The following is a 57,671-nucleotide window of genomic DNA, read 5'->3' on the forward strand; positions in this document are numbered from 1 at the left end:
CTTTTGCCGTGAAAGAGACTGCCCGTGACATAAGGGCGATGGGGATCGCCATATTCGAAGCCGACCATCACCTGGTCGCCCTCCTCCGGAATCGATACAAATCCTCTGTTTGCTGTAACCGTGCCACTCGTACCTGCATCGGGAGTCTGAACTCGGATCCAGTTCGTAGACAACCCCTTCGGTTTTTGCCAGTCGAACTGCACCCTGACCCGTCCCTGTCCATTCGGATCCTTGTTGTCCGAAACGGTAGCCATCTCCGGATAAGCTTTTACTTCCGGGGCATAGGCTTCAGGTACACAGTCGATCAGAGCAGGCGAGGCTGTGAACCAATTGGTGTAGTCCCCATTCTTCTCAATCCGGTGGTACAAAGAGGTGATGCGGTATTTTCCGAGGGCAGGAACATCCATGCGTTCAGGGAACAACACATCTATGACTCCACCCAGACGCAGACGACAGGTCTTGGTCGTTCCTTCTATTCGCAGCATCCGCCCCACGGCATCCGCCCCTCGCTGTGCAGCCAGATCCGACAGGTTGAATTCGGTATAGACCGGAGAATTCGAGGGTAGAGTTCCTTTCTCGGGAAACAGACGATCCGACCGGCGGGCAATGTTTTCGATCAACGGATTACCTCCGGGAACAGGCTCATCGGAAGGGAAGCGCAGGAATTTGTCATCGGCCGCAACGTAGTCGTAATGGGCATATCTTCGAGGAATGGCAGAGGCACAAGTGCGCAGACTAACGATATCACTGTCGAAAAAGAGTTTTTCGCAGTCTGCCGTGTGTGGCGCACCGAAGAAGAGAGTACGACCATCGTAGAAAAAAGGCTCTCCATATATACGGGAGAGTCGGTTAAGAAACTCGAAGCCACTCTCCCGGTACTGCACTGCATAAGGCAATACTCCTTTGTAGCGGGGATTGCATTCGACCTTAAAGTAAGCCTCCTTTGTTACCTCGGAAACGATATCCGTCAACTGTCGATCGACGAAAGAGTGCATACCCGGTGCTCCATCGAGACTCATGGCGTCACCACGTCCGATGATCCTGACACGATTCGATCGATGTCGAAAAAAACTGCTTCCTATCCCGTCATTTTCCCATGCATCGATGCGTACATCGGTCACCCATCCGGAGAATTCGTACGAATCTTTGGATGTGAGATGTTCGAATCGGATCAGCGTTCTAGCTCCGATCAGGCTCATGAGCTTTTCGGGAGTCTCTTTCCAGAGCTCGTCCTGTGAGAGGTATTCGCGAACGACCTCAAAGTGGTGGCATGAGTTCATGGGCTGTTCGAGGGTCAGAGATTCGAATAGAAACTCTTCTCCATCGAAGCGAACTTTAGGTTTGACTGGATTTAAGGGAGGGAAAGTGCTCTTCTGATGTGTATAAGAATCGCCGAAGTTCATTGGCTATAGAGGTTTTTATTACTGTTCTTGCTGCGAAAGGTAAAGCTTTTGACTAAGAAAGAAGGCTTTTTATTCCAGTTTTCCCCTCTTTCATTTTTCTATCCATGTGTCTCTTGTTATCTCTAACCTTCATGTAAAGCACAAGAATACCTTCCGCTATCGGATGTAGGGGAATAAGTGAGGTGTATTAGAAATGAGACTAATGGAATTAAAAGGACGAGGTAACAGAGCCTTATCTTCTCAGCACGGACAACCTCTATCGATTGAACGGAATTGTGTAATATTGAACCTGCAAACAGATAAACCAAAACGACAAGAGCATGAAAAGCATTGTTCGCAGCTTCGTATCCTTAATATGCCTTCTCTTCTACACCCAAATGTCAATCGGGCAAGAGGCAATCAAAACATCCCCCAACAAGCAATTATTCGATTCTCTGTTTTATCAGGGAGTGCTGTCTGCCAACACAGGTAAATACCCTCAGGCAGAAGAGTTTTTCACCCAAGCCTATACCTTGGATAGCCTCTCCCCTGCCCTTTGCTTTTCGATGGGAAAAGCCATTATCAGCCAATTGGCAGAGGCAGATTCGGTAGCAAGACAAAGTCGCATGGGAGAGGTGGAGACATGGCTGGGGAGAGGTTACCGGCTTGCTCCTCTCGACTTAGAAATGGGCAATCTCTATGCCCGAGTATTGATATACAGAGAGAAAGAGAGAGAAGCCTATGGAGTATTGGAGGACCTTATCGATAAATTCCCCGAAAGAGACGAACTGAAGATACAACTTATGGAAGTGGCTCGCTCATCCGACGAACTCACAGAGGCAACCTTCCCCTTGATGAAACAATGGTTGGAAAAAGCAACGGACGAAGATGCAGTCGTGTCTTTCTTTTCCGAAATAGTGCGGATATCTTTGGAACAAAAGCGCAGGCAAGACCTCTTGCAGGCCGTTCGTACCCTGACAGAGCGTTTCTCCACAAAAACAAACTTCCGAATACTGGGGATCTTTACCCTGATTAGTGCCGATGAATACAAAGAAGCAGCCAAGCAGCTGAAAAAGTTGGAGCGTATATCTTCCGACCCCACGGATAAGTATATAATGCGCTCAATCTATCTGATAGCAACAGATGCGAAGAAAGCCTACAAGTACATTCGGAAAGGGCTATCCAATCCGGAGATCGACAATGAGAAAAAGATCCAACTGTTGTACGAAATCTTCAGCTCTCAAGTAAAAGAAGCCAAAGGCTGGACAGACCGACAGACAGACTCTCTCGTGGAGGAGCTCTACCGGATTTATCCACAAGAGAGCGATGTGGTACATTTCTACATACTATGGTGCCTGCAGAAGGAAGATTCGGCCTATACCGAGCAGGCCTATCAAACCATTGAGCAAGCTCCTGAAATAGAGATCATTTACGAAGTTCTGCTCAGCCATGCTATCGAGAAAGAAGACATGCAGCAAGTGCACCGAATTTGTGACCTATCCAAGAAAAATAGGCCTCTGGACCACCTTTATTACCTTTTCGATGCCATAGCCTATACCAACGAGGAGAAAATACAGCAGGCAATAAGCGAGCTACAACTGGGGCTGGACAGAATATCTACAGCCCCGGGAGATACAGACAAGAAAAAGACTGCTCTCAGTCAACTATACTCCGCTATAGGAGACCTCTACTATGCCCAAAGTGATCTGGACTCGACTTTGAATGCCTATGAGAAGTCCTTGGAAGCCTATGATAGCAACGCAGATGTATTGAACAACTATGCCTACCTCTTGGCTGAAAGGGATACGGATCTGGATAAGGCACTTCGCCTGATCAAGAAAGCCTATGATCTGAATCCGGATAATCACAACATCCTGGATACTTATGGCTACATCTGTCAGAAGAAAGGTTTGCTGGAAGATGCCGAGAAATACTACCGAATGGCTCTGAAAGATCCGGAAGGAGCGATGAACAGCACCATACACGATCATTTGGGAGAAGTATTGCTCCTCATGGGAAAGAAAGAAGAAGCCATTGAAATCTGGCAGCAAGCCCTCATCCTCACCGAAGACAAAAAAGAACCTTTGCGCAAAAAGATACGGGCAGCAGGGGGAGAACCACAGTACTGAAGAATCAAGCTAATTGGCCTACCTTTGCGACCGTAAGATACTCCGTATGAGAAAATTCGACTTCACTCCTTGGCCATGGCTGTTGGCCTGTTTGCTGGTGACTATTTTGGCCCTATTTGCTTCGAGCTGTTCTTTGCGCAGCAAAGTAAAAATGGGCTCTTGGGATGTGGCAAATATGAGCAAAAGCCAGCTCGTAGAGCTTGTCAATGAGCAAAATCCGGCTGTATGGAGGCTACGATCGAGTGTGCGGGCGTCTTTTCCTCGCAGCCACAAGGCTTCATCGGTAAGAGTCGATTTGTCTATCAGAGCAGGGGGCGGTATGCGCTTGATCATCGTGCCGATGCCTCTCTTTGAGCTTGGTCGTGTGTGGATAGAGCCGAACAAACTTTTTCTACACATAAACCCGATCAATACCTACTGCGAGGCTTCTTGGTTGGATATTTCTCGATATTTTGACATTGATATTGACTACTCGGTTCTCGAATCCCTCCTTTTGGGGCGTGTCTTCCCCTCCCTATCGAATTTTCTTTTTTCTACCGGCCATCTAAAGCCGGACAATGTAGAGCTGCAATACAACGGTAACATACCAGAGATTGTCTCCTATGGCAACTCGGGACGTACCTATATATTTGGCATCAACCCCCACGGCCGGCCAGATTATCTACTGATCACCGGTGACCGCAGAGGGGAACTGATAAGGGTAGACTATCTCGAATATGAATTTCGGCCGGATCTGGGCTATATGCCAGGGCGTATTGAGCTGAGACATTCGGGGCCACAAGGTGTCACCGAAGTGTTGAATTTGGATATGAACCGCTGGAGGATAGATGATGTGACAAGTGAAAAAGATTTCAGCCCCAATCCCAAGCCTGGAGCAAACAAAGTCTCCCTAAGCGAACTATTCATCCTTATAAACGATCTATGAAGAAATACGGACTTCTCTGCTTGATGCTTGTCTGTCTGACCCTCTCCGCATGGGGGCAGAAAAAGAGCCGACAGGTGCAGAAGTTGGAAAAAGAGCGGGCCGAGGCTCTGAAAGCGGTAGAACGTACCGAGCGAGAACTAAATAAGACTCGCAAGGACGCCCGGAATGTCTCCAAACAGGTGGGACTGCTGCAGACGCAGGTAAAACAAAGACGCAAAGTAATCGACCTCCTCTCAGCTGAGCTGCAAGTTTTGGATGCCGAGACGGACTCTTTACGATCCAATATCACCTCTCTGAGAAAACAGGAAGAAATGCGCAAAGGCGACTATGCCAAGGCTGTACAGGCCATGCAGCGAAGACAATCCTCTCTGGATCGTATCCTATTTCTCTTCTCAGCTCGAGACTTCAACGAAGGGACTCGCCGTATGATGTATATGAGTCAATATGCACGGGCACACAAAGAGGCCGCAGCCGAGCTACGCAACGTGCGTGAGCAAATAGAGGAAAAACGTGCTGCTCTGGAGAATACTCGTGCCGATAAACGCTCCGTCCTCTCCATGAAAGAAGACGAAAAGAAGAAGTTGCAAAAGGAAGAGCAGGCTCTAAACAAAGAGGCTGCGGCCCTAAAGAAAAAAACCTCCAACCTACAACAGCAACTAAGCAAGCAACAGGCGAGGGCCGACGCTCTGAACAAAAAGATAGAACAACAAATAGCCTACGAAATAGCAGAAGCCGAACGCAAAGCCCGAGAAGCGCAGGAGAGAGCTGAGCGAGAACGCGAGGCCGGACGCAAAGTCCCCAAGATGGAAGAACGACGAGCGGTGACCAAAGGAGGTTATGCTATGGATGCAGCCGAACTCAAGCTCAGTAACTCATTCTCCGGCAACATGGGCAAGTTGCCGGCCCCCGTCCGTGGACGTTATACCATAGAGGTTCCTTATGGGAAGAGCCGAGATAAGCACAACGCTCGTATCACCCGGGATAATGGAGGTGTAGATCTGGCAGTCTCTGCCGGTAGTGATGCTTATGCCGTGTTCGATGGGATCGTCAGTCTTGTGTTCGTGCAGCCGGGCTACAATACGGCTGTGATTGTAAGACATGGCAACTACCTCACAGTCTATGCGAACCTGAGCAGTGTCTATATCAAAAAAGGAGACAAAGTACGCACAGGACAAAAGATAGGACGTATCTTCACAGACCACTCTTCGGGGAAAAGCATTCTGCACTTCGAGCTGTGGCGTGAGAGGAACAAACAAAACCCTATGTCATGGATCAGGTAGTTGCCACTATCGGTACTTTCGATGGAGTGCACAAGGGGCATCGCTTCCTCATAAATCAAGTGAGAAAGAGAGCTCTGGATGCCGGGCTGAAGTCCATGGCCATTACATTTGAAGCTCCCCCCATACTTGTGCTAAGACCCGAACTCTCTCCGTCTTTCCTCTCCTCTACACAAGAGAAGGTAGAGCTGCTATATAGAGCGGGAATTGACCGGGTAGAGCTTCTTCGCTTCGACAAAAACCTTGCGGCTCTCTCGGCTCGCCAGTTTATCCAAGAGATCTTACACGAGAAGCTGCATGTAGCACAGCTCGTTGTCGGTTACGATCACCGTTTCGGGCACAACCGCTCCGAAGGATTTGAGGACTATCGCCGCTATGGAGAAGAGTTGGGTATGCAAGTCGAACTCGCATCCGAATTCATCATCGGCAATCTGGAATTGAGCAGTACGACCATTCGTCGTCTACTCACAGAAGGAGATTTGCAGCGAGCCAACGATCTACTGGGCTACCCATACCGAATATCCGGCAAAGTGGTAGATGGCTACAAAAACGGACGCCTTCTGGGATATCCCACAGCCAATATAGAGGTGAAAGACCCTCACAAGCTCCTTCCGGCCGATGGCGTCTATGCTGTGAGAGTACGGCTACCCGAGAAAACGTATGGAGGAATGCTCTACATCGGGAAACGCCCAACTTTTGAGAATGGAGAACATCGTAGCATTGAAGTGAATATATTCGATATAAAAGCAGACCTCTATGGGAGTGACATTGCGGTGGATCTGCTTGCCCATACCAGAGGAGACTGCAAATTCGACTCTCCCAGTGCCCTGCGCGAGCAGCTGCATCAGGATGCAGCGCAATGCAAAGAGATACTTGCCTTATCCTCCAAAAGCTAAGAAGGAAGTGTAATAAATCCTGCAATAATTCATTTTCCATATGTCTAAGAAGCAATATCCTCCCAGCTATAATATAGGATTGGCCTTGAGCGGAGGCAGTGCTAAGGGATTTGCCCATCTGGGGGTGTTGAAGTATCTGCAAGAAAAACACATACAGCCGGAGATATTGGCCGGCACCAGCATAGGGGCTCTAATGGCTGCTCTCTACTGCGATGGCTACGATCCGGTGGAAATCATAGACCTTTTTAGTGGCCAAGACTTTCGCAAAATGACAAACTGGCAGCTCCCCAAGGGAGGTCTGTTCGATACAACTGCTTTCCGCTCTTTCCTGCGTTCGATACTGAGGCACGAACGACTCGAAGATTTGCCTCTCCCCCTCCATATCGTGGCCACAGACCTCGATAGCGGCAGGAGTAAATATTTTGAGGAAGGTCCATTGGTAGAGATTATTACAGCCTCATGCAGCATCCCTGTTCTGTTCAACCCAGTAGAGATAAATGGGACTTATTATGTAGACGGAGGTCTGTTCAAAAACTTACCAGCCTCTGTCATTCGCCCCTACTGTCGAGTGCTGATCGGGGTACATTTGGATCCTGAAGAGTCTCCCGACTACAAGAAAAACATTCTGTCTATAGCCGAGCGGAGTTTCAACTATATCTTCCGAGCCAACTCTCTCCCGGATCGCCAGCTTTGCGATGTATTGGTAGAGAGCAACAGGCTACAAAGAGTTCGCCGCTTCGATATAGACAATGCACCACGCATAGCCAAGTTGGGCTATGATATGGCAACAAAGGCCTTTACCAAAGTGGATATGGAAGAACTCCTGTTAGCTTCTCTCAACCAGCATCGTATCCTCTCCGCTTCGGAATAAAAAGATTTGTCCTCCCTCTTTTCTTACTCAAATGCAGGCAAAGAGGGGGATATTTGGGGAGACTGCCTCACGGTCTCCTTTCTTTTTTTTCACTCCTCATCCAGCAGACCTATTTGAATCTATTACAAGTCGTCCCTTAAGAAGGCTTCTTTAAGCAATATTAAATGGTGCCTCGCTTATTATTTTGACAAGCACTCAATTCTCTCGATTACTCGGTATCTTTTTGTCGATCGCTCAGCATCTTTTCCGGGAAGCTCCGAATGAGCACATCTAAAGCACCTAAGCTTTCGGCAAAACCTTTAGTGCTTTTCGCCAAAAAGCAATAAAGCTTTCAGACAAAAGCAATAAAGCTTTCAGGTAAAAGCAATAAAGCTTTCAGGCAAAAGCAATAAAGCTTTCAGGCAAAAGCAATAAAGCTTTCGGCAAAAAGCAATAAAGCTTTCCGATAAAAGCAATAAAGCTTTCAGACAAAAGCAATAAAGCTTTCAGGCAAAAGCAATAAAGCTATGAGGATTCGCTTACGATTTTACTGCATCGGATTAAATGCCACTTCAAACTTTAATTTTTGATAGATAGCTTGGCTGTTTTCTCTCCCACACTCAGCAAGTAATTACCATTGGGCAATCTAAACTCAATATGTACAAAACCATTTTCATTAGTATGACTGAAAAATAGGCATCGGCCATCCAAAGAGAGGATCCGTACTTCTTCACAGGGCTTTGCACCAAAAACCTCCACATAAGTTCCTGCCGGATTGGGATAAACCTGGAAAACTGCTGCTGACAGATCCGTCAAAGCTGTGTAATCGACAAATTCGGCTACGATCTCAGTATCAGCCACGATCTTAGCCATCCTCTTCGGCATAATATCAACACCATTGGCAGTGAGCTTCTCCAAGCGACATTGATCATTTTTTGGAAAGTCAACTACAGTGAGAGTCATTCCATAAGGCACCTTGTCAAGAGGGAGCTTCTCTGCGATAGCAATTGTCCCATGCTCATTGCTGCGAAGAGTCACCACAAAAGTCTTCTGGACAAAAGTGGCAACAATATGAGTGGGACCGGAAACAACAAACGTTTTGTTTTCTTTTATATCCTCTTCATTGGCAGTAAGAGTAGCAAGTTCCCACCCCTCTGCGGGAGCAACTACAACTGTAAGAGTTGTACCATGAGGTACCTGATTCAGATCATCAAAACCCTGAATTGTAACCTCTCCATCACCAATTTTCCTCACAGTTACAGGGGATACTGCTGTTGGATCACTCGGATTGCTTTGTTCATAGTTTCTCCATGCTCCGTCTTTGAAAACCTTCACGATCCAGTTCTTTTTCGTGGCAATAGCTACATCTGCGTCAGTACAGCTATTTTTCTCTTCGTTGTTATCCAGATCTATCAGGCGCAGCTCTCCTCTAAGTGCTTCGGAACGCTGAGGGAGCGAATTTATAAGTCGAGTCATAGCCTCGCCTTTTATCTTATTCGCATGACAATCTATATACTTGACATTGGCACAAGAAGAAAAATCGAGCTCGGAAATTTTATTTTTCGAGCAATTCAAGACCTCTAAATCGGAGCTCCGTATCGCACTTATTGTTTTAAAGTTATTTTCTGAGCAATCCAACTCAGAAATACCTCCATACAGACCGACCTCCGAATTTATTTCGGTACTATATTCCACTCGCTTATCTGAGAGACTCAATGTCTCATTCCAATCATACTCCTTACTACTATTCAGGTCTATCCAGGCATCGTTGCGAATTACCTTGACTTGTAACTCTACGCTATAGCTGGTTGTCGAAAGCACAATTGCTGATCCGGAAATAGGGGCTGCAATAAAAGGAGCTTCTTTCGGAATCATCCCTTTCAGAACCCATTGATTAAAGTTATAGCCATCTCCATATAGGAATCTGGGGTCGAAAGCATCAAGAGCAAAAAAGCCATCATCTTCACCACTCCATCCCCAATTGATATGAACGAACCCACTCTCATTTATCCCATCTGCCAGGAAGAAATGTCCTCCATGTCTCTTGCTCTGCGCTAAATGAAGTACAGGTCTGTTTGCTTTGAACTCTTCATGTAGCATCTTCATCCAATTCTCATCAGTATATTTCTCTCTACCAACAATTTCAGTGTCATAGAGAAAATTATTCTTCACCGCATAAAGCAAATCACTCATGTAGGCACCACTCCCGGCTCCATAGGGAGAATAATTCATCTTCATGGCTATCCCACAAGCATACATTAGATCGCTCACAGCCTTTGCTTCAACATCGGTATAATTCCCCTTTGTATAAACCTCTCGCATATTGTCAAAGTCGAATGAGATTGTAGACAAGTCTTCTACGATATGCAGATCATGCTCATTTGAAGTATAGTTCACCCGACCTATAGCTCGTTCAGGGTATCGGTTGTATGCAATAAGCATAGCCAAGGCAGTGGCTCCGCATCCAGTATAGGAATGCTTACCTCCTACCTCAGGAGTACGACGATTGTAGGGCTCGAGCTGATCCCACTTGTAAGGGATCATCGGCTCTATGGGAGTGTAAGTCGTCTGGACTTTATTTTTTTGCTTTTGAGGATCAAGAAAGGAAGCCAACTCCAGATACATCTTCAAAGCCGGAGACATAGAGGCATAGTCGATTCTGCCATCAGGAGAGTAGGCCAATATCTGTGACCTAAGCCCCTCTATGTCCGAAACAAGCACAAATCCTTGTTTCTCAGGTAAATTGAAGGCATGAACTCGAAATTCTTCCGGCAAGTAAGTCTCTCGTAAATCAACCTTGGTAACCTTGGATTTGGGTTTGACATGCTGTAGCATCTCAAGAGCAACGGAGCGGGCTCTTTCTTTACCCAACTGAGCCGTTGCCATATCAGGCAACAACAAAAGACAAAGCAACAGGGAGAACACAAATGGCAACCTCAGTCCATAGAGATTAATCCGATGTAAAAAACTCGTTTTCATACCCACAAAGAGATTAAATGATAGAACAACTATTCAGACCTCGGGCGACTCTTATTTCTCCAAGCATAAGAAACAACAATCCTAATGCAGAACACGATGTCAAATCTGCAAAGAAGCCGAGGATTGCAACAAATGTATGAAAAGAATCTAATGATACCATCGCATAAATTCCGGGCATAAGTCCTTGGGAAGTTCCCAGAAATAGCATATGATTGTGTATTACTATATTTATTTTCGTTTCTCGTCAGACATATTTTTTCTGCTCCGATTAGGGGTTTTTCAATAGAGTTTAGCGACTCCTTTTCGATGCCAAGGGGAGGCATTTTTGACTAACACGGGAGAAAACAAAAATTCTCTCCTGAGAAAAAATTTGCTCTCTCCTGTGTTAGCAAAATTTCTCTCAGGAGAAAAAATCGACCTCTCCAGAAGGCCCTATTCATCGAGGTTTTGGGAGGTCGATATAAAGCACATAAAAAGGAAGAGATTTGCCTGTTTATATAGCCGAGTTTTCTCTTATTTTCTCGTTTTCACCACGAGCGAAAATTTACAAAACATACACGGTTTATTAGCCTTGCAGAATACGATAATCTTGAAGGTATTGAGATGGAGGGTGAAGGGGAGTATACTTGTCCTCGAATGTCGAAAATAATGCGGCGAATGTCAGGTTATACGGCAGTCTCATTGTAGGAATTGTACAATTACACTGATAACAAGGTGTACATAAACACGAATGTCGGCAGTGAATAATTCACTGCCGACATTCGCATGAAAATTATCGTATAGGGCAACTTACCCTAAACTCTTCTCAGTTGGCCATATCGAACTTACGAACCTGACGACTACCATCCTCTAAACGAAGATCGATCATCACAACTCCTTGCACATTGCTATCAATATCAATATCGGCATTGGTAGAGCCAGCAAACTGCCATTCTCCACAGCGACGGCCCTGCATATCGAAGATCACAACAGAGCGTAGCCCTACACTGCTATCGATATGCAGAAGATCTCCTCGGCGAGAGATATGCAAATTAGGAGAAACAATGGATTCGAGAGCTGTCGGCTCATTCTCTACTCCGAAACGTTTTACCTTAAGAACAAAGCGTTCGGCCGGGCGATCACTTGGCTGATGCACAAAGCGATAAGTGGAGTTGGACAACAAGTCTTGCTCTTTACCCTCCATCTTGTCTATCAACGTGAGTTGCTCGTATACAGAGCGGTCGAGCTGATCAAATGACATCTCCATTTCTCCGCCCAGTGTTGCCTCTACACCAAGAGCGAATGCACCATAGGCTTTCGTTGGGCTTTCTACCACATTGGAAGCTCCTGTTTCGGGGTCTACAAAGAAGACAGTCGGCACAAAGCTGTACTCGCTATTACTCAAAGCAGGTACCGAGCCTTTTCCCTCCCAGCTCAGGTAGGAAATGGTTTCTTGGCCACGTGTGTTACTTACACGAACGGAGAGAGGATGTACCGTGGACTCGTCAGAAGCAGACCGCAACTCAACCAACTCTGTACCCAATTCTGTACGCCAAGAAGGCAGCAAGACGGTATTGCTTCCTACCGGGAAGATAAGCTCTGTAGCAGCATTCTTCTTACGCAAAACAATCGACTGCAATGGAGCAATAGACTTGCCAAGGTTCACAGAAGTCCCGGTATTTTCCTTGTTATAGAACTCCCAAACTCCACTCTTTCCATTGAATATGTAGTAATAAGGATAGATCACATCTTTGTTGGCTTCCCAAAACTTATCAAAGTCAATCGGGGTCATGAAAGGGTTACCCATCATAAACCAATCATCGGCTTTCATTCCTTCTTTCAAGCTCAATACATATCCTCTTTCGGGAGTACCGGACAGTATTACGTTGCCAATCTTCCGGTCAGCTCCTTCGAATATAAAACGATAAGCATCCTTAGAGCGTTTGCCCTTATCTGTTTTATTTACGGGCTGGAGGGTATTATCGTTGTAGTAGCCGAAAATACTGTTCACTCCATCGTAGTAATGGAGAGGATAGGCACTAACACGGGATCCATCTTCAAAGAAGGGAACACGAACAATCCCATTTAACTTATTGAGATGCTTGTGATCATCATAACCAACGATCCCGGCCTGATACTTACCGACCTTGAGAGCCATTGCACCATTGTGATCGGATAGCTTCTCAACCAGATTATTGATTGGCTTTTTGAAAGAGGCATCGGTAGGCTTATTGCCTCCAACCTCGATCTTCAAATAACGCTGATAAGTCTTGGGATAGCCAGCTAAGCCGAAGTCTCCGGAGAATATCTCCTTAAGCGGAGCAGCAATCATATACCACTGATCTCTATCCATCAATTTGCTGTCAGCTTCGGGGAAATACTGTTCCCGATGTGCTTTGATCTGATGGTCGGCATCAAGGATCCCAAAATTATAATCCACATAAGCCTTTTGATAGGAGAGGAAGTGTGGGTTACCCAGTTGGGAGCCATGGTGGAGATAAAGCTTATCGCACTCGGGATTTCCATAGGTTTCCCGCTTGGTCTCGGCACCCAAATCCGGGAAAGCCTTGTCCACTTTGGCCGGAATATGAACGGTGGTACAAGATGCAGGCACTGCATTCACGGGCTTTCCTTCTTCATTTGCCCAATTCTTCACATTATGCCAGTTTGCATCAACAGCGTCTTTGCGCCACCAAAGCAAGCGAGGAGCAACGGAAATAGGGAATTCAATTGTTACCGTCCCATTAGGGTGCCCATCACACATAATACCATTGATAGTCACCTTGAAAGTCCCTGACAGATCGGATGTAGCATTCTCAATCTTCAGTTTACGCCCCTTGTAGACATTCTTGTTAGGCAGCTCCCATACATAGGCATTCTCATCATCACTGGCATTGATTGCAGCCACCATCAACTCAATAGTCTCTCCTTCACAGAACTTACGTTTTTGGTCTTTGGACTGAATGGCGATAGGCGAAGGTAGAGAATAAACAATCAGCTTCTCTATCGAAGAGTTCTTACACTTCTTGTCTACAATCTTTGCTTTATACCCCTGAGGATCAACAGGTATTTTGGGATCTGAATCCTTAGCATTGGATCCCAGTCTAAATTCAGCTCCCTTCCCTTTTTTCAGATCTTCCAGAGAAACATCAATCGAAGCCAAAGCCTTAGAGTCATTCTCCAGATCTTCATCTGTCGCATCTCTTCTGAAAAGACTTACCCGAACATCTCCGACATAGTTAATTGGATTTACTCGAATAAGTCCAGAAGAGTTGTTCGGACAGATATACCCTATGTATTTCTCTCTGTCGTAAGAGAGCAAAGCATTTGAGAGTCGGAAACTATAAGTAGAAAGACAAGGCAACAGCTGTTCTGATTTAACCTTATCCGGAGCATAAATCAAACGAACCTCCATATCCCCCCTCGTTTCAGGTACATCTATGTAGATCTTGGAAGGATCATCTTCTCCATGAGTTGAGATAACTCCGTAGTCATTCCAGTGAGCCAAAGCAGTCCCTTTGAGATTTGTTCGGATATCTTTCTTCCCTATTCCATCAGGGTATTTGGTTATCAGCAAGTTAACCGAGGTTGATTTGCCATCTTTCTTCAGAAGATCCTTTCCATTCCCAGCGAAAGGGAAAACACGTGCATATCCACACTCCTCTTTTGAGAAGTGAGGGGTAAAAGCATCCCTATTTTCAGTGTATTTAGGCCTATTTTTACTTAACTCCTCTTCAGTAAATACTTTCTCTACCTTATATTTCTTATTACAGATTTCGACCTCAAACTCATACTTCCCAGCCGGAATATGTATGTAAGTCTTTTCTCTTTCTTTCCCTCTCTCGGAGAAGACATGAAAAAATGAACTCTCAAAATCATTGGGTACAGTATAGACATCACCGACCTTCATGGCTCCCTCCAAAGGCTTAAATCCTTTTGGCGCACTCACAAAACGAATAATGTGTCCTTTCATAGCCTTGGCAATAGGATAAGCACGTATCAACATATCAACCCTATTCTTGCCCTCACAATAATCAGGCAACAAAGCTATGCTCTGATCATATCTCGTCTTCTCCATGGGCTCAAATTCAAGGATCTGCTTGGAACCTCTAGTATCTGTAACGATGACCTCATAAGTTTTGTCTCGGCTCAAGTCTGTATCAAACTTGGTATACTTCCCTCCCTTATCACTATGGTGGTCGATATAATTGAACTCTTTTGTTTCAATTATTTGAGACGATCCTTTTTCCTTGAGCTGACCCGTGAGAGGCAAACACATAAGATTAACCGTCTCCTTATGCGGACGCATCCTTATCCCATACTTGTCGTTGCAAACATCGCCACGATTCTCAAGGTAATGCTCCAGCAATTTGGGGAATGGTTCCGTCTTGCCATCCTTAGGTTTGTATGGATTGAAGCCTTCTCTCATCTGTTCGTCCGAACCGACAACTTGCAAAAATACTTCGGGCCAGTATTCTTCTTTAAGCCACATTTCCTCATAGCTCTTGCCTTCTGGCATCCGGTAATACAAGCTTCCCTCAGCTATGCCTTCGACTACAATTTGTTCAGAGCCGACCCCAAAAGTCTCATCATGTTTGTTAGGTCCTCCATAGTTTGAGTAAGCGTAATATTTAGGTTTCTTACCTTGCTTGCTCTCTGCTATTGTTTGAAATCCGTAATGATAGTATTTAGAAAGCGTATCCAGATTATTGATATAGGGATATATATCCCGAGTTGGCTCTTCGTAATGAAGAGAAGGTCTCTTATTGTGCCAAAATGCAACCCAACCACATTTAGTTTGCTTCATGTAGAAGTTCATGTACGGCTTCCAATAAGGAAAATCTGCTGCCCCTCCCTGCGGCAAATCTGAAGCTACATACTCCATTTTCACGCTGATGGCAGGTGCTTCCTTACCACAAGCATCAGACATCTGAATCACATACTCCCCAACAGGCAACTCATAGAGATACTTCTTCTTGCCATTCTCCAGATCGGTAAATACCTTCTTTCCTTTGTATGTATTAGGGCTGCTCAAAATAGTAGCCTTGTAGGGAGCTGTCCCATCTTTTACGAAGAGGGAAACAATACCCGTAAGTTTGTACTCAGATGCTCCTTCCGGTTTATACTTATTCAAAGACTTCCGCTCAAGCGTAACCGTCGTAGTCATGGGAACGTAGGAAGAAGTAACCGTGATGGGAGATCCTGTCAAGAAAAAAGATACTCCACTGTTCTTTAACTGAACCTTCGCACGAGGTATGTATATGCCCGATCCGACAGGAAATTTATTTTCCACAACATAATTCCCAGAAGGAGTCAATGGCTGACCGTCCTTGGTATCCAAACGATAAGTCTTTATTACCTCGCCGACAGGATGCCCCGGCTTGGGCGAAACTTCAATAACGATATCTCCATCGATACCTCCACACTTGGAGTGAGTAACTGTTGTCTTAATCTCAAAGTCGTCCAAACTCTGTGCAGCGAGCTTCGGAGATCCAATCAAAATAAAAAACACAGACAAAGCTCCCCACAGAAACTGTCGAACTCTGTTGCATCTAATAAGTAAATTCATCCTCTTCATCTTTTTTGTTTTTCATCCAGTTGATTTTAAGGGAGGGTGAAAATACAACATCCTTATGAAATAAAAGTTCTGTATGTCATAAAATTCAGCACAATAATTGCGCATATACAACACTTTCTCACCTTGATTAAAACAATAAAGGGGAGTGTTATTGTATTTAACACTCCCCTCCCCTCAATACAAATTACTATTCCGAACAAATAAGGTTACTTGAGAACAAAAAGCTCAGCAATAGAAACTCCACTTCTCAGCAAATAAACTCCCGGAATCAGAGATGTCAAATCTATCTTCACAATCCCCGATTGATCTGCATCCCCATCCAAGAGACGATGTCCATCTACACTAAAAATTATGACCTTGCCCTCTGCATCGACTTTATCTACATGCAAGATGCGGTCTCGCAAAGAAAGAGAAGGTTTCACCTCCTTTTTTTGTACGTCTTCACAAGTCTCAGGAAAGCTTCCTTCATGAGGCACATAACCGGTAGAACCCAATGTTGCATACACTTCCCAATTCTTCGCTTTGGCTATCTCGACATCATCCTTCGTGCAAATATTATGCTCATCATTCCCCTCTTCCTGATTCACCACACAAATAAAGCCTTTAGAGGAAGTGGTACAAGGAGGTAGAGAATTAAACATACGAGTCATTGCCTCGTCTTTTAGAAAGTTGTTATGACAATATAGATGAGTCAGAGAAGTATTCTTCGACAAGGATAGTTCAGAGAGTTGGTTTCTGTCACAAAACAATTTTTTCAAATTCAAAAGAGGAGATAGGTCAAGTTGCTTGATCTCATTCCCTGAACAACGTAAATGAGTAATAGAAGAATTATTGGATAAATCGAGTCTGGTAAGTTTATTATCCGAACAACGCAAAAACTCGATCTTGCTATTTTTCGACACATCTAATTGTTCTAAGAGATTGTTGTGGCAATGCAAATGGGATATGCTCTCATTTTTCGATAAATCGAGCGAAGTAATACAATTGTTGTTGCAAATCAATCCAGTCAAACTTGGCATATTGGTCACATCCAAGTGAGTAAGCTCATTATCACTACAGTTCAAAGCCAAAACCTCACCACTTATCACAACCTTCTCTGAAGACAACGTACAAACAAGAGTCTCCGGGTCAAGGAAATAGTAACTAGAAATACCCTGCAAAGAGAAATCACCCTCCGCAACAACCTTGATACCAATAGCATCACCTATTTTCTTGCTCGTTGTCATAGAAATTGTCTTCGGCTGTTCTTGAGCTAGGAGCGATTGGGCAGACAAGACAGACAAATAAAGGATAGCAAAGGCGGACACAAGCCGCATGAAGTTTTTCATTCTCATATTCTTGGTTATTCTTTTGTATATACCGTGGTCTGTTCTCAGAAGAGTATTTTTTTGTGAAAAATAAGATGAGAACCGGCAAGCAAAACACCTAAGACAGGTTTGACATGCAAAAGAGCGTAAAATACCTGCCGTACATCTCGCCAAAGATAGTAGTAATTGATAGAACACCACTGATATAAAGTGTATTTACAATCCGGTACAGGCCATGTATCTCCACAATAATTAAAAGCCGAAATCACTATCTGCAAACTATCGAAGGCTTACTATCTTTGTCAAGGAAATCCCCTACCAAAGCAAAGTTGGCCACCGCTCACTCCACCCAAGCAATAGTCACGAATCCATGCTGCAATACTACAGCTCAAATCGAGAGCAACTGCTCTGCACAAAAGAGGTAGTAGCCCGACTGACAGAGGCTCCCACCCCTCTCCCCGAAGATATAGAGCTGATATACGATGGGCGCAACAAACTCTATGCCATTGCAGGAAGGAATGTAGTGGTAAAGAGCTTCAAAGTGCCTTGTTTTCTTCAGCGAATCGTATACAGCTGGCTACGCCCCTCGAAGGCCAAACGCTCCTATGACAATGCTGTTGAACTCCAACATAAACAAATAGGGACTGCAGCTCCCATGGGCTATGCCCTCGAATACTCCGGTGGGTTGCTTCGTCACAGCTACTATGTATCCGAGCTACTAAATGACTGCTCTGATTTGCGAGCAGCTATGCTGGGGAAAGCCGATGATCCTGAGCTATACGCTTCCTTCGGGCGTTTTGTAGGACATCTGCACGAAAGTGGCGTCTATCACAAAGATCTCTCTCCCGGCAATATCCTCTATAATCTCTCCAAAAAGAACGAATACCATTTCTTCCTGATTGACATCAATCGAATGAAGTGCTACTCACACCCTCTACCAGACCGACTTGCCTATGGCAACTTCGCTCGTCTGTCGGATCAACCCTGGGTCAGCGAGCTATTGGCCAAGCACTATGCCGATTACCGCAAAATGGAGCGAGAGACTTGCATCAAGCAAATACAGGCTGCGTCAGACCGCTTCTACTGCTCCAAAGTGTACAAGTACGCACTCCGACGCCTACGCTCGGAGGGTATGTCGCCATGGACTTTCCGCATAGCATATCTGCAATACCGTCTACTACGCATCGGGCGAAGATTCTTCGGACTCCCAAAACAGCTCTTTCGCAAAGAAACTGAACTGTACCGGCAATACTTGCGAGTAGGAGATGTGCGAGGATCTCTGGCCAGAAGAGAAAACTATCCAAACAACTAAATATCCATGCAAAAGCTACCTATCAGCGTTGTCATCAATACCTATAATGCAGAACTTCATCTAAGAAGAGTACTCGACTCTCTTGGACGATATGAGGAAATACTAATCTGCGATATGCACAGCAATGACAAGACGATAGAGATCGCCCAAGAATATGGCTGTAGCATCACCTACTTCGATAAATACCCCTGCGCCGAACCGGCTAGAGACTTTGCCAATCATCAAGCACGAAATGAATGGGTATTGGTTGTAGATGCCGATGAAATTGTACCCGAAGCTCTTACAAACTATTTGGCCGACTTAATCAGTTCCGAGCAACCACCATATGGTCTGTGGATACCGCGCAAGAATTACTTCATGGGCAAATTCATGCATGCCTCCTACCCCGATCATATCTTGCGTTTCTTTCGTCGAGACGCATCCTATTGGCCTCCACACGTACATAGTCTACCCCAGATAGACGGAGCTGTAGTGTATATCCCGGCCAAGCGCAAAGACCTGGCATTCATCCATTTGGCCAATGACAGTATATCCCAAGTACTGGAAAAACTCAATCGCTATACCCAATCCGAACTCTCTCGAAGCAAACGCAACAAACAAGCCGGAAGAGCCAAACTTTTCTTCTCTCCTGCCTTCCGATTCTTCAAGAGTTACATCCTGAAAGGAGGATTTCGAGATGGCAAAGAGGGATTTATCCATGCAGGATTGGATGCTCTATACAAGTTCATTACGCTTAGCAAACAGATAGAAAGACAGTCACAAGAGCAACAGAAAAGAAACGACACAACTACGAACTAAAGCTCTAATTATCTCCCTTTTTTCTTTTTCGCACGCTCCAGAATACAGAAAAAAACAAAGCACGCTATCTCTGTCCTCTCCGTACTCTTAGTATACCGACGTTGCCGCATGACCATGGGCTGAATATACTCTTTCTGCCCTCTCTCATATTCCTCTCCTTAACTCTTCCTCCAGCTCTATCTTCTGAGTAATGTGGCGGTCACTACACAGTTATTGTCGACATTCGAGCTCATATATAGAAACTCATCCTTTTCTTCTTTGGAGTTAAAAAAAAAAGAGGGAGCACAGCTGTATGCTGCACTCCCTCCTATAGAGATATAAAATCTATCAATTGCCTTCGAGCTTCTCTTTCAAAGCTGCCAACTCGCCAAGGTCTCCCAGAGTTGCTTTCTCTACGGCTGCAGCATTAGCAGCGGCCTGAGCTGCATTCTCTTCCTTTTGAGCGTTAGCGGCGCGACGTTCACCGGCAGCAGCTTCACGACGAGCAGCACGTTGATCATCTTCGAACACTCTGCTGTGTGATACGATGATACGCTTAGATTCCTTATTGAATTCGATCACCTTGAATTGGAGTTTCTCGTGCAATGCTGCTTGAGAACCGTCTTCCTTCACCAAATGCTTGGGGGTAGCAAAGCCTTCCACTCCATGAGGCAAAGCAATTACAGAGCCACGCTCCATTTGCTCAATGATCTCACCTTCGTGGATGCTGCCGTTAGTAAAGATCGTTTCAAACACATCCCAAGGATTTTCCTCAAGCTGCTTGTGACCCAGGCTGAGACGACGATTTTCTTTGTCGATCTCGAGTACCTGTACTTCTATCGTAGCACCAACCTCTGTAAATTCGCTTGGGTGCTTGATTTTCTTAGTCCAAGACAAGTCGCTGATGTGGATCAAACCGTCAATACCTTCTTCGATTTCAACAAAGACTCCGAAGTTAGTGAAGTTGCGCACACGAGCTTGGTGACGTGAACCTACGGGGAAACGATCTTCGATATTTTCCCATGGATCTGGCTTAAGCTGCTTGAGACCCAAGCTCATCTTGCGTTCTTCGCGGTCGAGCGTGAGTACCATTGCTTCTATTTCGTCTCCTACGTGCAAGAAGTCTTGAGCCGAGCGCAAGTGCTGTGTCCAAGACATTTCTGAAACGTGGATAAGACCTTCCACACCGGGAGCGATCTCCACAAAAGCACCGTAATCAGCCATAACGACAACACGACCCTTCACGATATCACCAACCTTGAGGTTAGGATCCAAAGCATCCCAAGGATGAGGAGTGAGCTGTTTGAGACCGAGAGCGATACGCTTCTTCTGTTCGTCAAATTCGAGAATTACAACGTTGAGCTTCTGATCCAGCTGCACCACTTCTTCCGGGTGAGCCACACGACCCCAAGAAAGGTCGGTGATATGAATCAAACCGTCTACGCCACCCAAGTCGATAAATACACCATAGGATGTGATATTCTTAACCACACCTTCGAGTACCTGTCCTTTTTCGAGTTTGGATATGATCTCTCTCTTTTGCTGTTCGAGCTCAGCTTCGATAAGCACTTTGTGAGATACGACTACATTCTTATATTCCTGATTGATTTTCACAATCTTGAATTCCATAGTCTTCTCTACATAAGCATCGTAGTCACGGATAGGACGCACGTCGATCTGCGAACCGGGCAAGAAAGCCTCGATGCCGAAGATATCCACGATCATACCACCCTTGGTACGACACTTCACGAAGCCCTTGATCACTTCGTCTTTTTCCAGAGCCTCGTTCACACGCTCCCAAGAGCGAGCTGCACGGGCTTTGCGGTGAGAGAGTACCAACTGACCTTTACGGTCCTCCTGACTCTCTACAAATACCTCTACTTCATCACCAACCTTCAGATCCGGATTGTATCGGAATTCCGAAGCACTGATAACGCCTTCGCTCTTGTAGCCGACATTTACGGATACTTCACGCTTGTTGATAGAGGTTACGCGGCCTATGGTTACATCATTGTCCTTGACTGCGCTGAGGGTCTTTTCGTAAGCAGCTTCCTGCTCCTCACGGGAGGCACTCATGTTTGTTGTGCCTTGTTCGAATTCGTCCCAATTGAAATCTTCAAGAGGACGAACATTTTTTAGGTTTTCCATTCTGTTAATTAATCTCGTTATTGCCAACTTTGCATTTGCCCTTCGGGCGATGCAAGATTAGCGTCGCAAAGGTAGTATTTATTTGCTGACAATCAAGCTCCTAAAAGGTCTATTACCACGATTTCGCTCTTGGTAAAAAGACGAATAGCCGGGCCGGCAGCTCCGTAGCCACAACTCACAAATACATGGCTTTTTCCTGCCCGGCTATATCCATAGGAATTCTCAAAGGCCAAATCCGTCACAATACTAAATGGAAAGATCTGCCCATTGTGTGTATGGCCAAATAAGCCCAAATCCACTCCATTGGCAGGCAACTGCTTCAAAGCTCGGGGTTGATGATCAAGCAGAACGAGAGGCAAATGTCTTTTGTCCGGCTCTATTCTCCCTACCAGCTCGGATAGTTCGGCACGCTGCTTATTTATGGCATCATCCCGACCTACCAAGTTGATCAGTCCTCCGGGTTGAGCCACAGAATCCCTCAGCAATACACCTCCGGCCAGAGGGATCCAATCAATTTTGGCTTGCATATCTGCCCGATACTCATGATTGCCCAGCACATAGTAGGTACCCAATGGAGGATTCATCCGATTCATCAAGTCTGGTATACCGTCCTTGTAGCCATAATGGCTATAGTAGTCGAATATATCTCCGCCGACCAATATCAAGTCGGGCTTTTGTTCATTGCAAAGAGTTACCAAACGCTCTACATAAGGGCGAGTAATTGTCTCACTCATATGTATATCTGTGATAAGAATAAGGCGCAACTTATTCTGTTCGTTGCCTATTGGTTTATCGAGCTGTATGGTACGATAAGTCACTTCCGGGTGTTGCACCAAGCCATAACCCCAAACTATCAATAAACCAGAGGCCAACGGAATGACAAGCAAGAGAGAGAGCTTAAGTCTGCCGTATGTTCGTTTACTGAGATGGGTGAGACGTTTAACTGTAAGATGGTCAATCAGGCGGATGAGTTCCATGAGCAATAAACCCATACACATATAAATAGAAGCGAAGTACCAAGTACCACAGACAGTCATGATAAATTCCATAACTGGCTTAGGCAGATGGAGATGAAGAGAAAACCCTACCATATAGAGCAAGAACTCTACAGCCAAGAGTGCATACAAACCCTTACGCCAAGGCCCTTCTTTGGGGAGAGCCTGACCTCCCCGATAAGCGAAGTAGAGGTTAAAGAGGATTTGGCCGACGATGGCCTGTAGAAAAACTTTCATGGTTTATTCAGTGTATTGATTCTCCGTGCATTCTCGATATCTCTGTATCACGGAAAGCTTATGCCATAGCCCTTGTTTCCTTTTCGTCTTTTGTATCGTACATCAGGAAACTCTCTTTCGGGCAATTTTGCTCTCCAGTCTTTTTTCGGTTCAAGGCATTCGCCCTGCTCCTATTACATAAGTCTCTCAGAGAGCCTTTATAGTGGAGCATGAGCATGGCCCGTATGGTTTCCTTTCATCTTTTTGAGTTGTTGCTTGACAAGCACAAATGTAATAACCGCTGCACTAAAATCCGAGATAGGCATAGCCATCCAGACCCCATCCAACCCGAACAAACGAGGTAATATCAATAGGAGAGGCAGGAGGAATATCACCTGTCGGGACAAACTGAGAAACATTGCCTTCATGCTCATGCCGATACTCTGGAAGAGCTGTGTTGTAGTAATCTGAAACCCTACAAACCCAAAGGATAACAAAGCGATGCGCATGGCCGACTCCCCAATAGAGATCATCGAATGACTGGGAGTGAAAAAGCCCACAATCACGGATGGAAGCAAAATACCAAGGAGGAACCCAATGACAGTGATAAGGCTGTTGGTAAAGACACTTAACTTGTAGGTATAGAGCACTCGATCCATATTACCGGCTCCATAATTGAACCCCACAATGGGTTGCATCCCTTGGGAAATGCCAAGCACCAGCATCACAACCAGCATGGCATAGCTATTGATAATCCCATAAACCCCAATTGCCAAATCGCTCAACTCCCCTCCACCTCCGTAGTGTACGAAGGACCGATTGAGGACGATCGTCACAGCACTCCCCACCAACTGCATGGCAAAAGGAGCCATACCGATACCCAAAATGGAGACAATCATTGAGCGAGACGGTCGCATTGCAGAGCGACGGAAACGGATCAGGCTGTTCTTGTCGGTAAAGTGTTCCATCACAAACAGCATGGTCACAAACATCGAAATCACCGTGGCCCATGCAGCCCCGGCTATACCCCAATCGAACACAAAAATGAAAAGAGCATCTAAGGCCACATTGAGCACAGCACCCAAAATCATCTGAATCATCGCCTTGGTAGGATAGCCCGAAGCACGCATCACTGCGTTATAGCTAAAGCTGAGTGTGGCAAAGATATTTCCCGGTATAATAACCCGTAAATAGTCCATAGCATAGGGCAAAGTGCGGTCGCTTGCTCCAAACAGACGCAGAAGAGGCTCCATAAAAATATAGCTCGGCACGATGGTCATCACGGAGAGCACAATAGTGAGCATGATAGCGTTGGCCAAAATACGCTCGGCTCCTGCCTGATCTTTCATGCCCAACAATATGGAGACACGCACAGAAGCCCCGGCTCCTACCAACATCCCGAATGCTTGCAAGAAAATCATGATCGGGAACGTGAGTGTGAGACCGGAAATGGCATACTCTCCCACTCCCTGCCCGATAAAAATACGGTCGGCAATGTTGTACAGAGCATTTACCGATGTCCCGACAACAGCCGGCAAAGCATAGGACAGTAGCAGCCGTGGGATATGCCTGCTACGCAAATCCTCGGTACGCTGCTCATTGTCTATTCTTTTCGTCTGCCGTATCATCTGTCGTAAAAATTCAAAAAGGGGCTGCCTCCATGGAGCCAACCCCTAATTCCGCTCTTCCTCTTGGACTTGAACCAAGGACCCTCTGATTAACAGTCAGATGCTCTAACCAACTGAGCTAAGGAAGAATATCTTTTCGGCCTTTTTTCTGCTCTTCCTCTTGGACTTGAACCAAGGACCCTCTGATTAACAGTCAGATGCTCTAACCAACTGAGCTAAGGAAGAATATCTTTTCGGCCTTTTTTCTGCTCTTCCTCTTGGACTTGAACCAAGGACCCTCTGATTAACAGTCAGATGCTCTAACCAACTGAGCTAAGGAAGAATATCTTTTCGGCCTTTTTTCTGCTCTTCCTCTTGGACTTGAACCAAGGACCCTCTGATTAACAGTCAGATGCTCTAACCAACTGAGCTAAGGAAGAGTATTAGCGACCTTATAAGCGGTGCAAATGTATTACTTTTTTTTTACCTGAACAAGTTAGAAAAACAAGAGAGTATGTGTGCAGCCTCCAATTTCCATTACGATGGAGTACACCCCGAAACTAAGAGCAACAGGGTATCAAAATATAGGGAAGAAACCTTCCTTTCCGAATACACATTAAATTACACTTCTAAGGGCGAAATTAAGGACTCTTACCATAGACATTTTACTACCTACCGAGGCACATAAAATTCTCTGAGGAGAGAGCGAAAATTCTCTCCTGAGAAAAATTTCGCTAACACAGGAGAGAAAAAAATTTCTCTGAGGAGAGAATTTGACTCTCTCAGAATGCCGATGAATAAAGGGTTTTGAGAAGTGAAGAAAATGGCCAAAAATGCAGAAAAGAGTAGTCTATAAGCAGGTGTTGACACATAGGAATTGTATAAAAAAGTTTTAGCAGGCAGATTCTATTTCTTCCCCTCATACAAGGGTATTCGGCCAAGAGAAACCGTCGCATAATCTTGAAAATCTCGTCACCCAGAAAGGACAAAGATCTACCATGATGTACTGACCTTACTCAAGGTAAGAAACAACATCTATCTGCGTAAAATATCTAATTCACTGATTTTAAGGCGATTGAACAGAGACAGCCAAACAAAAAGATTGTTCAACCCTCAAGGAAAGATACCTACTGGCAGGTATTTCTGTCATTATGCTATGTTATGCGGGTCTCTTTGGGCTAACTTTGCAGCCGAAATTTTGAAAACTTGGTACGCGCCTGATCTTTTTAAGTGTATGATCAGAGCATGAATTTAATTTGGTTTAGTCACACAAAATAGCAAGAGTTTTTATGAAGAAATTTTCAACCCTGTTTCTATCTCTTTTGCTGGTCTTTACGGCATTGCCTGCACAGCTTGCAGCCAGAACCGGCAACAATCCGGAAATAGAAAAAAAACATCGGCACCCGTCCGATGCCAACGTAATTGGGCACGTAGTGGAGGCTGTTTCGGGTGATCACTTGCCCGGTATCACCATCTCTATCAAGGGGACGACCTTCGGTACCGTTACCGATCAGACAGGTCACTTCTTTATCCGTAACCTCAAGCCCGGCAAGGTTGTGCTGGAAATGCGAGGCCTGGGCTACAAAAGCCAGCAGAAGGAAGTCAATGTTGTGAAGGGCAAAGTCATCGAAGTGAACTTCGAGGCAGAGGTCGACAACATCAATCTGGACGAAGTAGTCGTTTCTTCCAACAGACAAAACACATTGCGCCGTTTGGCTCCGACATTGGTGAATGTACTCAATGATGAAGTATTTGACAGAGCCAACGCCAGCAACCTGGCACAAGGTCTCGTATTCCAACCTGGTGTACGTGTAGAAAACAATTGTCAGAACTGCGGTTTCAACCAAGTGCGCATCAATGGTTTGGAAGGTCGCTACACACAGATATTGATAGATAGCCGACCGATCATGAGTGCATTGGCTGGGGTTTATGGTCTGGAGCAAATTCCTACCAATATGATCGACCGAGTAGAGGTAGTACGCGGGGGAGGTTCAGCTCTCTTTGGCTCATCTGCCATTGCCGGTGTAATCAACATCATCACAAAGGAACCGAGCAGCAACCGCGTATCTTTCACCGAGTCGTTGGGCTTTACCGGCATGAAACAACCGGATAACAACATGGGCTTCAACGCCTCCATGGTCAGCGACAGTGGCAAGGCCGGTGCTATGGTGTTCGGTCAATCCCGTACTCGCAAAGAGTGGGATGCCAATGATGATGGGTTCTCAGAAATCGGAGCAATCGATGCTCGCTCATTGGGTAGCCATATCTACTTGCGCACATCGGACTTCTCCAAGATCTCTGGAGAGATACATACAATACACGAATACCGCCGTGGTGGAGATCACTTGGAGTGGCCCGAACATGTAGCAGCTGTTGCTGAACGCACCGACCACTCTGTGTACAGCGGTAACTTGAAGTACGATTTGTTCTCTCGTGACTACAAACATCACGGACAAGTTTATACCTCTGCTCAACTCGTAAAGCGCAAGAGTTACTACGGAGCAATCGAAGACTGGGATGACAACTGGGGCAAAGTCGGCAATCCCGTACCTCACGAAAAATACGGTGATAACTATGGTGTAACTGATGGCAAGACCTACAACATGGGTCTGCAGTACACCTATGACTTTGACAACCTGCTCTTTATGCCGGCTCAAATCCTGCTGGGAGCAGAATACACACATGATAAACTGATAGACAAGATGCCTATCCGTTCATGGGAAAAGACAGAGGGCACAGGCACCGAATCAAAATTCCCCGACTTGGATCAACGCATCAACAACTGGAGCCAGTTGGCACAATTGGAATGGAAGAGCGATAAGCTCAACCTGCTTTTCGGTGGACGCTTCGACCAACACTCGGCTGTAAAGAATCCTATCTTCAGCCCACGTGCTACCCTGCGCTATGCACCGATCTCCATGCTTAACTTCAGAGCCAGCTATGCCAAAGGATTCCGGGCTCCTCAAGTTTTTGATGAGGACTTACACGTAGGAGTTGTAGGTGGCGAAGCTCAGAAAATTATCAACCACAAAGATCTGACTCCGGAGATCAGTCATGCTTTCAATCTTTCGGTAGACAGCTACCTCGACTTGGGCCATGGCGTAATGGCCAATATCATGCTCGAAGGGTTCTACAACAGACTCCAAGATGTATTCACCAATCAGGAACAACCATCTTTGGGCGATGGCATCAAACGCTACATGCGTGTGAACGGTAGTGGTGCTAAAGTATACGGTGCTAACCTGGAAGGGCGCATTGCATACAAGTGGCTCCAGCTCCAAGCCGGTTTCACTTTGGCAAAAAGTGAATTTGACAATCCCGAAGAATGGGGTATAAGAGCGACTTTCGATGCCAGTGGCAACCCAATCATGACCAAGCAACCAGCCATAGACGAGGCTACGGGCAAAGAAGTAGAGAAGCTGCAGTACAATGTTTCTCAGACAGACAAAAAAATGACTCGTACTCCTTCTGCATACGGATACTTCACTATAGGTATTAACCCCGTGAAGCCACTCAACATCGCTCTTACCGGCACCTATACCGGCAAGATGTATGTTCCACATGCAATTACCTACGGAGCCGGTGCTGCTATCAGCGATATGGGGAACAAGCCTTTTGAAAATCTGAAAGAGGACGAAACAGGAGAAAACACCATCCGTATAGACGAACTCGTAGAAACAAAGCCTTTCTTCGATCTCGGAGCTAAGATCTCTTACGATTTCAAGGTAAACAATACGATGAACATCCAGATGTTCGCTGGGATGAGCAATATCTTCGATGCTTTCCAGAACGACTTCGACAAAGGCGTAAACAGAGACTCCGGCTTTATCTATGGACCCACAATGCCTCGCTCTGCATACTTCGGAGCTAAGCTGGCATTCTAAGGTGCCCGTGGACAAAGGCTAAGAAAGTCCCTTTACCAAACAAGGAAAAGCTGCGTCATAAATTGTATGGCGCAGCTTTTTTTGCAAGGGGGGGGGAAGAAAGAAAGAAAGAAAGAAAGAGGGAAAGAGAGAAAATAGAGATCTTCGGAAGATATTATAGGAGTCTCTAAAAAGCCTGTTTCGAAAATCTTTCGGCCAAACTTTGCAGAATGCAGTAACCACAGAATACATTGAGAATTGGAGGAGAAGGAGGTACACATACCTACCTCACCAAAGCCGAATACCAGCTACATACCTAACTTCAAGCCATTACTGCACTCTGCTAACTCCAGAGCCTAAAGCATCGGTTCCAAATGCTGCAACAAATAATTCTTGGGCATAAATTCAACAGCCAAAAACATAGAAAAAAAAGATCGAATCAATCAGATTAGGATTATTCAAAATATTATTCTACTTTTGCCAAAGGAAAAGGGTAAGGCTTTTTTACGTGTCTCACGTAGTGGATTTTCGGTCTCTCTTTTTACTCAGGCCTTGAGGTCTGGGGTGTTGTTCAGGCTATCGGAGGATAGCCGGTGTTAGTTTGCGTTTCTCTCTTTTTAATATAGTTCAATAGTGTCTGAGGGCTTCTAGCTTGTGAAAGTTGGAAGCCCTCCTTTTTTTTATTTGAGAAAGACTCTTATCTAGCTCTCCCTCTGTTCCAGAAAGGATTCGGAACAAAAAAAATGCGATAACCCCGAAGGCTTACCGCATAAAACACACAAATGAGCAAACAAATAGCTCTCAAAAGAATACTTAAGAGTTAAGAGCTATAAGGAGAAATAAGTCAACGAATCTTGAGCTTCACCTTCACCGGTTTACTCTCATTGCGAAAACGATCCAAAGCTGTTACCAAACAGGTATATTTACGTCCACGACCAAGAGACGAAGGCAATTTAAGTTCAGCATATGGCCCTACGTAGACAATATATTCGGGATTATCAATGCTCACCTTCTGCCCCTTAGGGATGAGATATACCACATAAAATTGCGGTCTCACAGGATCATACTGATCAGACGTATCTTCCCAACTCAAACGAATACCACCATCGTATGCCTGCTGTACAAGACCTTTGACCTTAGGCACCTTATGTCTATGCCGAGGATCCGATGGGATAAGAGACAGGCTATGTTGGTGCCGCAATCTGAGGCTGTCGGCTATCCCTCCAGTATTATTGACGACCTCCCCGGCTGGCCAATACACAATCCCGTCAGCATACTCACGCATAAGAGACAACTTGCGACTGAGCTGCCCCTCCTGCATGGTTTTCTTGACATCGATACCGAAGTATAAGTGAGTATCCTGCTCTGTATGCCTATTCCACCAAGGAGCCAACTCTCCGAAGTCGGCCGCCTTATGACCAATGGGCCAATAAAGCTGAGGAACCAAGTAATCTATATTTTTCTCTCTATCCCAAAGAAGGACATCAGCATAGAGATCGTCGTAGTTCTGCAACCCAGAAGTACGGCTCCCACTTCCGTCCTGTGTGGAACGTTTATTGCGATAAATACCAAACGGACTTACTCCAAATCTCACCCATGGCTTACATTCGTTGATTGTGGTACGAATGTCTCGTATCAACTTATTCACGTTGTCGCGTCGCCAATCTCCTATCTGTTCAGGACGATACCCCTCTACTAATCCCAAGCGTTCAAAAGAGGCCTGATCAGGGAAAGTCAAACCGGCAACCGGATAGGGGTAAAAATAGTCATCGATATGCAGTGCATCTATATCATAGCGCAAAACCAAATCCTTCACTACTCGACGGATATGTGCACGGCATTCCGGATAGGCAGGATTGTAGTAAAGCTGACCGTTGTAATTGACAAACCATTCGGGATTGATGCAGGCTGGATGGTTAGGAGCCAAAACAGCCGTAGCCGAAGTAGAGGCTCTGTAGGGATTGATCCAAGCATGCAACTCCATACCCAGGCTATGACACAACTCAATAGCCATATTCAGAGGATCCCAATATGGAGAAGGGGCTACACCCTGTGTCCCTGTCAAGAAGCGACTCCACGGCTCCACTGATGATGCATAAAAAGCATCGCTCTCCGGCCTTACTTGAAATATCACAGCGTTACAACCAGCACGGTGCAAAGCTCTAATACGTTTCTCAAGCAGCGCAGAAGCCCCCTCCGATCCCAATTGGGCATATTCGCTTTGGTAAACTGTCTGTATCCAAGCTCCACGAAATTCTCGCTTGGGCAGACGTTCAGACTCCTCCTGTCGGGGCAAACGACTACGACAGGAAACCAACAAAGCCGCTACTATGCTCAAGACCCAGAAGGAGGTCACAGAAAAAGAGCGCATCCTGCAAAGAGACATAAGTGAATGAGAAGAAAAAGACTAAAAAACGAATATGGAGGAGATCAGAGACCTACCGCTACCATTTCGGCATCCGCACAAAGATTTCCGGAAGCATAAAGGAGCATTTTGAGACGCACCTTGCGCTCGCCAATCTCCTCTGCTACAGCAACTAGCTTCAGCTCCTCAGATTGTGGTGTCGGCTTACGGTAATTGATAGACAAATGTGCTGTAACAAATCTACGCATCTGCTCCTCTCCATATTTTCCACCATTATTGACCATAAAAAAATAGGCTGCAGAGGCTGTGCCATGGCAATCAAAAAGCATGGCAATCATCCCTCCATAGACCTTGCTTGGATGCCCTCCGCTATAAGCTGGGGCCGGCGTGTAATGACAATAGGTAGTTTGCAGATCTTCCGATGGATAAGACTTGATGTGCAAGCCATCGGGATTCTTTGGGCCACAGCCAAAACAGTGTTGATAATCTTCGTCGTAATACTGTTGGATATAAGTCTTTTGCATAATAGTTTGATTGTAATGCCTTTCTCTGGATTCTTAAATTCACCTGCCAGAATACATTTTTCTATAATAGTCTTGATAGTCGCCATCGACAATTCCGCGCACCCAATCTTGGTGTTCGAGATACCAGCGCACGGTCTTGACAATCCCAGTCGGGAAATCCGTTGTCGGCTCCCAGTCCAATTGCTCGCTAATCTTCTGCGGATCAATTGCATAACGAGCATCGTGCCCAAGTCTATCCTTAACGAAAGAAATCAGACCGGGACCAATCCAGCTCAAGTCGGACTTTTTCTGAACATCAACTCTCAGGACATCCCTATACTTGGGATTCTCTTCCATCAAGCTTCGCACCGTTTCGAGGATAATATGTACCAGCTGCAGGTTGGAGTATTCATTGTGTCCACCCACATTATACACTTGCCCTACCTTTCCTCTTAGCAGAACTCGTCGGATAGCTCGACAATGATCCGTCACATATAGCCAGTCTCTCACATTGGAGCCATCTCCATAAACAGGCAAAGATTTTGCCTGCAATATATTGTTCAGAACAAGAGGGATCAGTTTTTCCGGGAATTGATAAGGGCCATAATTGTTGGAACAACGGGTAATCAAGCCGGGAAAATGAAAAGTCTCAACAGCTGCCTGTACGAAAAAGTCTGCCGAAGCCTTGGATGCGCTATAGGGGCTACGGGGGGCCAAAGGAGTAGTCTCCGTGAAATACCCCTCCGGTCCGAGGCTTCCGTACACCTCATCGGTCGAGACTTGCAAAAATCGATGATCTTTCGGCCACAAAGGATAGCCCTGCTCATCTTTCCCTTGCTGCCATTGCTTGCGTGCAGCATCCAGAAGCACCTGCACTCCAAGAATATTACTTCTGAGGAAAAGTTGAGGGTCTTCTATGCTCCTATCCACATGGCTCTCTGCGGCAAAATTAATGACATACTGAGGGGTGTAGTGAGCAAAGAGCTCTCCCATAGCCTCCGCATCGCAAATATCAGCCCGATGAAAAACAAAAAACTGCTCATTATCTACCAAGTCGGCAATAGAAGCATAGTTACCCGCATAGGTGAGCTTATCTACTGCCACAATACGCACCTCGGGCTCTTCCTCCCTGAGCATACGCACAAAGTTGGATCCGATGAAACCAGCTGCTCCGGTGACTAAATATGTAAGCATGAGAATAGATCAATTAGTACTTGCCAGAGCCATATAGCTCCCGATATTCCCTGAAACTTATTCCGGCAAGGTCTTTGGGACTCAGCAGAAAAGAGGACAACTCCGGGGCTATCCTTCCCCATTCGATCCCCAAGTCGGGATCATCATAGCGAATACAGCATTCAGACTGCGGAGCATACAGATTGTCGACCTTGTACTGAAAAACAACCTGCGAGCTCAGTGCCACAAACGCATGACCAAAACCCCTGGGGATATAGAGCTGTCGGTGATTATCTGCGCTTAACTCCACAGAGGTATGATTGCCAAAGTACCGAGACTCTGGCCTTAAATCCACCACCACATCTATAATGCGACCGTGGACACAGCGTACCAACTTGGCCTGCGCAGCCTCTCCCAACTGCAGGTGAATACCCCGGAGAACACCATATACGGATCCGGACTGATTTTCCTGCACAAAAGATACAGTCCTCCCCAAGGCTTGCTCCATATCCGCCTGTCTGTATGTCTCGACAAAGTAACCTCTGTCATCGGAATAGACTACGGGCTCCACCAACAGCAAGCCGTCAATATCCAATGGAATATACTTCATCACCTCTCGATGAGAATCAGTAAGCTCTGGCAAAAAGGACACGACAAGCAGAAGGTTTGCCCGTCACCATACACTTACCCGGAGTCTTATCTCCGGCTAATGGGATGCAACGTATAGTTGCTTTAGTCTCTTCTTTGACAAGAGCTTCGGTCTCGGGCGTACCATCCCAATGGGCAAGGATAAAGCCACCTTCCTCTATCTTTTCTTTGAATTCATCATAGCTATCCACCGTGATTGTATGCTCTTCTCTGTATTTAAGAGCTTTGTTGTAGATATTCGATTGAATATCCTTCAGCAAGGCCTCTATGTGACGAGCAATTCCCTCAAGAGGCATAGTCTCCTTGCTGAGGGTATCTCGGCGTGCAATTTCCACTGTGCCATTCTCCAAATCACGAGCACCAATGGCCAAACGAACTGGTACTCCCTTCAATTCATATTCACTAAATTTCCACCCAGGTTTCTTGGCATCGTTGTTGTCATACTTCACCGAAATACCGAGAGCCTTCAGCTCGGCCATAAGTCCTTCCACTTTCTCTGTAATAGCTGTACGCTGCTCCTCACTCTTGTAAATAGGAACGATAACGACCTGGTATGGAGCCAATTTGGGAGGAAGGACGAGCCCATTATCATCCGAGTGGCTCATGATCAAAGCCCCCATCAGACGAGTAGAAACACCCCAGCTGGTAGCCCAGACATATTTCTGCTCACCGTCCTTGTCTGCAAAAGTCACATTGAAAGCCTTGGCGAAGTTCTGCCCAAGGAAATGCGAAGTGCCACATTGCAAAGCCTTACCGTCCTGCATCAACCCCTCTATAGTATAGGTATCCAATGCTCCGGCAAATCGCTCACTGGCACTCTTGACCCCTCTGACTACGGGCATAGCCATATATTCTTCGGCAAAAGTCGCATACACCTCCAACATACGCTTGGTTTCTTCCTCAGCCTCTTCTTTGGTTGCGTGGGCAGTATGTCCTTCTTGCCAAAGGAACTCAGCCGTACGCAAGAAAAGACGGGTGCGCATTTCCCAACGCACCACGTTGGCCCACTGGTTGCAGAGGATAGGCAAATCTCGATGACTCTGTATCCAATTCTTATAAGTACTCCAAATAATCGTTTCCGAAGTAGGACGCACGATGAGTTCCTCGTCCAACTTTGCTTGAGGATCAACCACCACACCGCTTCCGTCGGGAGCATTCTTCAGTCTGTAATGGGTCACTACAGCACATTCCTTGGCAAAGCCCTCTACATGCTCAGCCTCACGACTCAAGTAACTCTTCGGGATGAAAAGAGGGAAATAGGCGTTAGAATGCCCGGTTTCCTTAAACATATCATCAAGATAGCGTTGCATTTTCTCCCAAATTGCATAGCCGTAAGGCTTGATAACCATACAACCACGCACAGCTGAGTTTTCGGCCAAATCGGCCTTAATAACCAAGTCTTGATACCATTGAGAGTAACTTACCGAACGAGAGGTAAGTTCCTTAAGTTCCTTTGCCATAGAGCAGTATTGTATATTTTATTATTCTTGTCCGATTTTTCAGAGCCCGGATATGAGTAACGAATATCCGGAAGGAAGCTCAGAACTTGCGCAAAGGTAATCAATTCGCTCCCAGCAAAGGAAAAGCAAAGAGAGAGATAAAAAAACGGCCTTCCGTTTTTCTTTGCGGAAGGCCGTTGATATAGCTAAAAAAAGAGAGAGATCAAAGAACTTTAGCAAGAGTTGCCTCCAAGTCGGACATAGGCAAGTTGCCCATTGTCTGAATAGGGGTCCCCTTAACAGGTACGAAGAGGAGCATAGGAATACTGCTTACGCCAAAATGACGTGCCAATTCGCCTTCCTTATCTACATCGATTTTGTAGATGACCAACTTGTCTGCATATTTCTTTGCCAGTTCATTGAGCTTGGGGCTCAACTGCCGGCAAGGGCCACACCAGTCGGCATAGAAATCAATAATAGCAGGCTTGTTTCCTTTATATACAAAAGTCTTTGGATTTGCTTTGAAGTCATAGACTTGCTCCTGCATCTGCTTGCCGTCTATGTAGTGCACATTGGTGGGCGTACCTTCTTTCTCTTTTGCATCGACAGATTTGGAAGAGCGACCTCCACATGAAGCCAACACAATACCTCCGGAGAGAAACAGACCTAAGGCAAAAACGAGAATCTTGTTCGTGAACTTTGCTTTCATACAACTGATATTGGTTTGAATATTACATACTGAATACAAAACCAAAATTCGAAGTTTTTTGTTGGGTCGAGACAAAACTTTTCTCCATTAGCAAAAGAAATCGAAGTTGCCCCCTCAACCATCCAAAGCTTTCTCAGAACTTAGAATTTATGGGAATAAACAAAAGGCACATCACCCACCGATGATGCGCCAACTCTCGTCTTTCAAAAGACTGAGATCCCTCTCTAACCTCGTAGCCCATAGGGGAATCGAACCCCTCTTTTCAGAATGAAAATCTGACGTCCTAACCGATAGACGAATGGGCCAACGAAAACTTTCTATTTGTAATCCTTCTTTCGGATTCTCAGAGGCTCTCAGGCCATTCTTGCGATCTGTCTAGCCAACTTGGACTTCAAGTTTGCAGCCTTGTTCTTGTGGATGATGTTACGCTTAGCCAGCTTATCCAACATAGAACTCATGCTCGGCAACAGCTTTTCTGCCTCTGCACGATCCTCCAACTTTCGGAATGCATATACAGCGTTGCGCGTTGTACGAGCATAGTAACGGTTGTGGAGGCGACGGCTCTTGGTCTGACGAATCCTCTTAATGGATGACTTATGATTTGCCATACTTTATCCTTATTCTTTTTTGTTATTCTGTAGCCCATAGGGGAATCGAACCCCTCTTTTCAGAATGAAAATCTGACGTCCTAACCGATAGACGAATGGGCCAAACCAGCAGCTAATACTTCACCCAATCGAGTAGAAGCGTTTAGCGACTGCAAAGATACTGTAATTCTGCAAACCTGCAATACCTACCCGAACTTTTATACACATAAAATACATCTCAAGACATCTAAAAGCATGATCTTCAACGGACATTCACAGCGTTGCAGAAAAACAAATCTCCGATCTTGCTCGGAAGCCCCTCCTAGCACAAAGCAATCAAACCTGGCAGGAAAAGGAGAGGGCATGCTCTCTCTTTTCCGGACTATTGCATGAAATAACGGCTGCATGCTTCGGCATCAAGCACAACGATGAAATAAGTTCGTGGGATAGGGGAACAGAGAGGCATTCCAGAGTCTTTCTCAAAAGCTCCATATATAGCTCCATTATAGCTACTCTGTCGTGCAGGGAGACATCCTCGATTCTTCTGGCAAATCCATAAATACACGACACTAGTCCGTGGCCCTTCAGTCAACAACAGAGAGGCTAATCCACGGCAAATCTATATATAACACAAGAGACATCCCGCTACAAAACTCTGTAGGGATGTCTCTTGTGTTTCTCTGTAAGACAGATGGACGGGGCTTATGCCTGATGGATAGCCTCAGAGGGGCAGATACCGGCACATGTGCCACAATCTGTGCATACGTTCGGGTCGATCTTATAGATATCGCCCTCAGAGATAGCAGATACTGGACATTCATCTATGCAGCTACCGCATGCAACGCAGTCTTCTGAAATTACGTAAGCCATGATTTTTTCCTTGTTTTAGTTTGGTGATACAATACTTATGGTTTTCTACCGCAAAGGTAATACAAGAATCGAGAATACCAACAAGTAGGTATACAAAGAGACAAAAAAGTAATGAACAAAAGGCTATCGAGAATCAGGTATAAGCAAAAGAAGGATGCATAAAAAACTATAAGTCAGAATAATACATCTCCTTTCTTCCAGAGAATCTCCAACAAACGAGGAAATGCATAAATAGGTAGATCGTCTACCATTATGAGCTGATATGGAGGGTAATCGTCCAAACAAGAGGTCTCCAAATCGGCTTCGGCTCGATAAAGACGGGCATGGATACGCTGATGCGTAAGCACGTGCGTCTCAACAGAGGTATATCCTTTCGGCTCCAAACTCGGGAAAGACCTCTTCAGACTGACAAAAGAATCGGAAGCCAGAAAATCTGCCGGCTCCATAGCTACAGGAGTCTCTACCAACAAAGGCTGATATAGCCCTTGCCAAATATCTCCGCCCCCCCGACGACCGAGTAACATCAAAGGAGAAGCAGAGCGACTGTCTCGCACATCTATATAATGGAAGTAACGATCTCGCAACTGTCGTTTAGGTGATTTCAGTGGCAATTCTTCGGCAGTACCCAGCTTTTGCGCCAAACAAAAGTCTGCGACAGGGCAGTCGGAGCAACGAGGAGAGACTGGCAAACAAACCGTGGCCCCCAGCTCCATGGTAGCATTATTAAAGAGCCTCGGATGCTCCCTATCCAAGAGCAGATCGGCCAGACGATCTACCTCTTTTTTCCCTTGAGGGCTATCCACAGGCAAAGGGAGAGCGAAAAGGCGACTCACAACCCTCTGCACATTTCCGTCCACCGCTACAAAAGGCAAGTCATAGGCAAAAGAGAGAATAGCAGCAGCCGTATAGGGGCCTATACCAGGCAAAGCCAACAGTTTTTTGCGATCGGCAGGTAAGCTGCCACCATACTCCTGCAGCAAGCGTTGAGCCGCAACCCGAAGGTTACGCGCTCGAGAGTAATACCCCAAACCTTGCCAAAGCTTCAGCACTTGATCTTCATCGGCATCAGCCAAGTGAAAAACAGTAGGGAAAGCCTCGATAAACCGATGATAATAGGCAGTACCCTGCTCTACCCTCGTCTGCTGCAATATCACCTCACTCAACCAGATAAAATAAGGGTTTGCAGTCTCTCGCCAAGGCAATGGTCGATGATCTCGCTCGTACCAGCCGATCAGGCTGCGACGAAAAAGGGCTGTGGCCACGCTTTCGTCAGGTAGACAAGATAGAGACGGCATTCACCAAATCCCGATTTATAGCCTTGTCTCCCTTGATAGCTCTGCTAAAAGGGACATAGACAAGCTGGCTGTTCTTAATTCCGATCATCACATTCCGCTGCCCTTCTATCAGGGCCGTGATAGCAGCAATACCCATCCGACTGGCTAAGATACGGTCTGTGGCAGAAGGGCTGCCTCCTCGCTGTATATGTCCCAAGATCGTGACACGCACATCGAACTCCGGATACAGCTCTCGCACTCGCCGAGCAACCCCTATGGCTCCTCCGGTCACTTCACTCTCAGCTACTAACACGATGCTGCTATTCTTGGTCTTGCGCAAGCCCTGCTTGAGAGTTCGTGTCAACTCGTCGGGGCCAATAGCACACTCCGGTATCACAGCCGCTTCCGCACCCGTGGCTATAGCTCCATTGAGAGCAAGGAAGCCGGCATCTCGCCCCATCACTTCCACTATAAAGAGTCTGTCGTGAGACGAAGCTGTATCTCTAATCTTATCCACAGCCTCCATTATCGTGTCCAAAGCAGTGGTATAGCCAATGGTAATATCCGTACCATAGAGATCATTGTCGATTGTACCGGGCAGGCCGACCACTGGATAATTATATTCGGCAGACAGGGCTGCGGCTCCACGCAAAGATCCATCTCCTCCGATTACGACCAGCGCATCAATACCTTCACTCTTGAGTGTTTCGTAAGCCTTTTTCCTACCCTCCGGAGTAGTAAATTCGTCGCAGCGAGCTGTTCGCAAAATCGTACCTCCACGCTGGATGATATTACTCACATCTTCGGTATGAAACTCCCGTATTTCACCGGAAATCAGGCCACGAAATCCTCGATAAATCGCCTTTACCTGCATCCCCTCGGCTATAGCGGCACGGGTAACCGACCGGATGGCGGCATTCATACCCGGAGCATCACCTCCGGAAGTAAGCACACCTATACATTGAATCTTACTCATGATCGGATAATACTACATTTGTTTCTCCAAAGATAAACCTAAATGCAATGAATCCAGAAGAAAGCTTCTCCGGAGAAACTTCTCCCGAAACATTTGAATTTGGAGAAAGGAACCTTTCTGCCTCTCGCTTGAGCTTAGGCAGAATAGTCGAATCTTTTCCCTGGACTGAATACTTCAATGCACTGGGAATAGAAGGGCAGTACCCGACCATCCTATACCAATCAGACAAAGCAGAAGCCGAGTTCGAGGAGCTGAGTGAACAACTTGCCTCATGGATCATCGATACAAACGCTTGGTATGCCTTTGATTTGTATTTCGGCAAAGTCTACACCCAGCCCGAGGGAGACAGAAGAGAGGAAATAAAAATGATCGAAGAACATCCGACCGGTAGATTACAAATAGAGCTACACCTGCCTGAGCCGAACGACGAGAAAGAAATCGAGCATCGGCCTCTGATAGAGGACATGCTCTGTTTGGCTATTGCCCGGCACCACGCTTCGGAGGAAGCTCACGGACACAAAGTGCAAATAGAAAGAATAGGCAGCCGACTTTTTTGGTTGAGTTGAACCTCCTCTTTTCCGAGCGATCTTGATTTGAGCCGGAGCAGTAGATACCCCAAGGTTATTTTGCACGAGCTCCTACTGAAAGCTCAAAATAACTCCCTTCGATAAAAATGTTATATTTCTCGCCATTCTGTTTATTTAAGTTTCTGTTTCAAGGAGTTTTTTCTACTCAAAACCGAGGTTTTTGGATTCGATTTTCTCACTCTTTTTTGATGTCCATAGGAGCGGTTTTTTGCTAACACGGGAGAGAACGAAAATTCTCTCCTGAGAAAAAAATTGCTCTCTCCTGTGTTAGCGAAATTTCTCTCAGGAGAAAAATTCGACCCTCTCAAAACGCCCTATCCATCGGCATTCCAGAGAGTCATCATGAGCAAAAAAAGAGAGGAATAAATTCGCTTGTCCATACAGCCTCTTTTCCCTCTATTTCTTCAGTTTTTGCGGCGAGAAGGAATTTACAAAACATATCAATTTCGGCCACAGAAAACAGTCTCTCAAGCCCTTTGCACGGGCTCCAAAATGGCAACTAAGACTTGCCCTTTTGTCGACTTTGCAGGATGCGGTAATCTTGAAAGCTTTGATATGGAGGATGCAGGGAAGGATACTTGTGGTATACGATCAAACCCGAATATCAAAAGTAATAGAGTGCCGTGCTGTACAACTCCCTCCTCTCAAAATCCGTACAAGGGCTCAAAAAAAGAAGGTACGCCACAACTCAGTGTCGTGGCATACCCCCTCTTTCTTGTTTATTTTTTGCCTCTGACTTATCGACGAGGTTTAATGTCGAGCTTCACCGGCTTGATCATATTCTCCGGGCTGAGTATTGTATCCAACTCTTCTTTGTTGAGAATACCATGCTCAAGTACCAAATCATATACACCACGGCCAGTCGCCATTGCTTCCTTGGCGATCTTGGTAGAATTTTTGTAGCCGATAATGGGGTTAAGGGCTGTCACGATACCTACACTATTCTTTATATAGTTGGCACAGGTATCTCTGTTGGGCTCTATACCTACTATACAACGCTCACGCAGAGTATCGAAGCCATTCATCAGCAAGTCGGCACTCTCGAAGCAGCACTGGGCCATCACAGGCTCCATGGCGTTAAGCTCCATTTGAGCAGCATCTCCTGCCATCATCACGCACAAGTCATTCCCCATCACCTTGTAGCACACTTGGCTCATCACTTCGGGGATCACAGGGTTCACCTTACCGGGCATGATAGAAGAACCGGGTTGCATAGCCGGGATATTAAATTCGCCCAAACCACAGCGAGGACCGGAAGAGAGCAAACGGATATCGTTGCAAATCTTATTCACCTTTACAGCTAATCTTCTCAGAGCAGAGCTGTATCCGATCATCACAGAAGTATCGCTGGTGGCTCCTACCAAGTCGGCAGAGAGTTTGATGTCCCAACCGGTCACCTGACGCATGGCTTCGGTGCAATATTCGGCATACTTGGGTTCGGCACAAATACCGGTTCCAATAGCCGTAGCACCCATATTCACCGTGAGAAACTCTTTTGCTGCATGCTCCAGATTTTCCACCTCATCGGAGAGGATAGAGGCAAATCCATTGAAAGTCTGCCCCAATGTCATAGGCACAGCATCCTGCAACTGTGTACGACCCATCTTCAGCACATCGGTCATCTGTGCGGCCTTGTCACGAAGAGCACGGATAAGGGCTTCCAAATGAGGCATAAACTTCAAGTGAGTGGCATACAACCCCAAATGGATAGCCGTGGGATACGCATCATTGGTAGATTGAGACTCATTTACATGGTCGTTAGGACTGAGATACTTAAACTCTCCGGGCTGATGCCCCATCAACTGGAGAGCTCGGTTACAGATCACCTCATTGGCATTCATATTGGTGGTCGTACCGGCTCCTCCCTGTATCATATCTACGGGGAAGTCTTTGTCGTGCTTACCTTCAGCCACTTCATGGCAGGCAGCCACAATAGCATCTTTCTGCTCGTCGCTGAGCAAGCCCAGGCGATGGTTAGCTATGGCGGCAGATTCTTTGGTCAGAGCCAATCCCTTGATAAACAAAGGATAATCGTTGAGATGGAAATTACTGATCCTAAAATTTTCGATGCCACGCAGCGTTTGTACACCATAGAGAATATCATTGCTGATCTCTCTTTCGCCAATCAAATCGCTTTCAATGCGAGTGGACTTGTTTTGCTGTTCCATTACAAATAACTTTTTAGGTATTTTGCTTGCTGTTAGTTTATTCGGCAAATATAACCTTTATTTAGAAGCAGTAAGCCCTCAGAGAAGTTCCTTCCAATAAACCATAAAATGTCGATATGAAAGAGCAAACAGACATTTTATCACGATATGAAAACATTCCGCCACGATTAAAGACTCATAGGCCACAAAACCGGATATTTTTCTTTACTTTGCAAGAGTTACGAAACAACCTCCCCCGGTGTTTGCGAACACCCGATATTCCGGAGCCCTCGAAGATTCCGGAAAGTGGCAAGGATGGGTTGAGACTGTTGCATAATACAGCTCTCGTGGCGTTATTATCAGCATTCCGGGTTTGGGCAGACTCCTAAAACCCTCGTTCTCAACTTCTTCTTGACTGTCTCGCACTGCAAAGTCCGGCAAAAAGGCTACTGAAACAGCATTTTGGGGGTTCGTATAATGGACTCAAGGTTGCATTTCGTCGAAGGCCTTGGCCCCGGTAAGATCAAGCCTCTCGCAAAGGTCAGAAGCTTGAGGCAGAGTGTGGTTTCCGCTTATGTTTTGAATCATTCATAAAAAGCTTGTCATGAAAAGAAAATTACAGACGTTTTTGCTGGGGTTGATTGCCTTGTGCTGCTTCCCCACCACAGTTTTTGCCCAACAACAGGATGAACTAAAAACTACGGAGGGCTACTACTATCTTGGTTACGATGAGATAGAAAACCTCCAATACAGCAATGCTATGGGGTACGACAATATCAACTACATTACTTCGGTTGCGTTGGGTTCTATGTTCCCCTACACAAAGATCAAAGACTTTGTAGATGGTGGCGAAGCAGTCGGTGTGAGAATAGCGGTGGCTGTCCCCGTAAAGCAAGCTGAGGTTTTCATTATCGGCTGGCCTGATGATTTCGACAAAAAGAAAGCCAGCAAAATTGTCAATTTAGAAAAGGGATGGAACGAAATCATATTTGATACTCCTGTACCTATCCCCTATAAAGAGCCTTTGACAATCGGCTATTTCTATCAACAGAAGCTACAGGAAAGCCCACAGATTATTCTCACGGATGGAAACTTGAGTACTGTAGAAGAAGCTACCCTGATCGCCTCAAATGGCAAAAAATTCAAGGGACAAGGACAAGCTGTCGGAGCCTTACACCAGCAGCTAATCCTGCGAGCTAAACCTGAGATTACAGACAACTTGATCCAGCTGGCCAACATAAAAGTGAACCCGGTAGTTGTAAGCCAAAGTAACATTGGAATAAGTTTTGACATACAGAACTTCGGATCGAATAAGATCAACAAGCTTGATATTTCATATTTTGTAAATGGAGAGAAAGTACACAACGAGGCATACGAAACCGCAATCATGCCACGTGGATTTACCTATCTGAAAGTTGCTTCTCTTAAAGCCAAGAATGGAGATAAACTCTCGATTAGGGTAAACAAAATCAACGACAAACCTAAGGATCTTCTCTTGAAGGAAATAGACATTGCGGGAGTTTTGCCGAAAGCATTCGACCGTGTAACTCTCATGGAGCAATTCTCCACAGAGATGTGTAGCAGCTGCCCCAAGGCTCACCATTTGATCCATCAGGTACTAGAGAAGCCCAAATTTAGCCCCAAAGTGGCTTGGGCTGTACATCATGTAGGCTTTAAAACGGACAAATTCACCCTCGAAGAAAGTAATTCGCTCCTGCCTTTGTTTGGGGCTGCGCCTCCCTCTGCTCCGGCTATCATGTTGGATCGTATGAGTAGTAAGCTCAATACACGCTATACCTATCCAGCCCATTATCCAGGCAAAGAAGAAGCTACCTTGGAGGGATATATTACAGAAGCTCTCGAACGTCCGGCCGTAGTAAGTCTGGATGTGAAAGATACTTATGTTGCCGAAAACCGAAAACTGAAGATAGAAATAGACGGACAGTCAGTGAAAGGATTCTTGGATCAAGACGATTGTTATATCAATGTCTATATAGTGGAAGACCATATCTATTCGGAAGACCAAAATGGTACCGGAACAAGCGCAACAACCGCAACCGGAAAAAATCCGATTTGGCACATGGGAGTTATCCGCCAATTTGTTACCCCGAAAGAAGGGATCAAACTTACTTTCGATGAAGCCGGAAACTTTAAATACAATACAGAAATAGACTTCAAGCAAGAATGGACCGGAGCTAATACACGCATTGTGGCTTTTGCTGCAAAAAAACTCCGGGACAATATATTGAAAACACCCGATGCTTGCGAAGTGTACAATGCTGCCAACAGACCTATCACAGCTTTCTTGGGTATCGAGGCTCCGGAGCAAACCGAAGTCAAAGTCTTCCCTCTCAAAGACAAGATTGTGGCCGAAGGTGAAAACGCCTCTATACAAGACGTCTATACTATGGACGGCAGACGCATACAAAACGAAGGACTGTTGCCCGGCACATACATCGTGCGGATCCAGACCTCGAAAGGAACTTTTGCAAGAAAAATCAGAATAGACTAAATCTCATTCCGATTTCATGCAACCGAATCACAGTTAGGAAGCGTCTCTCTATACAACCCCTCTCATTTACGACAAAAAGCCAAGAGGGTGTACCATGCTATCGAGCTATGGTACACCCTCTTTCATTTTCACAAAAGACACTATTAATAGAATAAAAACTATTAGAGAAACCGCTTTACATGGCCATTCCTTGATGCTCTAAATTTTGAAGCCAGGAAAATTACCAGATAGGCTATATTGTTCTGAAATCACTCCTTTTATGTACACCTTTTTCCCAGCAACGCCTTCACCTATCATTATTATGCTTCCAGACACAGCTCCTTTAATTGTTCTCCCATCAACTTTCCAAATGACAGTACTTCCATCAAAGTTGTAAGTTCCTCCTATTACGCTGACACGCTTGCTCCCATCAAAAATAGAGGGGTGCACATCTATCTTTTGACTTTTGTATCTGTTAAGAACTCAATTGTCGTTGTGCATCCATTTCCGTAAAAAATTGCATTTACATCATCATCCGCAGTCCACTTTGTTCCCTTCAAGCTTGGCTCATCCTCTGAACACGATATCAGCCCAATCAGGGCTATGGTTGTAAGCAAAGTCTCTTTCCGCAAAAGGAATTATTAACTTTGTGCCTACAAACAAAGACATACCATGCAATTTGATGAATTGAACGCTCTCTCTCCGGTAGACGGGCGATACCGCTCCAAGACCGAAGGACTTAGCAGTTACTTCTCTGAGTATGCACTGATCAGATACAGAGTACTGGTCGAAATAGAGTACCTGATAGCTTTGAGCCGGGAACTACCCCAACTCAAGACCGCCCTGCAAAATACATCCGAAGAAGGACTCCGGAAAATATATCTGGATTTTTCTCTGGCCGATGCTCAAGCGGTAAAGAAAATAGAAGAGACGACTAACCACGACGTAAAAGCCGTGGAATACTTCATCAAAGAACAATTCGACAAGCTGGGGCTGACTGCCGCTAAGGAATACATTCACTTTGGTCTAACCTCCCAAGACATCAACAACACGGCTTTTCCGTTGATGCTAAAAGATGCCATGCAGAAGGTATATATACCTGTGCTCAAGCAAATACACAGCAAGCTGCAATCGATGTCGCAAGAATGGAGAGATGTTCCCATGCTGGCTAAAACCCATGGGCAACCGGCTTCCCCAACCAAACTCGGCAAAGAATTTGAAGTCTACGTATACCGTTTGGAACAGCAGTACCAAGCTCTCGAAGCCGTGCCATACACAGGAAAATTCGGAGGAGCTACTGGCAATTTCAATGCTCATCATATCGCCTACCCATCTCACCGTTGGGAGGACTTTGCCAATCGTTTCCTCTCTTCTATCGGACTGGAGCGAGAAGCCTATACAACCCAAATCTCCAACTATGATCATCTGGCCGCTATTTTCGATGCTCTCTGCCGAATCAATACGATATTGATAGACTTGAGCCGAGACATCTGGATGTACATATCAATGGAGTATTTCAAGCAGAAGATCAAGGCCGGAGAGGTCGGTTCGTCTGCCATGCCACACAAAGTGAACCCAATTGACTTCGAGAATGCAGAGGGGAACCTCGGAATTGCCGATGCCCTCTTGACTCATTTGGCTCGCAAGCTACCTATCTCTCGCCTGCAAAGAGACTTGACAGACTCTACCGTAATACGTAATATCGGTATGCCTCTGGGGTATGGACTGATAGCCCTGAAAAGTCTGGAGAAAGGCCTGAGCAAGCTCTTGCTCAACAGGGCTGCTATCGATGCAGATCTGGAGCGTAACTATGCAGTCGTAGCGGAAGCTATTCAAACGGTATTGCGGCGTGAGGGTTATCCCAACCCTTACGAAACACTTAAAGCCCTCACACGTACCGGCGAAGCGATCAGCCGGGAATCCATAGCAGGATTTATCGATGGGCTGGATGTATCCGAACAAGTAAAAGAAGAACTGAGACAAATTACTCCCTTCTCCTATGTTGGGATATATTAGGCAGAATTTGTCCGGACAAAAATCCAACTAAATTTTAATCAATAAAAAACGCCAGCCGTGAGGCTGTAATATCAATTCACAGACAAGACCCAATGGAAGGACAAAAAGACTCTCACTTCAACGAAAACGAACGTGAGGAGGTAAAACAAAATTATGAGGAACGCATATCGGCCCAGTCTCAAGGGGCTACCGCTATCTCTCGTCGTCGTAGAGTACGCATAGGCGAAAGCAGCGGATCACAACGCCCGGCTGCAGTAGAGCGTATCCCCTACACGATGAACAAGAAGCCACGCACTCTGCATACCGAAGCTCGCACAGGGGAAAATATGCCGCCACTGTTTGCCAACACCGGGCGCAGAGAAAACTTTGCACGTCCCTACGAGCGAAGAAACAACGAATCTTCTCAAGGTTACTATGAACAAAATGCTCGCCCTCGCAGCTATAACACATACCAACAGCAGGGGAAAGAGCCATTGACAGACTATCAACGCCCCGGTCGTCCGACAGGTACGGACTACTTCCAGCGAACCAACAAGCCTCAATATCCACACCGCCCCTTGCAGAGAAATTCGCAAATGGCACCTATGGAGCCAGGGTATATGGGAGAGAGAGAAGGCGGAGGAATGCACTGGCAACAGAGACCATACCAAAGACCAAACAAACAAGCGATCGGACAGCAGCGAGGGAAAAACAATCGCAAAAAGCTCAATCAAAATCGTCCACGCAGGATCGACCCAGTAAAATATCAGGAAGTGTTGGCCGATCCAAACGAACCGATTCGTCTAAACAAGTTTTTGGCCAATGCAGGTATCTGCTCACGCAGGGAAGCGGATGAGCTGATACAGAAGGGGATGATACAAGTAAACGGGCAAGTGGCCACAGAGCTGGGGACACGTATCACCAGACAGGACGAGGTCCTATTCAATGGCAAACCTGTTTCCATCGAAAGCAAGGTGTATGTCTTGCTCAACAAGCCGAAAAACTGTGTCACGACATCCGATGATCCGCAATGCAGACTTACAGTGATGGACCTGGTACGCAAGGCTTGTCCCGAGCGGATCTACCCCGTGGGGCGACTGGACCGCAATACCACTGGAGTAATACTCATAACCAACGACGGAGATCTGGCAGCCAAGCTGACTCACCCGAAGTTCAAGAAGAAAAAGATCTATCACGTATGGTTGGATAGAGATGTAACAGTAGAAGATATGCAGCGCATAGCTCAGGGAGTAGAGCTTGAAGATGGAGAAATCCATGCCGATGCCATCAGCTATGTAAAGGCGGACGACCAATCTCAGGTAGGTATAGAAATACATTCGGGACGAAATCGCATCGTAAGACGCATATTTGAATATCTGGGGTATCACGTCAAGCGACTCGATCGCGTATATTTTGCCGGTCTGACAAAGAAAAACCTGCCACGTGGCAAATGGCGTTACCTCGACGAACAGGAAGTAAATAACCTAAGGATGGGCAGTTTTGAATAAAACTACCCTTCCTTCAAAACACATAATCGATATGTCAAAAAGAAGTATGATCGTAGAGCTGTTGCAAGGGATTTCTACAGATCAAGAAGCGACCGTAAAGGGCTGGGTACGCACCAAACGTGGTAACAAAAACGTGGCTTTCCTGGCTCTCAACGATGGGTCTACCATACACAATCTGCAAATTGTAGTAGATCTCCCCTCCTTCTCTTCGGATTTGATAAGTTCTATCACCACCGGAGCTTGTATAAGGGCTACCGGTCGGCTGGTTGCCTCACAAGGCAAAGGACAAAGTGTGGAGCTGCAAGCTACAGACTTGGAGGTGTATGGGACAGCCGATCCTAATACCTACCCTCTGCAAAAGAAAGGTCACTCACTGGAGTTTCTGAGAGAGATTGCCCATTTGCGTCCTCGTACTAACACATTCGGGGCTATCTACCGGCTAAGACATCACATGGCCTACGCCATTCACACCTTTTTTCATCAAAAAGGATTCTTCTACTTCAATGCACCTCTGATCACCGGGAGCGATTGCGAAGGAGCTGGTCAAATGTTCCAAGTAACAACTCTCGACTTGGCGAATTGCCCCAAGACAGAAGAAGGAGCAGTTGACTACAGCCGAGATTTCTTTGCTCGCCAGACCTCTCTCACCGTTTCCGGGCAATTGGAAGCTGAAATGGCAGCTTTAGCTCTGGGAGGAGTCTACACTTTCGGACCGACTTTCCGTGCGGAAAACTCCAACACGCCGAGACATCTGGCAGAGTTTTGGATGTGCGAACCTGAAGTGGCTTTCAACGAGATAGAGGACAATATGGATTTGGCCGAGGAGTTCATCAAGTTCTGTGTACGCTGGGCCTTAGATCATTGTATCGATGATATCAAATTCTTGGCCGAACACTTCGACAAGGATTTGGTCGAACGCCTCGAATCTGTACTCGAAAAGCCTTTTGTGCGCCTCACTTATACAGAAGGTGTAGAGATATTAGAGAAAGCTGTAGCTGATGGGCACAAGTTTGAATTCCCCATTTACTGGGGTGCCGACCTGGCCAGTGAGCATGAGCGTTATCTGGTGGAGCAACACTTCAAGACTCCAGTTATCCTAACGGACTACCCGAAAGAAATCAAATCTTTCTACATGAAGCTGAACGATGATGACAAGACCGTGAGAGGTATGGATATCCTGTTCCCCAAAATCGGTGAAATCATCGGAGGTAGCGAGCGTGAAGCTGACTACGACAAATTGCGGAAACGAGCCCAGGAGATGAATGTACCGGAAAAAGATATTTGGTGGTACCTTGAATCTCGCAAGTTCGGTACCTGCCCACACTCAGGTTTCGGATTAGGGTTTGAGCGGCTACTTCTCTTCGTAAGTGGGATGGCCAATATCAGGGATGTAATACCTTTCCCCCGCACCCCCAAGAGTGCTGAATTTTAATGACGAAAGGCTGTCTCAAACGTGTATTTGAGACAGCCTTTTTAGTTTCGTTGAGATAAGCGTGGAGGCATTGTTTCTTTCATTGTGCTATACAATCAATCTATGGAGATAAAAAGAAAGCTCTATTATCGTCTCTCTCCCAAGCTGAGAAGATATGTCAGGCGACTCTACTACCTACCTTATGATTTACTGCATCCCACCAAGGGAATGACACCTCCCAAAGGAGCCATCTTCGTAGGTCAGGGAGACTATCATAAACAAGGAGACCGGCAGAGAGAGGAATTAAAAGCCCACGCAGGACTTATTACTGAGTCTGATGTATTGGACATTGGCTGTGGCATCGGACGCTTGGCCGTTTCTCTAACATCTTACCTTGAGCCAAGTGGTAGTTATACCGGTTTCGATGTGGTAGAAGAGGGCATTGATTGGTGCCACAAGAATATCTCATCCAAGCACCACAATTTCAAATTCCTCCATGTCGATCTCAACAACGCTCTCTACAACAATACGCATAAGCAGGCTTGTGAGTTTCGTTTCCCTTTCCCCGATAATTCGTTCGATATTATTGCACTATACTCAGTCTTCACCCATATGCTTGAGGAAGATGTAGCACATTATCTCAAAGAAATTGGGAGAGTCTTACGGCCGGAAGGACACTGCTTGTGCAGTATGTTTATAATAGACGATGATTCTCTGGGAAAGATGAACCGGGGGGAAAGCGACATGAAATTCAATCAGCTTTCCGATGGCTTGTTTTACATAGACCAGAGCCTGAGAAAGGGCAATGTAGCTTTCCCAATAGATCATATTGCACCGTTGATCCAAACAGCAGATCTCAGTATTGCCAAATTCATACCCGGCAAATGGCGTACAGAATCCTCTTTAGCCGACCAAAAAGGAGATGAACTCTTCTCCGCAAGTAAATATCAGGATATAATAGTACTCTCTCGATCAGCAATCTAAAGCTTTTTTGTCACTGCTGTTCTAAAGCTTCATAACAAGCCTGATGAATACGCTGACGCACATTCAGCCTCATCAATGCAGTATGTGTCCGTGAGGGATAGCTGCGATTAGAAAGAAAAATAAAGATCAGGTCTTTTTTAGGATCCACCCAAAAACATGTACCGGTAAACCCAGTGTGTCCATAGGTGGACATGGAGGCCGCACCGGCGATATAGTTCAACTCCCGGGATCTCTGCCTATCGAATCCGAGGAAGCGATTGTGTCTGGGATCTTCTTTGGAGGTAAACTGCCGGAGAGTACTCTTGTTTATAATTTGCTTTCCCTGAGCTCTCCCTTCGTTCGCATAGAGCAATAACAGAGGAGCCAAATCCCGGGCACTACCAAACAAGCCGGCATTACCGGACACTCCTCCGAGGCAAGCTGCAGTCTCATCATCTACAACTCCCTTCAATACTTCTTTGCGAATAAAACGATCATCCTGTGCCGGAGCAATACGGCTCGTCGGCACCCCCTTGCGGATCGGATTAAAACACAAATGACTACCAATAGGACGATAGAGATATTTGCCCACAAACTCATCCAGAGATAACTTGCTCCGAGCCTCTATCATTTGCTGTATAAGGACAAAATTGAGATCACTATACCGATACCGTCCTCTGTTTTTGAGTTTGAGAGCCGCAATACGATCGAGCATCACATCCTTAAAGTCCCTGCTAATCCAAAGTCTGGAGGAGAACTGCCGATCAAAATTACCTCCTGGATTTTCGCTTATCCACAGAGGCTGAAAAGAAAAATCCGAATTGGCCCAAGAACGGTGAGCCACTTGTATATATCCGGAAGCATAAGAAGATGTCTTCAACGGTCCCTGATAGGAATTAGGATCTATCAGATCTTCATAGAAATTAAGACCAGAAAGTAAACCACTGGTATGCAGCAAAAGCTCTCGTAGCCTCAAACTGCCAACTGCCGTCTTTCTAAATCGAGGAAGGACATCCTCCACACGGGTAGAGAGAGAAAGTTTACCCTGATCTATCAACAGCATGACAGCCGGTGTAGTCGCAGCAGCTTTGGTTATGGAAGCAAGATCATAGATAATATTATGCCCCACGGGCTGCTCTTTATTGTCATAAGTGAGATGACCAAAATACCCCTCGTACAGAGGTTTCCCTCGATGTATTGCCAAGATCTGACAACCTGGGAATGCTTTTTCTTCAATCGCATGGCTTACGATCTCTTCTATCTTATGACGCAAGAGCTGCAACTTCTCTCGTGGTAATACAGATGGTAATAAATCGGAATTCGTCTCTCCTTCCATTCCTCCCTGTGGGACAATCTGATCCGGCTTCTCTTTTCCTTGTTGTCGCACCAATTCGATCGCGACAAGTATCTGCTGATAGAGGTTTTCATCTTCGGCACTCAACTTCAGAGCATAGGTATAAGCAGGCGACAACAGCTTCTCCGCAGCGGCTTGCATGGCCTCATCACAAGACTCGAAAGCATGCAGCAACACTGTCGGCAAAGCCTTCAGTTTCAGTGCTTCTTCAGCAAAAGGAGTAGTAAGGAAACATAATATCACCCGTTTGGAAGTCACAAGGCGATTCACGATAGAAGAAAAGGCAGACGGCTTGGAAGAACAAATGCTCACTATCACGGTCTGATAGGATTTGAGTTGCTCCAGTATACGATTGGTTTCGGCAGCCGAGGCCGTAGGATAGCAGATTTGTTTCTTTAGACCAGCACGCTGCAACTCAGCACCAAAACGATTGCTCTTAGATGCCCCCAGTTGCAAAAGAGCTACCCGATCATCTATCTCCAATGGTAACTTGTCGGCTCCTCTCTTGATCTCAATACTCTCTCTCCACAACTGTTTACAGAACTGCAACCCATAAGGGGAACGCACAAGGCCAGAGATCTCCTTGGATGAATATATATCGGGAATACCAGGAGTAATTAGCAAAGCGTACTTATAGGAAAGGATTTTGCGACAATGCAGCTCAATTTCCTTCTTGCTTAAAACACCAGAGGATACAGCTTGCATGAGTTCTCGTTGCACTTGCTTAGGATTAGTAGGTCCGAGAAGAATATCCGCCCCTGCCTGCACAGCCCGCACACTAATGGGATGCTCCCCAGGAGTCTGCATCCCCTGCATTTCCATAGCATCGGTAAAAATCAATCCACGGAAACCGAGTTGTCTAATCAATAGATCCGAAACGATAGCCGTACTCATGGAGGCCGGAGTCTGTGGATCTGTCTCCAACGCAGGTACCCTCAAATGACCGATCATCATTCCACCAAAACCTGCTTGCGTATAGGCTTGAAAAGGTACAATCTCCGTGGAAAATAAATCCTCCTTTGATCCGGAGATAAGAGGCAATGCCTTATGCGAATCGACATCGGTATTGCCATGACCAGGAAAGTGCTTGGCCACAGAAAGAATACCTCCATCTTCCAATCCGGCAGAAAAGATCAATCCATTCTCCAGCACCTTATCTATATCAGTACCGAAGCTGCGAGTCCCGATAACGGGATTTCGAGGATTATTATTGATGTCGAGTACTGGTGCAAAATCTATATGTATCCCCATCAGGCGACACTGCCGAGCCAATTCTCTCCCATACCAATATATGTAGCGTTTGTCTCGGATATGCCCCAAAGCCATAGCCTTGGGATAGCGAGGGGCATCTTTGAGCCTCATCCAAAGCCCATATTCACCATCCAGAGAAATGAGAAGAGGCAGATCGGCAACAGCCTGAAGCGACATATTCATGGCATATTGCTCAGACAATAGGCCCTTCTGGTAGAGTATCCCTCCTACCCCAATCTCCTTGACCAATGTTTGAGCTTGCAAGATAGATTGCTTATCTGTCTTGGGGTATATGATAGGCATGATGAGTTGCCCTATCTGTTGCTCCAGACTCATTTCTTTTATTCGGGCATTTACCCACGAATGCATCTCATGCTCATCCACACGGGAGAGTAACCGAGGCTTATATTCGATCGTGCGCTGACTCTCTCCCGACAAGGGAAAAAGCATAAGCAACAGCAAAGACAGAATGGATAAACAACTCTTTCTCATAGCATAGTTTATTTAAGCAGAGAAACCGCATCAACGCCCAAAACGGCTTTGAATCTCAGCTTCTTCTATAATCGAAACAATGAGTTTTCCCCCGGCTGTATAGGTCGCATCCGGCAAAGCAAATAAGTCCGAAAGGAGCTTCAAGGCCTCTTCTTCACAAAGTTGTCTGCCATAGGGCCAAGCCCTGAGGGAAGCTATCTTATGAGCAATAGCCTTGTAGACCTCCTCTTCTGCCGAACATAACACTCCGTCCAGATAGGCCTGTATGATCTCCGTAACAATGTCTCCGGCATCGGTGGCAATAATCAGGGGAGCTGCTGTAAGGGAATAGTTCTCTCCACAAGGAGACAAATCAAATCCGACTTTCCGCAGCTGCTCCAAAATAGGCGGAAGTTTAGCATGATCTGAAGTGGGGAATGAGAGTGTATCAGGGAAAAGGAGCTGTTGCTGCTCTATCTTTCCTCTCCGACATTGCTCAAGGAAATGATCGTAGAGGACACGCTCGTGCGCTCGATGATAATCCACCAAAGCCAGGCCTTCTGGCCGCGTCGTAATCAAATATCGATCTCCGTACAGATAGAAAGGACGAAGGGAGGGAGAAGAAGAAGTTGGGGGATCGAAAAGCTCCGAAGCAGCATTTGCCTGAGACATGCAAGTAATACTCGTATAGCGTCCTGCCGGGAATGGCATATCATACATCGGGTGAGACTGCTTGGCCGAATCCTTGGGCTGCTCCGGCGAATAGCTTTCGGAAGGATGGTGCTTACCTCTGATCTGCTTAAAAAGATCGGCCCAAGGAATATTACTTTCCTCCGACAAATCGGGGGAATTCTTGGTAGTAGTCCCCCTTGTGGCCGGCACATCAAAAGGATTATAGCTGGGATCAAGGTCTACCGCCGGGAGTGTCAGATCTCCTTTTTCAACCCCTCGATAAGGAGGGATGGAAATCGTATGCTGTGCCTCGAAATCTATTGTCGGAATTGCGTGAGCTGAAGCCAACCCCTCTCTGGTCAGGTTGTGCAAAAAGCGGAAAATACTCTGTTCATCTTCAAATTTAATTTCCGTCTTGGCTGGGTGAATATTGACATCAATAGATGCCGGATCCACTGTCAGGTAAATAAAGTAGTTCGGTTGTTCTCCAGGTCTGACAATTCCTTCGTAGGCACTAAGTACGGCTTTGTGGAAAAAAGCGTGTCTCATGAAGCGATTGTTCACAAAAAAGAATTGCTTGGCTCCTCGCTTACGAGCTCCCTCAGGCCTTCCTACAAAACCTTCTATCTTGAATATCGGTCCATCCAGAACTATCGAGATAAGATCTTTGTCGTATTTCTTGCCGAGTGTATCGATAATACGCAACTTCGTGCTACTCTTCTCTAAATTGTATATCTGCTGTCCATTGTGCTGGACCTCAAATGAGATCTCCGGGTGCACTAATACAATTCGCTCTATCTCCTGCAGGATATTCCGAAGCTCTGTATCGTTGCTTTTGAGGAACTTGCGCCGAGCAGGGATGTTGTAGAAGAGATTTTTGATGGAAAAGATACTCCCTACAGGGGCTGTACAAGGCTCGGAAGCAACCAACTCCGAACCTGATATACACAGCTTGATACCCAACTCCTCATCCTCCGGACGAGTAATCAACTCTACTTGAGATACTGCAGCGATCGAAGCCAGAGCTTCTCCTCTGAAACCTTTTGTATGCAAGGAAAAGAGATCCTCCACCTTGCTAATCTTCGATGTTGCATGGCGTTCAAAGGCCATACGGGCATCAGTAGCAGACATGCCGATCCCATTATCGATAACTCGGATGAGATCTCGCCCAGCCTCTGACAACTCAATCCTAACATGGGTAGCATGGGCATCCAGCGCATTCTCGACAAGCTCCTTGATCACCGAAGCTGGTCTTTGTATGACCTCCCCCGCTGCAATCTGGTTGGCAATACTGTCCGGAAGGAGATGGATAATGTCGCTCATTGTTCAGATGAAAATATTAAACTGGCGCAAGGCCACGACAACAGCAGCTGCAACAATCATGAGCAAGAGTAGCTTGATCACTTTTTGCAGGCGAGTGGAAGCATTCTCTCCTCTCTCTCTTTGGGAGCGCAGGTGACTGGTTCCCTGCACAAAACTGCCTCGGATACGTCTTTCAACATCACTGAGTGTCCTCGGAGTGTCTTGCTCTGCCAGAGGCTTAGCCTGTTCATCTACCCCCTCAGCAGGAAGTTCTCCTCTCTCAATCATTTCGGAGCGAATACGAGCTATTCGCTTTTCCAGTTCTTCCTTTTTGGGATCCCAATAGATGGGTTTATGGTTGAAAGACCTGGGTTTGCGAGGTCTGTAGAAACTTTGAAATAGAGCCATTGTGGATCTTTGTTAGCATTTTGATCTTGCCTTTCCTCCTCTTCCCTATTCATCGATGAGCGAAGAGGATAGAAGACAGTGGGATTATCGGTCTGCCGTTTGGTCTGCGTGGACGAAGAAGAGCCTATTGCAAGGTCTTCCCTCCTCTCGGCTTCTCCCTCTAGAGGGGCAGACGGGGGGATATCTCCCTGCAAGGAAGACAAACTATCCCTCTGCAAAAGTTTTAACTCCAATTGTCGATAAGCCAGCAATGCCGCATCTGCTCCTCTGAAACGACTCAGGTCTCTGAGTGACGGAGGTCGATACCTCTTCCCTTCTTTGGATCGAAAGATATCATCCGGGCCACTCGGCCTATCATCTCCTTTCCATCCAAAGCCGGGCAATCTCCTGAGAGCAGGATCGGTCAGCTTGATTGGATAGACTTTACCCCAAGAAGGTACCCACTTTACTTTCTGCAAAGAATCATTGGCAAAAGAAGCAAACATGCGGTCACTCTTCATCCTGTTCATGGCATAATACTGCTTAGTACCTTCCTTGGCAAAATAGAAAATACTCTCTACACTATCCAAGGCTTCCATAAAACGAGCAGTACTGTCCTGAAAGAATATATTGAGCTTCTGCGAAGAGAGCTGGTTGTACATCATCGTATCGATCTGCTGCATACCTATCACTCCACTTCTGGCCACAGCGGCTTCCAATGTGGAATCGGACAAATACACATGTATCGTGTCTGCAGACAGTTGATTCTCTTCACTCCAAAGAACCGGCCTACCAAACAAGCCGATAAGAGAATCAGCAGAGCTGTATTCCAACGAATCCGCCACAGCCTGAGCATCTCTACGCCAAGCTCGAACATTCCGATAGGCTCGGATAATATATCTATCCACTGTATCTTGCCGGCTAACAGCCTCCGGCGATACCCCGGGCTGTACAGGGAGCTGTGAGTCCGAAGGCTGTGTACTCTTCGTTAGTTCCTCGGAAGCAAACCAAGCATAGTATTCTTCGGACTTTTGTGGTCGTGGGATAGCAGGCCATTGCCTGTCCTTGTAGGATATCATTTCCAAAGTATCCGCTCCTACATGCAGAGTATCTGCACGAGAGTAATCTACGGCTCGAGCTCTCTCAGCAGCAAAAGCATACTCTCGCTTTTCATCGAAATAGCCGTACTGCCCATACAAATCAGCTCGGTGGGTTGTATCTATTAAATGCATACTACCGAAGACTTCTCCCCACTTTTGCTTGCTATCATAGTAGATGGAATCTCCAGTCATGCTCCGCCCACGAGAGTGAACAGTCGATCCATTCAATAATATCCCCACATCTTTCTGAGTATCATACACACCACGAGTAGTGACGATGCGCCCCGAATCGGAAACGATCGTTGTGGGCCCCAGCATAGTGGCAATATGAGATTTTGTACTGTAGTGGAGATTCTCTGTCTCCATCACAAAATTTTCATTCTCAAGCGATACGGCTTCTTGAAATTCGGCCTCCTCGGTACGCACATCATACTGACCATAGCCGGAAGAAAGAGTATTGACCGAATCTACGATTGTCCCTCCATTGAAATAATAAGCCAGTCCGACATTGCGGTCATAGTCCAGGCTGTCCGTATAGAGTGTAGCATGCCCATTGTCAAGGCTCACCTCATGTCTAAGACGAGCCAGACGCAAAAAACCATCATAATCTATATGCTTGGCATATATGTTTACAGTGTCTTCTTGAATATGTATACGACCAAATCCTTCAAATGAATTTGCACGCTCATTGAGATAAGCACTATCGCACTTCATCACGGCAATGCCGTGGCGAAACTTCACATTGCCGACCAAACGCTTGATGTCGGGTGAATAGTTGGCATCGTAGTTCAATAAATCGGCGTGCTCAAGAATGATACGTTTCTTCTCCGGCTCATTAGGTTTGGGCGACCAAGCCAGAAACCCGATGGCACACAGACAAAAAACTATCGCCAGAGGGACGAAGCCAAGAGAACGCTCCCGATGCGACATTCCCGTTTAATCGTTGTGATGAAGCCAACCCGGGTACTGAAACTCACAGTTTCTATACTCGGGATTCATATACACATAGGTCTCTTTTTGCTTTGTGCGTACCCACTCGTCCAGTACAGACTGGCGCTTCTTGCTCAGAGCCATTTCTTTGATGACCTGGAAATCGTTTACCAAATCGGCACGATGCCCCTCTTTCAAGGTCTTGAGCTTGACAATCACCACCTCTTTGTTGCCCTTTTTGGTTGTCACAACAATGGGTTGGGATATCTCACCTGGCTTCATTTTATAAATGTCCTTACCAAGGTCTTGTGGCAAATCCTCATATCTGAAAGAAGGAG

Annotated in this window: 37 protein-coding genes and 6 tRNA genes (1 of these 43 running past the window's edge); 14 read left to right on the plus strand and 29 right to left on the minus strand. The window is 46.0% G+C overall.

Annotation, left to right across the window (positions count from 1 at the left end; all coding sequences use genetic code 11):
- A partial coding sequence (locus B5D48_RS05050) for a phage baseplate assembly protein V (protein WP_042120639.1) occupies nt 1–1,403 on the minus strand: 1,403 nt, incomplete at its 3' end.
- 320 nt (nt 1,404–1,723) lie between these two features.
- Here B5D48_RS05050 and B5D48_RS05055 point away from each other — a divergent pair.
- Genes B5D48_RS05055 through B5D48_RS05075 form a run of 5 tightly spaced genes read left to right on the plus strand, consistent with a single transcriptional unit; the run spans nt 1,724 to nt 7,480 of the window.
- Nucleotides 1,724–3,511 carry a tetratricopeptide repeat protein gene (locus tag B5D48_RS05055; RefSeq protein ID WP_023936118.1) on the plus strand — a complete coding sequence of 596 codons (1,788 nt, stop codon included), beginning with the start codon at nt 1,724–1,726 and terminating at the stop codon, nt 3,509–3,511.
- 46 nt (nt 3,512–3,557) lie between these two features.
- Nucleotides 3,558–4,436, plus strand: coding sequence for a lipoprotein insertase outer membrane protein LolB1 (locus B5D48_RS05060; RefSeq protein WP_143742810.1), 879 nt, complete (start codon nt 3,558–3,560; stop codon nt 4,434–4,436).
- Nucleotides 4,433–5,716 carry a murein hydrolase activator EnvC family protein gene (locus B5D48_RS05065; RefSeq protein WP_023936114.1) on the plus strand — a complete coding sequence of 428 codons (1,284 nt, stop codon included), beginning with the start codon at nt 4,433–4,435 and terminating at the stop codon, nt 5,714–5,716. The genes B5D48_RS05060 and B5D48_RS05065 overlap by 4 nt, the downstream gene beginning before the upstream one ends.
- Nucleotides 5,704–6,609, plus strand: coding sequence for a riboflavin biosynthesis protein RibF (gene ribF / locus B5D48_RS05070; protein WP_023936112.1), 906 nt, complete (start codon nt 5,704–5,706; stop codon nt 6,607–6,609). Before B5D48_RS05065 ends, ribF begins: the two co-directional genes overlap by 13 nt.
- Before the next feature lie 40 nt (nt 6,610–6,649).
- The gene (locus B5D48_RS05075; RefSeq protein WP_023936110.1) at nt 6,650–7,480 is read left to right on the plus strand and encodes a patatin-like phospholipase family protein; all 831 of its coding nucleotides are present in this window, start codon (nt 6,650–6,652) and stop codon (nt 7,478–7,480) included.
- Nucleotides 7,481–8,038: 558 nt separating this feature from the next.
- Here B5D48_RS05075 and B5D48_RS05080 read toward each other — a convergent pair.
- From B5D48_RS05080 to B5D48_RS05090, 3 genes are all read right to left on the minus strand, one after another.
- Nucleotides 8,039–10,438: a C10 family peptidase gene (locus B5D48_RS05080; protein WP_023936108.1), complete on the minus strand. Its 2,400-nt coding sequence runs from the start codon at nt 10,436–10,438 to the stop codon at nt 8,039–8,041.
- An 805-nt stretch (nt 10,439–11,243) separates the two neighbouring features.
- Nucleotides 11,244–15,986 (minus strand): hypothetical protein, encoded by a 4,743-nt coding sequence (locus B5D48_RS05085; protein ID WP_143742811.1) that lies wholly within the window; start codon nt 15,984–15,986, stop codon nt 11,244–11,246.
- Nucleotides 15,987–16,201: 215 nt separating this feature from the next.
- Nucleotides 16,202–17,329: a leucine-rich repeat domain-containing protein gene (locus tag B5D48_RS05090; RefSeq protein WP_023936102.1), complete on the minus strand. Its 1,128-nt coding sequence runs from the start codon at nt 17,327–17,329 to the stop codon at nt 16,202–16,204.
- 343 nt (nt 17,330–17,672) lie between these two features.
- On the opposite strand from B5D48_RS05090, the gene B5D48_RS05100 reads away from it, so the two are divergent.
- Nucleotides 17,673–18,614, plus strand: coding sequence for a lipopolysaccharide kinase InaA family protein (locus tag B5D48_RS05100; protein ID WP_023936101.1), 942 nt, complete (start codon nt 17,673–17,675; stop codon nt 18,612–18,614).
- 6 nt (nt 18,615–18,620) lie between these two features.
- Nucleotides 18,621–19,412: a glycosyltransferase family 2 protein gene (locus B5D48_RS05105; RefSeq protein ID WP_023936100.1), complete on the plus strand. Its 792-nt coding sequence runs from the start codon at nt 18,621–18,623 to the stop codon at nt 19,410–19,412.
- A gap of 327 nt (nt 19,413–19,739) precedes the next feature.
- On the opposite strand, the gene rpsA is transcribed toward B5D48_RS05105, so the two are convergent.
- The 7 genes from rpsA to B5D48_RS05140 form a co-directional block, all read right to left on the minus strand.
- A complete protein-coding gene (gene rpsA / locus B5D48_RS05110) occupies nt 19,740–21,539 on the minus strand; it encodes a 30S ribosomal protein S1 (RefSeq protein ID WP_023936098.1) in 1,800 nt (599 codons plus the stop codon).
- Nucleotides 21,540–21,631: 92 nt separating this feature from the next.
- Nucleotides 21,632–22,771 carry a metallophosphoesterase gene (locus B5D48_RS05115; protein ID WP_023936097.1) on the minus strand — a complete coding sequence of 380 codons (1,140 nt, stop codon included), beginning with the start codon at nt 22,769–22,771 and terminating at the stop codon, nt 21,632–21,634.
- Between the two features lie 197 nt (nt 22,772–22,968).
- Nucleotides 22,969–24,378 carry an MATE family efflux transporter gene (locus tag B5D48_RS05120; RefSeq protein ID WP_042120137.1) on the minus strand — a complete coding sequence of 470 codons (1,410 nt, stop codon included), beginning with the start codon at nt 24,376–24,378 and terminating at the stop codon, nt 22,969–22,971.
- Nucleotides 24,379–24,432: 54 nt separating this feature from the next.
- A tRNA-Asn gene (locus B5D48_RS05125) sits at nt 24,433–24,506 on the minus strand.
- 23 nt (nt 24,507–24,529) lie between these two features.
- A tRNA-Asn gene (locus B5D48_RS05130) sits at nt 24,530–24,603 on the minus strand.
- A 23-nt stretch (nt 24,604–24,626) separates the two neighbouring features.
- Nucleotides 24,627–24,700 (minus strand) — tRNA-Asn (locus B5D48_RS05135).
- Nucleotides 24,701–24,723: 23 nt separating this feature from the next.
- Nucleotides 24,724–24,797 (minus strand) — tRNA-Asn (locus B5D48_RS05140).
- Nucleotides 24,798–25,646: 849 nt separating this feature from the next.
- Here B5D48_RS05140 and B5D48_RS05150 point away from each other — a divergent pair.
- A complete protein-coding gene (locus B5D48_RS05150) occupies nt 25,647–28,241 on the plus strand; it encodes a TonB-dependent receptor (RefSeq protein ID WP_023937111.1) in 2,595 nt (864 codons plus the stop codon).
- 823 nt (nt 28,242–29,064) lie between these two features.
- On the opposite strand, the gene B5D48_RS05160 is transcribed toward B5D48_RS05150, so the two are convergent.
- The 12 genes from B5D48_RS05160 to pfkA all read right to left on the minus strand — a co-directional run bounded on the left by B5D48_RS05160 (nt 29,065) and on the right by pfkA (nt 38,764).
- The gene (locus tag B5D48_RS05160; protein WP_036887165.1) at nt 29,065–30,591 is read right to left on the minus strand and encodes a glycoside hydrolase family 10-like protein; all 1,527 of its coding nucleotides are present in this window, start codon (nt 30,589–30,591) and stop codon (nt 29,065–29,067) included.
- A 59-nt stretch (nt 30,592–30,650) separates the two neighbouring features.
- Nucleotides 30,651–31,109, minus strand: coding sequence for a PaaI family thioesterase (locus tag B5D48_RS05165; RefSeq protein ID WP_023937116.1), 459 nt, complete (start codon nt 31,107–31,109; stop codon nt 30,651–30,653).
- A 39-nt stretch (nt 31,110–31,148) separates the two neighbouring features.
- The gene (gene rfbB / locus B5D48_RS05170; RefSeq protein WP_023937118.1) at nt 31,149–32,282 is read right to left on the minus strand and encodes a dTDP-glucose 4,6-dehydratase; all 1,134 of its coding nucleotides are present in this window, start codon (nt 32,280–32,282) and stop codon (nt 31,149–31,151) included.
- Nucleotides 32,283–32,295: 13 nt separating this feature from the next.
- On the minus strand, nt 32,296–32,871 hold the full coding sequence (gene rfbC / locus B5D48_RS05175) for a dTDP-4-dehydrorhamnose 3,5-epimerase (protein ID WP_042120219.1): 576 nt from the start codon (nt 32,869–32,871) through the stop codon (nt 32,296–32,298).
- Nucleotides 32,872–32,887: 16 nt separating this feature from the next.
- On the minus strand, nt 32,888–34,369 hold the full coding sequence (gene proS, locus B5D48_RS05180) for a proline--tRNA ligase (protein ID WP_023937121.1): 1,482 nt from the start codon (nt 34,367–34,369) through the stop codon (nt 32,888–32,890).
- 202 nt (nt 34,370–34,571) lie between these two features.
- The gene (locus tag B5D48_RS05185) at nt 34,572–35,057 is read right to left on the minus strand and encodes a thioredoxin family protein (RefSeq protein ID WP_023937124.1); all 486 of its coding nucleotides are present in this window, start codon (nt 35,055–35,057) and stop codon (nt 34,572–34,574) included.
- Nucleotides 35,058–35,290: 233 nt separating this feature from the next.
- Nucleotides 35,291–35,362 (minus strand) — tRNA-Glu (locus B5D48_RS05190).
- 48 nt (nt 35,363–35,410) lie between these two features.
- Complete coding sequence (gene rpsT / locus B5D48_RS05195; protein WP_023939577.1) at nt 35,411–35,665, minus strand: 30S ribosomal protein S20; 255 nt, start codon at nt 35,663–35,665, stop codon at nt 35,411–35,413.
- 30 nt (nt 35,666–35,695) lie between these two features.
- A tRNA-Glu gene (locus tag B5D48_RS05200) sits at nt 35,696–35,767 on the minus strand.
- A gap of 579 nt (nt 35,768–36,346) precedes the next feature.
- Complete coding sequence (locus tag B5D48_RS05205) at nt 36,347–36,514, minus strand: 4Fe-4S binding protein (RefSeq protein ID WP_078801691.1); 168 nt, start codon at nt 36,512–36,514, stop codon at nt 36,347–36,349.
- 173 nt (nt 36,515–36,687) lie between these two features.
- Complete coding sequence (gene mutY / locus B5D48_RS05210) at nt 36,688–37,809, minus strand: A/G-specific adenine glycosylase (protein ID WP_042120214.1); 1,122 nt, start codon at nt 37,807–37,809, stop codon at nt 36,688–36,690.
- Entirely contained in the window at nt 37,784–38,764 is a 981-nt protein-coding gene (gene pfkA / locus B5D48_RS05215; protein ID WP_023937134.1) for a 6-phosphofructokinase, read from the minus strand. The genes mutY and pfkA overlap by 26 nt, the downstream gene beginning before the upstream one ends.
- 47 nt (nt 38,765–38,811) lie before the next feature.
- On the opposite strand from pfkA, the gene B5D48_RS05220 reads away from it, so the two are divergent.
- Nucleotides 38,812–39,330 (plus strand): hypothetical protein, encoded by a 519-nt coding sequence (locus tag B5D48_RS05220; RefSeq protein WP_023937135.1) that lies wholly within the window; start codon nt 38,812–38,814, stop codon nt 39,328–39,330.
- A 758-nt stretch (nt 39,331–40,088) separates the two neighbouring features.
- On the opposite strand, the gene B5D48_RS05225 is transcribed toward B5D48_RS05220, so the two are convergent.
- A complete protein-coding gene (locus tag B5D48_RS05225) occupies nt 40,089–41,519 on the minus strand; it encodes an aspartate ammonia-lyase (protein WP_023937138.1) in 1,431 nt (476 codons plus the stop codon).
- 583 nt (nt 41,520–42,102) lie between these two features.
- Here B5D48_RS05225 and B5D48_RS05230 point away from each other — a divergent pair.
- From B5D48_RS05230 to B5D48_RS05255, 5 genes are all read left to right on the plus strand, one after another.
- Nucleotides 42,103–44,010, plus strand: coding sequence for an Omp28-related outer membrane protein (locus B5D48_RS05230; protein WP_023937141.1), 1,908 nt, complete (start codon nt 42,103–42,105; stop codon nt 44,008–44,010).
- A 651-nt stretch (nt 44,011–44,661) separates the two neighbouring features.
- Nucleotides 44,662–46,005, plus strand: a complete 1,344-nt coding sequence (gene purB, locus B5D48_RS05240; protein WP_023937143.1) for an adenylosuccinate lyase — start codon at nt 44,662–44,664, stop codon at nt 46,003–46,005.
- A gap of 92 nt (nt 46,006–46,097) precedes the next feature.
- Complete coding sequence (locus B5D48_RS09045) at nt 46,098–47,492, plus strand: pseudouridine synthase (RefSeq protein ID WP_023937144.1); 1,395 nt, start codon at nt 46,098–46,100, stop codon at nt 47,490–47,492.
- Between the two features lie 25 nt (nt 47,493–47,517).
- A complete protein-coding gene (gene asnS, locus B5D48_RS05250; RefSeq protein ID WP_036887267.1) occupies nt 47,518–48,924 on the plus strand; it encodes an asparagine--tRNA ligase in 1,407 nt (468 codons plus the stop codon).
- A gap of 102 nt (nt 48,925–49,026) precedes the next feature.
- On the plus strand, nt 49,027–49,887 hold the full coding sequence (locus tag B5D48_RS05255; protein ID WP_023937148.1) for a class I SAM-dependent methyltransferase: 861 nt from the start codon (nt 49,027–49,029) through the stop codon (nt 49,885–49,887).
- A gap of 10 nt (nt 49,888–49,897) precedes the next feature.
- On the opposite strand, the gene B5D48_RS05260 is transcribed toward B5D48_RS05255, so the two are convergent.
- The 5 genes in view from B5D48_RS05260 to B5D48_RS05280 are tightly spaced (at most 30 nt apart) and all read right to left on the minus strand, a layout consistent with a single transcriptional unit that may run on beyond the window.
- Complete coding sequence (locus tag B5D48_RS05260) at nt 49,898–52,963, minus strand: serine hydrolase domain-containing protein (RefSeq protein WP_023937149.1); 3,066 nt, start codon at nt 52,961–52,963, stop codon at nt 49,898–49,900.
- A gap of 30 nt (nt 52,964–52,993) precedes the next feature.
- Entirely contained in the window at nt 52,994–54,937 is a 1,944-nt protein-coding gene (mutL, locus tag B5D48_RS05265; RefSeq protein ID WP_023937151.1) for a DNA mismatch repair endonuclease MutL, read from the minus strand.
- A 3-nt stretch (nt 54,938–54,940) separates the two neighbouring features.
- Nucleotides 54,941–55,204: a hypothetical protein gene (locus B5D48_RS05270; RefSeq protein WP_023937153.1), complete on the minus strand. Its 264-nt coding sequence runs from the start codon at nt 55,202–55,204 to the stop codon at nt 54,941–54,943.
- A 17-nt stretch (nt 55,205–55,221) separates the two neighbouring features.
- The gene (locus tag B5D48_RS05275; RefSeq protein WP_023937155.1) at nt 55,222–57,333 is read right to left on the minus strand and encodes an OstA-like protein; all 2,112 of its coding nucleotides are present in this window, start codon (nt 57,331–57,333) and stop codon (nt 55,222–55,224) included.
- 6 nt (nt 57,334–57,339) lie between these two features.
- Nucleotides 57,340–57,671, minus strand: partial view of a peptidylprolyl isomerase gene (locus tag B5D48_RS05280; RefSeq protein WP_023937157.1) — the 3' portion only. 1,057 nt of this gene lie beyond the right edge of the window; only the last 332 of its 1,389 coding nucleotides appear in the window; its start codon lies off the right edge, out of view; the stop codon is at nt 57,340–57,342.

Origin of the sequence: Porphyromonas crevioricanis, assembly GCF_900167225.1 — a bacterium.
GTDB lineage: Bacteria > Bacteroidota > Bacteroidia > Bacteroidales > Porphyromonadaceae > Porphyromonas > Porphyromonas crevioricanis.

Bases quoted from the DNA above. Each gene is read 5' to 3' on its own strand.
- B5D48_RS05230 (WP_023937141.1), top strand. From the start codon at position 42,103: ATGAAAAGAAAATTACAGACGTTTTTGCTGGGGTTGATTGCCTTGTGC.
- mutY (WP_042120214.1), bottom strand. From the start codon at position 37,809: ATGCCGTCTCTATCTTGTCTACCTGACGAAAGCGTGGCCACAGCCCTT.
- B5D48_RS05260 (WP_023937149.1), bottom strand. From the start codon at position 52,963: ATGAGAAAGAGTTGTTTATCCATTCTGTCTTTGCTGTTGCTTATGCTT.
- B5D48_RS05075 (WP_023936110.1), top strand. From the start codon at position 6,650: ATGTCTAAGAAGCAATATCCTCCCAGCTATAATATAGGATTGGCCTTG.
- B5D48_RS05085 (WP_143742811.1), bottom strand. From the start codon at position 15,986: ATGAATTTACTTATTAGATGCAACAGAGTTCGACAGTTTCTGTGGGGA.
- B5D48_RS05060 (WP_143742810.1), top strand. From the start codon at position 3,558: ATGAGAAAATTCGACTTCACTCCTTGGCCATGGCTGTTGGCCTGTTTG.
- B5D48_RS05225 (WP_023937138.1), bottom strand. From the start codon at position 41,519: ATGGAACAGCAAAACAAGTCCACTCGCATTGAAAGCGATTTGATTGGC.
- purB (WP_023937143.1), top strand. From the start codon at position 44,662: ATGCAATTTGATGAATTGAACGCTCTCTCTCCGGTAGACGGGCGATAC.
- rpsT (WP_023939577.1), bottom strand. From the start codon at position 35,665: ATGGCAAATCATAAGTCATCCATTAAGAGGATTCGTCAGACCAAGAGC.
- proS (WP_023937121.1), bottom strand. From the start codon at position 34,369: ATGGCAAAGGAACTTAAGGAACTTACCTCTCGTTCGGTAAGTTACTCT.
- B5D48_RS05120 (WP_042120137.1), bottom strand. From the start codon at position 24,378: ATGATACGGCAGACGAAAAGAATAGACAATGAGCAGCGTACCGAGGAT.
- B5D48_RS05205 (WP_078801691.1), bottom strand. From the start codon at position 36,514: ATGGCTTACGTAATTTCAGAAGACTGCGTTGCATGCGGTAGCTGCATA.
- B5D48_RS05150 (WP_023937111.1), top strand. From the start codon at position 25,647: ATGAAGAAATTTTCAACCCTGTTTCTATCTCTTTTGCTGGTCTTTACG.
- B5D48_RS05220 (WP_023937135.1), top strand. From the start codon at position 38,812: ATGAATCCAGAAGAAAGCTTCTCCGGAGAAACTTCTCCCGAAACATTT.
- B5D48_RS05080 (WP_023936108.1), bottom strand. From the start codon at position 10,438: ATGAAAACGAGTTTTTTACATCGGATTAATCTCTATGGACTGAGGTTG.
- rpsA (WP_023936098.1), bottom strand. From the start codon at position 21,539: ATGGAAAACCTAAAAAATGTTCGTCCTCTTGAAGATTTCAATTGGGAC.
- B5D48_RS05100 (WP_023936101.1), top strand. From the start codon at position 17,673: ATGCTGCAATACTACAGCTCAAATCGAGAGCAACTGCTCTGCACAAAA.
- ribF (WP_023936112.1), top strand. From the start codon at position 5,704: ATGGATCAGGTAGTTGCCACTATCGGTACTTTCGATGGAGTGCACAAG.
- B5D48_RS05090 (WP_023936102.1), bottom strand. From the start codon at position 17,329: ATGAGAATGAAAAACTTCATGCGGCTTGTGTCCGCCTTTGCTATCCTT.
- B5D48_RS09045 (WP_023937144.1), top strand. From the start codon at position 46,098: ATGGAAGGACAAAAAGACTCTCACTTCAACGAAAACGAACGTGAGGAG.
- B5D48_RS05270 (WP_023937153.1), bottom strand. From the start codon at position 55,204: ATGATTGAGAGAGGAGAACTTCCTGCTGAGGGGGTAGATGAACAGGCT.
- B5D48_RS05065 (WP_023936114.1), top strand. From the start codon at position 4,433: ATGAAGAAATACGGACTTCTCTGCTTGATGCTTGTCTGTCTGACCCTC.
- mutL (WP_023937151.1), bottom strand. From the start codon at position 54,937: ATGAGCGACATTATCCATCTCCTTCCGGACAGTATTGCCAACCAGATT.
- pfkA (WP_023937134.1), bottom strand. From the start codon at position 38,764: ATGAGTAAGATTCAATGTATAGGTGTGCTTACTTCCGGAGGTGATGCT.
- B5D48_RS05055 (WP_023936118.1), top strand. From the start codon at position 1,724: ATGAAAAGCATTGTTCGCAGCTTCGTATCCTTAATATGCCTTCTCTTC.
- rfbC (WP_042120219.1), bottom strand. From the start codon at position 32,871: ATGAAGTATATTCCATTGGATATTGACGGCTTGCTGTTGGTGGAGCCC.
- B5D48_RS05105 (WP_023936100.1), top strand. From the start codon at position 18,621: ATGCAAAAGCTACCTATCAGCGTTGTCATCAATACCTATAATGCAGAA.
- B5D48_RS05255 (WP_023937148.1), top strand. From the start codon at position 49,027: ATGGAGATAAAAAGAAAGCTCTATTATCGTCTCTCTCCCAAGCTGAGA.
- B5D48_RS05165 (WP_023937116.1), bottom strand. From the start codon at position 31,109: ATGCAAAAGACTTATATCCAACAGTATTACGACGAAGATTATCAACAC.
- B5D48_RS05185 (WP_023937124.1), bottom strand. From the start codon at position 35,057: ATGAAAGCAAAGTTCACGAACAAGATTCTCGTTTTTGCCTTAGGTCTG.
- B5D48_RS05160 (WP_036887165.1), bottom strand. From the start codon at position 30,591: ATGCGCTCTTTTTCTGTGACCTCCTTCTGGGTCTTGAGCATAGTAGCG.
- rfbB (WP_023937118.1), bottom strand. From the start codon at position 32,282: ATGCTTACATATTTAGTCACCGGAGCAGCTGGTTTCATCGGATCCAAC.
- B5D48_RS05275 (WP_023937155.1), bottom strand. From the start codon at position 57,333: ATGTCGCATCGGGAGCGTTCTCTTGGCTTCGTCCCTCTGGCGATAGTT.
- B5D48_RS05115 (WP_023936097.1), bottom strand. From the start codon at position 22,771: ATGAAAGTTTTTCTACAGGCCATCGTCGGCCAAATCCTCTTTAACCTC.